The sequence below is a fragment of the Solimonas terrae genome, assembly GCF_011067135.1.
Classification (GTDB): domain Bacteria; phylum Pseudomonadota; class Gammaproteobacteria; order Nevskiales; family Nevskiaceae; genus Solimonas; species Solimonas terrae.
This window is the reverse complement of sequence record NZ_JAAMOW010000002.1, coordinates 227,589-283,479: the sequence shown is the minus strand read 5'-3', so window position 1 is coordinate 283,479 and position 55,891 is coordinate 227,589. Positions and strand designations below refer to the sequence as shown.

General features: G+C 66.0%; 54 protein-coding genes (2 of these 54 only partly in view). 20 read left to right on the top strand and 34 right to left on the bottom strand.

Annotation, left to right across the window (positions count from 1 at the left end):
* The 3 genes in view from G7Y85_RS04895 to G7Y85_RS04885 are tightly spaced (at most 5 nt apart) and all read right to left on the bottom strand, a layout consistent with a single transcriptional unit that may run on beyond the window.
* Positions 1-413, bottom strand: partial view of a dihydrolipoamide acetyltransferase family protein gene (locus tag G7Y85_RS04895; RefSeq protein WP_166252665.1) — the 5' end (the start) only. Its footprint begins 817 nt before the window's first position; the window shows 413 of its 1,230 coding nt (coding positions 1-413); its start codon is at positions 411-413; its stop codon lies off the left edge, out of view.
* Positions 414-418: 5 nt separating this feature from the next.
* Positions 419-1,432, bottom strand: a complete 1,014-nt coding sequence (locus G7Y85_RS04890; protein ID WP_174839737.1) for an alpha-ketoacid dehydrogenase subunit beta — start codon at positions 1,430-1,432, stop codon at positions 419-421.
* A complete protein-coding gene (locus tag G7Y85_RS04885) occupies positions 1,429-2,661 on the bottom strand; it encodes a thiamine pyrophosphate-dependent enzyme (protein ID WP_166252662.1) in 1,233 nt (410 codons plus the stop codon). The genes G7Y85_RS04890 and G7Y85_RS04885 overlap by 4 nt, the downstream gene beginning before the upstream one ends.
* Positions 2,662-2,899: 238 nt before the next feature.
* On the opposite strand from G7Y85_RS04885, the gene G7Y85_RS04880 reads away from it, so the two are divergent.
* Positions 2,900-3,400, top strand: coding sequence for an Lrp/AsnC family transcriptional regulator (locus G7Y85_RS04880; RefSeq protein WP_166252659.1), 501 nt, complete (start codon positions 2,900-2,902; stop codon positions 3,398-3,400).
* Positions 3,401-3,729: 329 nt separating this feature from the next.
* On the opposite strand, the gene G7Y85_RS04875 is transcribed toward G7Y85_RS04880, so the two are convergent.
* The 6 genes from G7Y85_RS04875 to G7Y85_RS04850 all read right to left on the bottom strand — a co-directional run bounded on the left by G7Y85_RS04875 (position 3,730) and on the right by G7Y85_RS04850 (position 11,311).
* Positions 3,730-4,722 (bottom strand): enolase C-terminal domain-like protein, encoded by a 993-nt coding sequence (locus G7Y85_RS04875; protein ID WP_166252656.1) that lies wholly within the window; start codon positions 4,720-4,722, stop codon positions 3,730-3,732.
* Positions 4,719-5,780, bottom strand: coding sequence for an N-acetyltransferase DgcN family protein (locus G7Y85_RS04870; RefSeq protein ID WP_206675500.1), 1,062 nt, complete (start codon positions 5,778-5,780; stop codon positions 4,719-4,721). The genes G7Y85_RS04875 and G7Y85_RS04870 overlap by 4 nt, the downstream gene beginning before the upstream one ends.
* A 70-nt stretch (positions 5,781-5,850) precedes the next feature.
* Entirely contained in the window at positions 5,851-7,341 is a 1,491-nt protein-coding gene (locus G7Y85_RS04865; RefSeq protein ID WP_166252654.1) for a M81 family metallopeptidase, read from the bottom strand.
* A gap of 36 nt (positions 7,342-7,377) precedes the next feature.
* Complete coding sequence (locus G7Y85_RS04860) at positions 7,378-8,274, bottom strand: alpha/beta fold hydrolase (protein WP_166252651.1); 897 nt, start codon at positions 8,272-8,274, stop codon at positions 7,378-7,380.
* Positions 8,275-8,285: 11 nt separating this feature from the next.
* The gene (locus G7Y85_RS04855) at positions 8,286-10,736 is read right to left on the bottom strand and encodes a TonB-dependent receptor (RefSeq protein ID WP_241696032.1); all 2,451 of its coding nucleotides are present in this window, start codon (positions 10,734-10,736) and stop codon (positions 8,286-8,288) included.
* Complete coding sequence (locus G7Y85_RS04850) at positions 10,736-11,311, bottom strand: TetR/AcrR family transcriptional regulator (protein ID WP_166252645.1); 576 nt, start codon at positions 11,309-11,311, stop codon at positions 10,736-10,738. Before G7Y85_RS04850 ends, G7Y85_RS04855 begins: the two co-directional genes overlap by 1 nt.
* Positions 11,312-11,483: 172 nt before the next feature.
* Between G7Y85_RS04850 and G7Y85_RS04845 the strand changes: the two genes are divergently transcribed.
* Positions 11,484-13,133 carry a serine hydrolase domain-containing protein gene (locus G7Y85_RS04845; protein ID WP_166252642.1) on the top strand — a complete coding sequence of 550 codons (1,650 nt, stop codon included), beginning with the start codon at positions 11,484-11,486 and terminating at the stop codon, positions 13,131-13,133.
* A 93-nt stretch (positions 13,134-13,226) separates the two neighbouring features.
* On the opposite strand, the gene G7Y85_RS04840 is transcribed toward G7Y85_RS04845, so the two are convergent.
* The 10 genes from G7Y85_RS04840 to G7Y85_RS20605 form a co-directional block, all read right to left on the bottom strand.
* Entirely contained in the window at positions 13,227-13,790 is a 564-nt protein-coding gene (locus G7Y85_RS04840) for a glycine zipper 2TM domain-containing protein (protein WP_166252639.1), read from the bottom strand.
* 192 nt (positions 13,791-13,982) lie between these two features.
* Positions 13,983-14,174, bottom strand: a complete 192-nt coding sequence (locus G7Y85_RS04835) for a hypothetical protein (RefSeq protein WP_166252635.1) — start codon at positions 14,172-14,174, stop codon at positions 13,983-13,985.
* A gap of 137 nt (positions 14,175-14,311) precedes the next feature.
* Positions 14,312-15,151: a hypothetical protein gene (locus tag G7Y85_RS04830; protein ID WP_166252632.1), complete on the bottom strand. Its 840-nt coding sequence runs from the start codon at positions 15,149-15,151 to the stop codon at positions 14,312-14,314.
* 100 nt (positions 15,152-15,251) lie between these two features.
* Complete coding sequence (locus tag G7Y85_RS04825) at positions 15,252-15,812, bottom strand: hypothetical protein (protein ID WP_166252628.1); 561 nt, start codon at positions 15,810-15,812, stop codon at positions 15,252-15,254.
* A 102-nt stretch (positions 15,813-15,914) separates the two neighbouring features.
* Positions 15,915-17,345 (bottom strand): aromatic ring-hydroxylating oxygenase subunit alpha, encoded by a 1,431-nt coding sequence (locus G7Y85_RS04820; protein ID WP_166252625.1) that lies wholly within the window; start codon positions 17,343-17,345, stop codon positions 15,915-15,917.
* A 293-nt stretch (positions 17,346-17,638) separates the two neighbouring features.
* The gene (locus G7Y85_RS04815) at positions 17,639-18,619 is read right to left on the bottom strand and encodes an NAD(P)H-dependent flavin oxidoreductase (protein WP_166252622.1); all 981 of its coding nucleotides are present in this window, start codon (positions 18,617-18,619) and stop codon (positions 17,639-17,641) included.
* Positions 18,616-19,377 (bottom strand): SDR family NAD(P)-dependent oxidoreductase, encoded by a 762-nt coding sequence (locus G7Y85_RS04810; RefSeq protein WP_166252619.1) that lies wholly within the window; start codon positions 19,375-19,377, stop codon positions 18,616-18,618. The genes G7Y85_RS04815 and G7Y85_RS04810 overlap by 4 nt, the downstream gene beginning before the upstream one ends.
* A gap of 85 nt (positions 19,378-19,462) precedes the next feature.
* Complete coding sequence (locus G7Y85_RS04805) at positions 19,463-20,590, bottom strand: acyl-CoA dehydrogenase family protein (protein ID WP_166252616.1); 1,128 nt, start codon at positions 20,588-20,590, stop codon at positions 19,463-19,465.
* 205 nt (positions 20,591-20,795) lie between these two features.
* Positions 20,796-21,575 (bottom strand): SDR family NAD(P)-dependent oxidoreductase, encoded by a 780-nt coding sequence (locus G7Y85_RS04800; RefSeq protein ID WP_166252613.1) that lies wholly within the window; start codon positions 21,573-21,575, stop codon positions 20,796-20,798.
* Between the two features lies 1 nt (position 21,576).
* A complete protein-coding gene (locus G7Y85_RS20605; RefSeq protein WP_166252610.1) occupies positions 21,577-22,530 on the bottom strand; it encodes an acyl-CoA dehydrogenase family protein in 954 nt (317 codons plus the stop codon).
* Between the two features lie 239 nt (positions 22,531-22,769).
* Here G7Y85_RS20605 and G7Y85_RS04790 point away from each other — a divergent pair, with 239 nt between their 5' ends.
* From G7Y85_RS04790 to G7Y85_RS04775, 4 genes are all read left to right on the top strand, one after another.
* Positions 22,770-23,999, top strand: coding sequence for a CaiB/BaiF CoA transferase family protein (locus G7Y85_RS04790; RefSeq protein WP_166252607.1), 1,230 nt, complete (start codon positions 22,770-22,772; stop codon positions 23,997-23,999).
* Between the two features lie 67 nt (positions 24,000-24,066).
* A complete protein-coding gene (locus G7Y85_RS04785; protein WP_166252604.1) occupies positions 24,067-25,194 on the top strand; it encodes an acyl-CoA dehydrogenase family protein in 1,128 nt (375 codons plus the stop codon).
* Between the two features lie 195 nt (positions 25,195-25,389).
* Complete coding sequence (locus G7Y85_RS04780) at positions 25,390-26,403, top strand: LLM class flavin-dependent oxidoreductase (protein ID WP_194241108.1); 1,014 nt, start codon at positions 25,390-25,392, stop codon at positions 26,401-26,403.
* Between the two features lie 44 nt (positions 26,404-26,447).
* Positions 26,448-27,242 (top strand): IclR family transcriptional regulator, encoded by a 795-nt coding sequence (locus G7Y85_RS04775; protein WP_166252598.1) that lies wholly within the window; start codon positions 26,448-26,450, stop codon positions 27,240-27,242.
* A gap of 111 nt (positions 27,243-27,353) precedes the next feature.
* Here the strand turns inward: G7Y85_RS04775 and G7Y85_RS04770 are convergent, their stop codons facing one another.
* Complete coding sequence (locus tag G7Y85_RS04770) at positions 27,354-28,544, bottom strand: CaiB/BaiF CoA transferase family protein (RefSeq protein WP_166252595.1); 1,191 nt, start codon at positions 28,542-28,544, stop codon at positions 27,354-27,356.
* Between the two features lie 180 nt (positions 28,545-28,724).
* Here G7Y85_RS04770 and G7Y85_RS04765 point away from each other — a divergent pair, with 180 nt between their 5' ends.
* From G7Y85_RS04765 to G7Y85_RS04740, 6 genes are all read left to right on the top strand, one after another.
* Positions 28,725-29,891 carry an acyl-CoA dehydrogenase family protein gene (locus G7Y85_RS04765; RefSeq protein ID WP_166252592.1) on the top strand — a complete coding sequence of 389 codons (1,167 nt, stop codon included), beginning with the start codon at positions 28,725-28,727 and terminating at the stop codon, positions 29,889-29,891.
* A 122-nt stretch (positions 29,892-30,013) separates the two neighbouring features.
* Complete coding sequence (locus G7Y85_RS04760; protein WP_166252589.1) at positions 30,014-30,901, top strand: HpcH/HpaI aldolase/citrate lyase family protein; 888 nt, start codon at positions 30,014-30,016, stop codon at positions 30,899-30,901.
* Entirely contained in the window at positions 30,901-32,169 is a 1,269-nt protein-coding gene (locus G7Y85_RS04755) for an acetyl-CoA hydrolase/transferase family protein (RefSeq protein ID WP_166253330.1), read from the top strand. Before G7Y85_RS04760 ends, G7Y85_RS04755 begins: the two co-directional genes overlap by 1 nt.
* 162 nt (positions 32,170-32,331) lie before the next feature.
* Positions 32,332-33,114 (top strand): enoyl-CoA hydratase/isomerase family protein, encoded by a 783-nt coding sequence (locus G7Y85_RS04750; RefSeq protein ID WP_166252586.1) that lies wholly within the window; start codon positions 32,332-32,334, stop codon positions 33,112-33,114.
* A gap of 60 nt (positions 33,115-33,174) precedes the next feature.
* Positions 33,175-33,414: an AbrB/MazE/SpoVT family DNA-binding domain-containing protein gene (locus G7Y85_RS04745; RefSeq protein WP_166252583.1), complete on the top strand. Its 240-nt coding sequence runs from the start codon at positions 33,175-33,177 to the stop codon at positions 33,412-33,414.
* A gap of 10 nt (positions 33,415-33,424) precedes the next feature.
* Positions 33,425-33,832, top strand: a complete 408-nt coding sequence (locus G7Y85_RS04740) for a type II toxin-antitoxin system VapC family toxin (RefSeq protein WP_166252580.1) — start codon at positions 33,425-33,427, stop codon at positions 33,830-33,832.
* A 95-nt stretch (positions 33,833-33,927) separates the two neighbouring features.
* Here the strand turns inward: G7Y85_RS04740 and G7Y85_RS04735 are convergent, their stop codons facing one another.
* Positions 33,928-35,583 carry a phytoene desaturase family protein gene (locus G7Y85_RS04735; protein WP_166252577.1) on the bottom strand — a complete coding sequence of 552 codons (1,656 nt, stop codon included), beginning with the start codon at positions 35,581-35,583 and terminating at the stop codon, positions 33,928-33,930.
* A gap of 89 nt (positions 35,584-35,672) precedes the next feature.
* On the opposite strand from G7Y85_RS04735, the gene G7Y85_RS04730 reads away from it, so the two are divergent.
* The gene (locus G7Y85_RS04730) at positions 35,673-36,200 is read left to right on the top strand and encodes a PadR family transcriptional regulator (protein ID WP_166252574.1); all 528 of its coding nucleotides are present in this window, start codon (positions 35,673-35,675) and stop codon (positions 36,198-36,200) included.
* A gap of 30 nt (positions 36,201-36,230) precedes the next feature.
* Here the strand turns inward: G7Y85_RS04730 and G7Y85_RS20600 are convergent, their stop codons facing one another.
* Together G7Y85_RS20600 and dmeF are read right to left on the bottom strand one after the other, a co-directional pair.
* Positions 36,231-37,034, bottom strand: a complete 804-nt coding sequence (locus tag G7Y85_RS20600; RefSeq protein ID WP_206675499.1) for a sterol desaturase family protein — start codon at positions 37,032-37,034, stop codon at positions 36,231-36,233.
* Positions 37,035-37,334: 300 nt separating this feature from the next.
* On the bottom strand, positions 37,335-38,270 hold the full coding sequence (dmeF, locus tag G7Y85_RS04720; RefSeq protein WP_166252571.1) for a CDF family Co(II)/Ni(II) efflux transporter DmeF: 936 nt from the start codon (positions 38,268-38,270) through the stop codon (positions 37,335-37,337).
* Between the two features lie 55 nt (positions 38,271-38,325).
* Here dmeF and G7Y85_RS04715 point away from each other — a divergent pair, with 55 nt between their 5' ends.
* A complete protein-coding gene (locus G7Y85_RS04715) occupies positions 38,326-38,592 on the top strand; it encodes a metal/formaldehyde-sensitive transcriptional repressor (protein WP_166252568.1) in 267 nt (88 codons plus the stop codon).
* Positions 38,593-38,915: 323 nt separating this feature from the next.
* On the opposite strand, the gene G7Y85_RS04710 is transcribed toward G7Y85_RS04715, so the two are convergent.
* The 7 genes from G7Y85_RS04710 to G7Y85_RS04680 all read right to left on the bottom strand — a co-directional run bounded on the left by G7Y85_RS04710 (position 38,916) and on the right by G7Y85_RS04680 (position 47,573).
* Positions 38,916-39,761 carry an SDR family NAD(P)-dependent oxidoreductase gene (locus G7Y85_RS04710; RefSeq protein WP_166252566.1) on the bottom strand — a complete coding sequence of 282 codons (846 nt, stop codon included), beginning with the start codon at positions 39,759-39,761 and terminating at the stop codon, positions 38,916-38,918.
* Positions 39,762-39,768: 7 nt separating this feature from the next.
* The gene (locus G7Y85_RS04705) at positions 39,769-42,561 is read right to left on the bottom strand and encodes a xanthine dehydrogenase family protein molybdopterin-binding subunit (RefSeq protein WP_206675498.1); all 2,793 of its coding nucleotides are present in this window, start codon (positions 42,559-42,561) and stop codon (positions 39,769-39,771) included.
* On the bottom strand, positions 42,558-43,031 hold the full coding sequence (locus G7Y85_RS04700; RefSeq protein WP_166252563.1) for a (2Fe-2S)-binding protein: 474 nt from the start codon (positions 43,029-43,031) through the stop codon (positions 42,558-42,560). The genes G7Y85_RS04705 and G7Y85_RS04700 overlap by 4 nt, the downstream gene beginning before the upstream one ends.
* A 202-nt stretch (positions 43,032-43,233) precedes the next feature.
* Complete coding sequence (locus G7Y85_RS20595; RefSeq protein WP_166252560.1) at positions 43,234-44,103, bottom strand: FAD binding domain-containing protein; 870 nt, start codon at positions 44,101-44,103, stop codon at positions 43,234-43,236.
* Complete coding sequence (locus G7Y85_RS04690) at positions 44,100-44,843, bottom strand: SRPBCC family protein (RefSeq protein ID WP_166252557.1); 744 nt, start codon at positions 44,841-44,843, stop codon at positions 44,100-44,102. The genes G7Y85_RS20595 and G7Y85_RS04690 overlap by 4 nt, the downstream gene beginning before the upstream one ends.
* Positions 44,844-45,138: 295 nt before the next feature.
* Positions 45,139-46,065 (bottom strand): oxidoreductase, encoded by a 927-nt coding sequence (locus G7Y85_RS04685; RefSeq protein ID WP_206675497.1) that lies wholly within the window; start codon positions 46,063-46,065, stop codon positions 45,139-45,141.
* 2 nt (positions 46,066-46,067) lie between these two features.
* Complete coding sequence (locus tag G7Y85_RS04680) at positions 46,068-47,573, bottom strand: WS/DGAT/MGAT family O-acyltransferase (protein ID WP_166252551.1); 1,506 nt, start codon at positions 47,571-47,573, stop codon at positions 46,068-46,070.
* A 40-nt stretch (positions 47,574-47,613) separates the two neighbouring features.
* On the opposite strand from G7Y85_RS04680, the gene G7Y85_RS20400 reads away from it, so the two are divergent.
* The 6 genes from G7Y85_RS20400 to arr all read left to right on the top strand — a co-directional run bounded on the left by G7Y85_RS20400 (position 47,614) and on the right by arr (position 51,435).
* The gene (locus G7Y85_RS20400) at positions 47,614-47,742 is read left to right on the top strand and encodes a hypothetical protein (RefSeq protein WP_277817126.1); all 129 of its coding nucleotides are present in this window, start codon (positions 47,614-47,616) and stop codon (positions 47,740-47,742) included.
* Between the two features lie 57 nt (positions 47,743-47,799).
* A complete protein-coding gene (locus tag G7Y85_RS04675) occupies positions 47,800-49,407 on the top strand; it encodes an acyl-CoA synthetase (RefSeq protein ID WP_166252548.1) in 1,608 nt (535 codons plus the stop codon).
* Positions 49,408-49,469: 62 nt separating this feature from the next.
* Positions 49,470-49,664: a hypothetical protein gene (locus tag G7Y85_RS04670; protein ID WP_166252545.1), complete on the top strand. Its 195-nt coding sequence runs from the start codon at positions 49,470-49,472 to the stop codon at positions 49,662-49,664.
* Positions 49,665-49,805: 141 nt separating this feature from the next.
* The gene (locus G7Y85_RS04665; RefSeq protein ID WP_166252542.1) at positions 49,806-50,147 is read left to right on the top strand and encodes a YciI family protein; all 342 of its coding nucleotides are present in this window, start codon (positions 49,806-49,808) and stop codon (positions 50,145-50,147) included.
* Positions 50,148-50,260: 113 nt separating this feature from the next.
* A complete protein-coding gene (locus G7Y85_RS04660; RefSeq protein ID WP_166252539.1) occupies positions 50,261-50,896 on the top strand; it encodes a glutathione S-transferase family protein in 636 nt (211 codons plus the stop codon).
* 83 nt (positions 50,897-50,979) lie between these two features.
* Positions 50,980-51,435, top strand: a complete 456-nt coding sequence (gene arr / locus G7Y85_RS04655; protein WP_166252536.1) for an NAD(+)--rifampin ADP-ribosyltransferase — start codon at positions 50,980-50,982, stop codon at positions 51,433-51,435.
* A gap of 178 nt (positions 51,436-51,613) precedes the next feature.
* Here the strand turns inward: arr and G7Y85_RS04650 are convergent, their stop codons facing one another.
* The 4 genes from G7Y85_RS04650 to G7Y85_RS04635 all read right to left on the bottom strand — a co-directional run.
* On the bottom strand, positions 51,614-52,525 hold the full coding sequence (locus G7Y85_RS04650) for an alpha/beta fold hydrolase (protein ID WP_166252533.1): 912 nt from the start codon (positions 52,523-52,525) through the stop codon (positions 51,614-51,616).
* Positions 52,522-53,442 (bottom strand): SDR family NAD(P)-dependent oxidoreductase, encoded by a 921-nt coding sequence (locus G7Y85_RS04645; protein WP_166252529.1) that lies wholly within the window; start codon positions 53,440-53,442, stop codon positions 52,522-52,524. Before G7Y85_RS04645 ends, G7Y85_RS04650 begins: the two co-directional genes overlap by 4 nt.
* A 222-nt stretch (positions 53,443-53,664) precedes the next feature.
* Positions 53,665-54,879 (bottom strand): CaiB/BaiF CoA transferase family protein, encoded by a 1,215-nt coding sequence (locus G7Y85_RS04640; RefSeq protein WP_166252526.1) that lies wholly within the window; start codon positions 54,877-54,879, stop codon positions 53,665-53,667.
* A gap of 373 nt (positions 54,880-55,252) precedes the next feature.
* A protein-coding gene (locus G7Y85_RS04635; RefSeq protein WP_166252523.1) for an FAS1-like dehydratase domain-containing protein crosses the window boundary here: on the bottom strand, positions 55,253-55,891 show its 3' portion. The gene runs 492 nt beyond the window's last position; 639 of the gene's 1,131 nt are visible here — the last part of the coding sequence; its start codon lies off the right edge, out of view; it ends in the stop codon at positions 55,253-55,255.

Here is a 55,891-nt window from a genome sequence, read left to right as displayed (position 1 = left end):
CCGAGTTCGCGTGCCAGCTTGCGGATCGCCGGCGAGGTCTGCGACTTGCCGCGAGCGGCAACAGCCGGTGCCGCGACCGTCGCTGCCGGTCTTTCAGCAGCGGCGACGGGTGGCGCCGATGTCGAAGGCGGGCTTGCCGCCACACCACCATCGGCGACGGCCGCAGCAGCCGTGTCGGTGTCGATGACGACGAGCACGGCGCCGACCGCGATGCGATCGCCGGCGTTGCCGCGCAGTTCGACGATGCGACCGTCGACCGGCGACGGAATCTCGACCGCGGCCTTTTCGGTCAGCATGTCGACCAGCGGCTGGTCCTCGCCGACCACGTCGCCGACAGCCACCCGCCAGGTCGCGATTTCCGATTCGGCAATGCCTTCGCCGACGTCCGGCAGCTTGAACAGGTACTGACCCATGACGCCTAGTCCTCCATCACGCGTTTGAGCGCATGCACGACGCGCTTCGGCCCCGGGAAGTACTGCCATTCCTGGGCGTGCGGATACGGCGTGTCCCAGCCGGTCACGCGCAGGATCGGCGCCTCGAGATGGAAGAAGCACTGCTCCTGTACCGACTGCCCGAGCTCGGCGCCGAAACCGGACGTGCGGCTGGCTTCGTGGACGATGACGCAGCGCCCGGTCTTGCGGATCGAGGCGCTGATGGTCTCGATGTCGAGCGGAAACAGGGTGCGCAGATCGATGACTTCGGCATCGATGCCGCACTCGGCGACGGCGGCGAGGCTGACGTGCAGCATCGTGCCGTAGGTCAGCACCGTCACCGCCTCGCCGGCGCGCGCGATCGCGGCCTTGCCGAGTTCGATGCGGTAGTAGTCGTCCGGCACTTCGCCAGCCGGATGCGCCGCCCAGGGCTGCAGCGGCCGATCGTGATAGCCGTCGAACGGACCGTTGTAGAGCCGCTTCGGCTCGAGGAAGATCACCGGATCGTTGTCCTCGATCGCCGCGATCAGCAGCCCCTTGGCGTCATACGGGTTCGACGGCATCACGGTCTTGAGGCCGGAGATATGCGTGAACAGCGCCTCCGGACTCTGGCTGTGCGTCTGGCCGCCGTGGATGCCGCCGCCGCAGGGCGAACGCACGGTGATCGGCGCGGTGAACTCGCCGCCGGAGCGGTAACGCAGGCGCGAGGCTTCCGACACCAGCTGGTCGAAGGCCGGCAGGATGTAGTCGGCGAACTGGATTTCGACCACCGGCCGCAGGCCGTAGGCGCCCATGCCCACGGCGGCGGCGACGATGCCGCCCTCGGCGATCGGCGCATCGAACACGCGACGGCGACCATGCTTGGCCTGCAGTCCCGCCGTGCAGCGGAACACGCCGCCGAAATAGCCGACGTCTTCGCCGAAGATCAGCACATCGGGATCGCGCGTCAGCATCACGTCCATCGCCGAGTTCAGCGCCTGCACCATGTTCATGCTGCTCATGAGCCGATGCTCCGCAGTTCTTCGAGTTGCAGCTGCAGATGTGGCGGCACGCTCTCGAACACGTCCTCGAACATGGTCTGCGGATCGCTGTCTTCGCTGTGCAGGGTGCCGTACTGCTCGGCTTCCTTGACTGCCGCCTGCACCTCGGCTTCGAGTTCGGCCTGCAGTGCGGTGTGCTGCGCTTCGCTCCATTCGCCGAGCACGATCAGGTGCTGCTTGAGGCGTTCGATCGGATCGCCGAGCGGCCAGGCGGACGCTTCATCCTGCGGGCGGTACTTAGTGGGATCGTCACTGGTCGAATGCGCGGCAGCGCGATAGGTGAACAGCTCGATCAGCGTCGCCCCGCCGTTGCGGCGCGCGCGCTCCGCGGCCCAGCGCGTCGCCGCATGAACCGCAAGGAAATCGTTGCCGTCGACGCGCAGGCCCGGCAGGCCGTAGCCGATCGCGCGTGATGCGAACGGTGCCTCGTTGCCGCCGGCGATGCCCTGGAACGTCGAGATCGCCCACTGATTGTTGACGACATTGAGGATGACCGGCGCGCGATAGACCGACGCGAACGTCAGCGCGTAGTGGAAATCGCCTTCGGCCGTGGTGCCGTCGCCGATCCACGCCGACGCGATCTTGGTGTCGTGCTTGTACGCCGACGCCATCGCCCAGCCGACCGCGTGCGGAAAGCGCGACCCGACGTTGCCGGACATCGAGAAATAGCCGGCTTCGCGCACTGAATACAGGATCGGCAGCTGACGCCCCTTGAGGCGGTCCTTGCGGTTGTTGAAGATCTGGCAGATCAGATCGACCAGCGGCCACTCGCGTGCCACCAGCAGACCCTGCTGGCGGTAGCTGGTGAAGCACATGTCGTCGCGATTCAGTGCCAGCGCCTGCGCGACGCCGATCGCCTCTTCACCCGTGCTCTTGATGTAGAACGAGGTCTTGCCCTGCCGCTGCAGACGCACCATGCGTTCGTCGAAGGTCCGCGTCAGCAGCATGGCGCGCAGACCACGCCGCAGTGTGTCCGCCGGCAATTGCGGATTCCATTCGCCGCAGGCGCGCCCTTCGTCGTCGAGCACGCGGATCAGCTCGAACGGCAATTCGCGCAGATCACTGGCTGGCGCATCGATGTCCGGCCTCGGCACGACGCCGGCCGGCGGCACCTGCATCGCGCTGAAATCCGGTGCTTCACCCGGACGGGCCGGCGGCTCCGGAACGTGGAGATCGAGCATCGTCTTCATGACCGGTACCCGGCACCGCGCGACGCGCGCAACGCGATTTCGACACGCGCACCGCGGACGCCACGGCACTCGCTGCTGTGAGGCTTGAACACGGGATTTCCTCGTCTTCCTGCGCGCCTGGATGGCGCGGATCAGAACCGCAATTCTATTTTCACGGAGCCGGAATTCCGTTCTTATATTTGCCTTTTTCCGCTCAATGTCGGAAAAATGTTCCCGATAAATTAACGGATGAAGAAAATTGTCCCTGAAACTCGACGCCCTCGATATCCGCATCCTCGATGCCCTGCAGGACGACGTGACGACCCCGATCGCGGAGATCGCCGAGCGGGTCGCTTCCTCGAAAACGGTGGTCTGGCGGCGCGTGCAACGCCTGACCGAACGCGGCGCGATTCGCGCACGCGTTGCCCTGCTCGACCATCGCGAGGTCGGGCTCGGCATCATGGTGTTCGCGTCGGTGAAGATGGGCCGTCACGGCGTCGACGTGCTGCCGCAGTTCATCGATGCCGTGCGCGCCTGCCCGCAGGTGATCGAATGCCACACCCTGATGGGCCCCGTCGATTTCCTGCTGAAGATTCTGGTTGCGGACATCAACGAGTACGAGAACTTCGTCTGGCAGAAACTCTCGCGCATCGACGGCGTGCAGGAAGTTCACAGTTCGATCTCGATGAGCCAGCCGGTCTACACGACACGCCTCGCGCCGCGACCGACGAATTCGGACGACACACCCGGCGGCGACTGAGCCGCAGCCCGCAGCATCGGTGCCCGTCGACCGCAGGCACCGCGGACATCGCGCCGCTGCGCCAGGGCCCGTCAACGCGAATGGTGTCGCTGTGGTGGTGCTTGGCAAGTCACCAGGCAAGGCGCGAGACGCGCACTTGGGCAATCCCCGGGAAGCGGCTCGCAACGCCGCACGGCGGCTTGCCAGGCGCCACCCCGAAGGGGCCGGGCCGTTTTGCCGCAGCGCGGCGTCTCTCGTCGCTCATGTACATCAAGTACATCGCTCTCCCCGTTCCTTGCGCTGCGGCAAGACAAGCTCGGCCACAGTGACGCCATTAGCGTTGACAGACCCTAGTCCGCAGTGCCCCAGCACCCGGAATGCGGAACCGTGACGCTGGCGCCGTCGTAGCGCAGGCCAATGGCGCGATCGCTGGCCAGCAACAGGGGACCGTCGATGTCGACGAAGTCGCACAGCGACGCCAGCACATGCGCCGGTGCCATCGCCAGCGAGGTCGCGACCATGCAGCCGACCATCAGCTGCATCCGACGGGCCCTGGCCTGCGCGGCCAGCGCCAGTGCCGCCGTCAGGCCGCCGGCCTTGTCGAGCTTGATGACCAGACCATCGTAGCGTTCGGCGGCCAGCGGCAGTTCCGACAGGTCGAGGCACGATTCGTCGGCAAACAAGGGCAGCGGGGCGTCGTAGCCTTCCAACTCCGCATCGCCGCCTCGCGGCAGCGGCTGTTCGAGCAGCGACAGCCCGAGCTCGCTCAACGCCGGCGCCCAGGCCTTGAGCTGCTGGAACGACCAGCCACCGTTGACGTCGGCGATCAGGCGCGCATCGGGGCGCGCCGCGCGGATCGCCGCGACGCGCTCGACCGGTCGGTCCGCGTCCAGCTTGATCTTCAGATTCGGCCGATCGGACGCGGCGCCGGCCTTGTCGGCCATCGCCTGCGGCGTGCTTTCCAGGCCGATCGTGAAGACCGTGCTGACGCCGGCATCGGCAATGCCGAGCCGGTCGCGAACCGAGCGCGCCGTGCGCCTGGCCTGCAGATCCCACAAAGCGCAGTCGACCGCATTGCGCGCGCCGCCGGACGGCAGCAACTCGAGCAGGGCCTGCCGCTCGACACCGTCGCGGATCTGCGTTCCGATCGCCTCGATCTGCGAGCACAGCGATGCCGCATCTTCGCCGCGATAGTAGACACCGGCGGCTTCGCCGCGGCCGCTGATGCCGGCTTCGCGAATCTCGCAGACGACGACTTCGGCATCCGTCCAGGTCTGTCCGGAAATGCGGAACGGTTGCCGGCATGGCCAGCGTTCGACACCAAGCACCAGCTCGCGCTTCATGCGCAGACCCCGAGCATCCGATCGACGATAGCCGCAGGACCTTCGACCAGCGGGTCCACGCACGGCATGCCGGTGCGCCGCGCGCATTGTTCGAGATAGGCGCGCCGCCGGTCGGCCGGCAAGCGCGCCGTGTTGATGCTGACACCGACGCAGCGAATCGAAGGATTGGTCCGCCGTCCCATCTGCAGATGCAGATCGATGCAATCCTGCAGATCCGGAACCGGATAGCCGGCGTAACCCGCCATCTGCTCGCGCTCCGCTTCGTGGCAGACCACGATGGCGTCCGCTTGCGAGCCATGCAGCAGACCAAGGCTGACGCCGGCATAGGCCGGATGGAACAGCGACCCCTGCCCTTCGATGACGTCCCAGTGGTCGGCCGCATTGTCGGGCGACAGGATTTCCGCCGCGCCCGCGGTGAAGTCGCAGACCACCGCGTCGATCGGCATGCCTTCGCCGGCGATCATGATGCCGGTCTGGCCGGTCGCCCGAAACGTCGCCGGCAAGCCGCGCCGCTGAAGCTCGCGGGCAATCGACAGCGCACTGTATTTCTTGCCGACCGCGCAATCGGTGCCGACGGCCAGCAGCCGAAGACCGCTGCGCTTTCGGCCGGATGCGATCGGAATGTCGGGCGGCGGCACGCGCACTTCGACGAGCCGGCCACCACCGCGGGCGGCGGCGTCCGCAAGCCCGGGAATGCGTGACAACGGCCGGTGCAGACCCGAGACAATGTCGAGACCGGCCTCTGCCGCGCGGCACAGCGTTTCGACCCAGTTCGGCTTGATGTCGCCGCCGATCGGCGCTGCACCGAGGATCAGGCTCCTGGCACCGGCCGCCCTGGCCGCGGCGATGTCCAAGTCCGGCAACCGCGCATCGACGGCACAGCCCGGCAGACGCAACTGGCCGACGCATTTTTCCGGACACCACTGCGCAATGCCGAGTCCGGTCTTGGCGAAGCCTGTTTCCCGGATGTCGGCGAGGAAGATCAGATAGGGCGCGCGCAGGACGAGCCGGGCGACGGGTGCTTGGACGGCGGACGAGGTCATGGTCTGATGGCTCACGGGGAAGGCTTGTTGCAGGCTTGCGCCGGGAAGGATCGCTTGATGGCGGTGGACCGAACGGTTCTCGCGACTAGGACCTGTCGACGCCAACGGCGGCGTCGGGCCTGCCGCGCGGGAATTCCACGCGCGGCCAGAACCGGTTGTCACGATTGACGAAGTGCATGGCGGCGAAGTCCTGACTCACCGATCCGGGCGCGCCGACATAGACGACGCGCGTGGCGATCGGACTGAACGCGGCGTGGAAGTGCTGCGCGGATTTGACGACGATCAGCTTGCGCGTCGTCAACGCGATGCCGAGGCCTTCGAAGACCTCCCGCGACAGGACTTGCGAGCGCACCGTATTCAGTGCGATGTCGATGCCGCTGTCGGTCTGCACCCAGACGCCGGTGCCGAGCAACCAGCGCATGTTGAGCGCATGCTGCGCATGATCGGGGACGATCGATTTCACGGTGACCGCAACATCGACCGGCTGCCCTGACAGCGGGCCGCACTTGCCGCCGATGCGCAGCTGGAGCCTGGCACCGACCCCTGCGCTCTGGCACAGCGCGACCGCGCCCAGGTCCCAGAAGGTGCCGATGACGGCATCGGTGATGCCGGCGTCCAGCATGGCCTGCAGGATGAACGTGCTGTCACTCATCGCACCGCCGCCGGCGTTGTCGGCAACATCGGCGAACACGATCGGCCCTGAAGTTGCCGCTCGCGCCTGCTGCAGCGCGTCGTCGATCGACACCGGCGCCCGGGATGTTTGCGAGCGCAGCGCCCAGAATTCTTCGCCCAGCTGCCGTGCCAGCCTTTCCGCCTTCGCCCGGTCGCCGTCGGCGATCACCCACAGCTTGGCGCCGCAGTCCGGCACATCGCCCCAGGGAAATCCGTGCCCCAGCGATACGGACAGGATGCCATCGCTGCCTTCGAACGACTGCATGCGTTTCACGAACGACGCCATCGGTTCGCTCGTGGTGTGCCACAGCCCGATCATGCGCAAATCATGCACGGCGGCAACCGGCCGGATCATGCCGGCCGCCTGCCTCGTGATCAGCCGGTAGACCTCCTGCAGCCGTTCGAGGGTATCGGTGTGCGGATACGCCTTGTAGCAGACGACGACATCCGCATGCGCACACATGCGCTCGCTCAGGTGGCAATGCAGATCGAGCTCGACGCCGATCGGCGTGGCGGGCCCGACCACGCCGCGAACGCGTTCGATCAGATCGCCCTCGCAGTCGTCGCAGCCGTCGGCAACCATCGCGCCGTGCAGGAACAGCACGACCGCGTCGATCGGCAGCGCGGCCTCAAGGTCCTCGATGATCCAGTCTCGATAGCGTTCGTAGACCGAAGCGATCGTCGGCCCGGCAGGCTGCGCGTAGGCGCTCAATCCTTCGATCACCGCATGCCCGTCGGCTGCGGCGAGGCGCTTCAGCTCGGCATGGAAGGAACCCACCCCGGCCGGATCTCGCCCGCTCGCATCGCCACGATGGACGTCCATGCGCTCGAAATCGGCGGCGCCGGTCGGAACCACCGCCGCCGTATTGGTTTCCGACGACAGCAAGGCGCAGTAGATCCTCATCGCCGGCATTCCGCCGGCTTGCGCAGCGTCTTCATTTCAAGCCCGGGGGCCGCGCAGATACGCCAGCACCGCTGCCGCCGTCGCGCGTGCGCCGTCGTGTCCGAATACCAGCCCGCCGTGGTCGTACGGCAGGCTCATGTAGCGACAGCCCGGGTCCTGCTGCGTACGCTCGCGCTGCAGCGCCTGATTGGTCTCGAACGTCTTGCGCGCGAGGCCGGAGTTGACCAGAAGCCGGCCGAGGACACCATCCGGCTCCGACACCGTTCCGGCGCCGATCAGCAGACGCTGAAAATCGCCTGGCCGTGCCGCCGCAATTGCCGCGCGGATGTCGTCCAGCAGACCCAGCTCCTCGCGCGCCGCATCCAGCGAAGCGCCGTTGCCGAGCGACACGCGCAGCAGCGTCGCGGCTTCGGCTGCCGGCAGACTCTTCTTCATCGCCGGACCAAACACGACGTTCGGCAAACCCAGTCGCAGACACAGCTTCAACACCGCGACGATCCTGTGAATCTGGCGCAGCCCGGCATCGACATGCGGATGCGCTCGCTCGGGGGTCGGATCGATTTCGATCACCGATTCCAGCACCGCAGGAATCTGCGCGGCGTGCAGCGAACACATCAGGCCGCCGTACGACTGTCCCACCGCGATCACGGGGCCCTGCAGCCCGAGTACGGCCGGCAATGCCGCGAACTGCGCACTCAGGCCGGCTACGGTCTGCGGCGCCCGCAATTCGCTGCCGCCGATGCCGGCCCGGTTGTAGAACAGCAGCTGCGCATGCGGCGCCAGCTCGCGCTCTATCCAGGTCCACATTTCATACGATGCGCCCCAGCCGTTCTCGAACACCAGCAGCGGCGCGCCTGGCGTGCCGGCAAGCCGGTATCGAAGCCGTGCACCCGGCACGTCGGCGACACCTTCGCGTATCTTGGTTTCTTGCATGTCGATCTCGATCAGAAGTTGCCGCCGAGTCGCAGCACGATGGCGCGCGGCGCAATGTAGTTCACGGATTCACCGAGGGTCGGGCTGATCGTGATGTTGCTGTAGCCGCGTTCGTCGGTCAGGTTGTTGAGCGACAGGCTCAGCTGCGGCCAGAAGCTGCCGTCGGGGCCGTTCACGAACAGATTCAGATCGAGCGTGCGATAGCCGAACACCTGAGCCGTGCATTCGATCGTGTTGCAGGCCTTGCTGATATAGGTGTGTCGCAGTGAAGCACCCAGCAGCCAGTCGTCGACGGGAAACGCATAGGCCAGCGTCGTCGAAGTCTGCCAGTGCGGCGACAGCGGCCAGCGAGAACCTGGCGGAATGGTCTGCCCGGATGCCGAGTCGAACGACGCCGTCGTCTCGGTGCGATTGAAGGCGACCATCGTTTCGAGACTCAGGCCACGCAGGAACGGCGGCGCGTAGCGCAAACTCAGATCCACGCCGCGACCCTTCACGCCGCCGACGTTGTCGATGAACGTGACCAGGCTGTCGTTCGATATCTGCGCAACCTGCGGATTCTTCCAGTCGATGAAATAGGCCGATGCGTCGAGGCGCAGGCTCCGGTCCAGCCAGTCGCTGCGCAAACCGAGTTCGTAGTTCCACAGCGAGTCGGATTTGTAGACGGCCGGAACATTCGTCGTCGGCGTCGACGCCCCCAGCTGCGGGCCGCCGAAGCGGAAGCCTCGAGACACCGTGAAATACGTGCGGAAGTCCCGCGTCGGATGGAACACGACCGACGCCTTGGGGCTCAGCCCGTTTTCCGACACGTCGGCATCGTGATGCGCCGGGAAGCCGGCGTTCTGTGCCGAATAGAGCAGCCCCGCCGTCGAAACCGTGCCGCCGGACTTCGTGCGGTAACCGCGCGCGCCGACAGTCACGTCCCAGTCATCGCCCAAGGCCCGCGTCAGCTCACCGAACAGCGCTTCTTCCCGTACATCCACATCGCCCAGCAACTGCGCGATGTCGAGAGAGCCCTGCAGCTTGTTTGCGTTGCCGGGGCAAGGATTCGCGAGCAGGCCTTCAAGCACCGACGGAACCGGCAGACCGGGCAGGTCCTCGGCGGCCCCCGCTTCGGCGCAATCCTTCAGACGCGTGTCGAAGTAGAACGCACCCACCAGCCACTTCCAGGGCGAGTCGCTCGGCGCCGACAGCAGCCGCAGCTCCTGCGAAAAACCGTGACTCTGACTGTGGTCGACCGCAGAAAGCAGCGGCACATGACCGCCCAGCGCGATGCGCGAAGAGTCGATGAACACATCGAACTGCTTTTTGAAGACCGAGGTTTGCGAGACGAGATCAGCCCAGGGAAGACTGCCCTCGACAGCGATATTGCCCAGGCTGTAGATGCTCTCCGACGGACTCGGTCGCGGCGTGTTGCCGCGCTGCAGCTTGCCATCGCGGTTGTCCGCAAACGCAACATCGTCCTGCGTCGTCTTCTGCGTGGTCCCGAGCAGGGAGATCTTCCAATCCTCGCTCGGCTTCCATGCGACGATGCCGCGCAAGCCGTACTGCGTCAGGCTGTTGACATCGCGCTCGCCGGTGAAGCTGTTGTCGATGAAGCCCGGCGCCTGGCGGTGAAAGCCCATCAGGCGTACAGCTGCCGTGTCGTCGGCGAACGGCGCGTTCACCATGGCGCCGTAGCTCCAGCCGTCACCGCCATTGCCGGGATACGCGCTGTACTGGGTGTAGTACTTCGCGTGAAAGCCGTCGAACTGCGGCGCTTCCGGCACATAGCGAATGAGCCCGTTCAGGCCGGAACCGCCGAACAGCGTGCCCTGCGGCCCTTTCAGCACTTCCACCGTCGCCATGTCGAACGGATTGGGATCGAGTTGCACCTTCGGCACGAACGGATCGGAGAACGGAATGTCGCCGAGCAGCGTGCCGGTCGTGAAGTTCGCATTGACGTCGGCGGAAATGCCGCGGATCGTCACGCGCTTGGCCTGCCCCTGCCCGTCGTCCGTGAGGTTCACGCCCGGCACGCGCGTGACGATCTGGTCGATGTCCTGCACGCCTTCGCGCTCCAGATCCGCGCCCTTCAGGACGGCGATCGTCGCCGGAATGTTGCGGACCGGTTCGGCACGCTTGGTCGCGGTGACGATCACTTCGGCGATCGGCTGAGGCGCGTCGCTGCTTGTCGACGCGACCGCAGGCGGCGGATCAGCCGGCAGCGCGATCACCGGCAGCGGCTCGTCGCCCGCGGTCGCGGCCGGCGACGGCTCGGCCGCCTGATCGGCCGCTTGATCCGTCTGCTGGACCGATGGCGCCGCCGACGTCCCGGTGGACTCCGTGGTCGGACTCGTCTCCGTGGTCGGATTCGATGCCGCCGTCGCGTGCGCGTCCTGGGCACGCGCCGCGGCCGGCGCAACGAACAGCAGGATCGCGAGCAGCGCTGCGGGCAGATGTGGCTTGCGGGTTTCGATCATCACGGCTTGTCCTTCGTATGTCCTGGCTTGTTTTCTGTGCTCGGTCTCAGCGCCGGCAGGACCAGATCCATCATCGAATCCAGAATGTCCTCGAGCGAAGCCAGCCCCTGCGCTTCCAGCGTCTTGAGCTGCTTCGCCACGCCGGTCGGCCCGTAGACGCGCACGCGCTCGGCCTGGACGACGACGCTCGCGACCAGAGCGCCGACCGCCAGACGCGTGGTCTTCTCGTCCGCAGCGTACGGAATCAGCGCATGCACCCATCGCTCGCCGATCGCATGCAGCGTTTTCCAGGAGACCGTGCCGATCGGCGGAAACAGGACCCCCGGGTGCTGCATCAACAGGCGCAGCGCTGCCTGCAGATAGGACAGCAACTCCGCGCGAAGGGCGGGTGCCGTCGTTGCGGTCGGCAGCGGCAATTGCGCAGTCAGTTGCTGCAGCGCCTGGGCCTCGATGTCTTCGATCCGCTCGACATAGTTGTAGAGCGTCGAATGGCTGATCCCCAGCTCCTGCGCGAGCGCACGTATGGTCAGCGCCGAATATCCCTCGCGCTCCATCACCCGCAATGCCGCCGCCACGAGCGCGCCTTCGGCGATCTTCCGTGGCCGGCCGCCCTGAGCTCGTGCTGCAGACCCGCTTGAAACCGTCCGTCCTGCCGGCATTTCCGCCCCCTGGTTTACGTATATGACCTATTGGTCGTAAACTAAATATAACCAACTGGTCATAAACCGGCAAGACCGACTATCCCTCATGAACACACCATCCGTCCGCCAGCGTCTCGACACGCTGTTCGAACCATACAATCGCAGCGACGCACCCGGACTCGTGGTCGGCGTTCGCCATCGCGGGGCCCTGATCTACCGGCGCGGCTTCGGCCTCGCGAGCATCGAGCATTCGGTGGCAAACACGCCGGCGACGCTGATGCGCATCGGCTCGACGACCAAGCACTTCACCTGCCTGGCCATCCTGCTGCTGGAACAGGACGGCAAGCTCGACATCAGCCATCCGGTGCGGACCTATCTGCCGGAGCTGGACAATTGCTGCGGCGAGCCGACGCTGCTGCAGCTGATGCATCACACCGGCGGTCTGCCCGATACGTCGGCAGCGGCGCTGCTCGCAAACGGCGGCTATTTCGGCCATACGCCGCCGGGCGGGGCGATCCAGATTCTCCGCAAATTCCGCAGTCTCAACTTCGTACCCGGTACGCGTCTGGCCTACAACAACGACGGCTACACACTGCTGTCGCTGATCATCGAACGCCTCGGCGGGCTGTCGTGGAACGACTTCGTGACGCGTCGCCTGCTCGCGCCGCTCGGCATGACGAACACCATGCTGGTGCGCAGCGATCTCGACATCGTGCGCGGCATGGCAACGCTGCACCTCGCCGTCGGCGACACCTGGCGGCGCGGCATCTTCTTTTCGGACGATCTGCTCGGCGCCGGCGGGCTGGTGTCGACCGTCGACGACATGCTGCGCTGGACGGCGCATCTGCGCGGCACCGACGAAAGCATCTTCGGCAACGAGATCCGGAAACGCCTGCTCGAGCCGCAGCGTTTTGCCAACGGCACCACGATCGGATACGGGCTCGGCCTCATGCGCGAGCAGCTACGCGGTGTCGACATCATCCATCACGCCGGCGCGACGATGGGCGCGCAATCGCAGATGCTCATCGCGCCCGCACACGAACTCGACATCGTGATCATGAGCAACCGGATGGACGCCGCTGCGCAGGTGCTTGCACTTCAGGCAATGGAAGCCGTCCTGGGCGAGGAAGGACTCGCAGCCGAAACCGCGCCGGCGGCGGCTGCCGATCACCCGGCACTGGCCGGTCGCTGGTTCAGCCGCGAATCGCAGACCCTGCTGTCGATCGAGGCCGTGCGACCGCAGCCGCAGCAGGCCGAAACGCTGCTGCTTTCCGTGCATCACGCACCGGCCGGTGCGCTTCGCGCCAGCGGTACAGGGCTGGCGCGACCGGCCGGTGCTTCGAGTTCCGTCGAGATTCGCAAACCGCCCACCGATGGCGCGCCACCACCGGTTCTCGATGTGCACATCTGCGGCGAACTCGAACGATTCGAGCGTCTGCCCGCCATACCACCGGCGATCGCCGAACTGGCCACGAACCCTTGCGGGCGCTATCGCCACGCGGAGTTCGCCAAGGAAGTCGAAATCCGCCTCGACGATGGCAGGCTGGTGCTCGACCTTCTGCCCATGAGCGGCGGTGCGCACTGGGAACTGGAAGCGTTTGCCGATGATGTCTTCGGCTGCGGGCGATTCCGTGCGATTCCGGAATTTCCCCTGCCCTTGCCGGCGACGCTGACGCTGGATCGCCGCGACGGCGAGGTCCGCGGCTTCTGGCTCAACATGGACCGCATGCGCAGGCTGCGCTTCGAGCGCTGCTGACGAAATGCGCGATCGGCTTCGGCTGCAGGCGAACCGCGCCCGGCGAACCTGCACGCGAGCGCGGGCAGGATGCCCGGCCCGCGTGCGTCCGGCTCAGTAGCTGCGGGGTTGCACGTTCACGTCGACGGCAATGCGGTCGCCCGGGTCGTAGGGCATGCGCGTCGTGTAGTCGCGGCCGCCATAGCGATAGGTGACGTCATAGGCTGCGACGCGGTCCTCGTAATGCGTATCCGAGACCTGGCGGCAGCGCTGCTGGTAACCGCTGCGCTCCGTGTACGGCGTGTTCGCCGCCGCCGTGCTGGCACCGACGTTGGCGCCGACGACGGCACCGAGGGCCGTGGCCAGGACGCGGCCGCCGCCACCGCCGAACTGGTGGCCGATGACACCGCCGGCCACCGCGCCGATCAGGCCGCCGGCCGTGACATTCGCGTCATAGCGCGTATCGCGATACGCGACGCGCTCGTTCCAGCATTCCTGACGGGGTTCGTCGACGCGCACGCTCTCGTACACGGGCTGCGTGTTGACCACACGCGCGTATTCGGGCGCGTCGTAGCCGTCACCGCGGTAGTCCCGATCGCCGTAACCGTAGCCGCCGGCGAACGCCGGGCCAGTCAACAGGCCGGCGCTCAGACCGGCAACCAGCAGCGACTTGTACATGGAATGCTCCGAAACGATCGGACAGGATGCCGATCTACGAGCATCAAGCTATCCCGGCCAACTGAATTCGCCCTGAAGGAAAGCCCACCCGTTACAAACGGTTACGAAGCTCGGATGGGACGCGACCGGCGGGCATGGAAGGCGGTCGACACATTGCGCCCGAAGGGAGCATGTGCGGTTCGCGAGCGGGGTTCAATCCGGCAGCCGCATCGCCGTTTCGAGCTGCGCGATCAGCCAGGCGGCGCGTATCGGCGGCAGGCAGAAAATCTTCTCCTGCCCGGCCTCGTCCTGTATGCGCAGCACGATCTGCCCGAACGAGCGCAAGGCATCCGTTGCCGTAACCGCCACCGGAAACGCTTCTTCACCGACGTCCATGGTCCCCATGCGCACCGCTCCGATCATTGCCGCAATGGCGGAACGATAGCGGGACGCCGTTCCCGGCACCGTGCTGCGGATCACAAATGTCCGCGGACGCCAAGCCGCTTTCGTCTCGGCTGATGGCGGACACGCCGCATCGCGACTCAGGCCCGCCTTTTCTTGCTGGTGACCGCAACCTTTCGGTGACCGTCCGGCCGGTCTGCAGCAGTCAGGACCTGAAGGTGTTCGTCTTCGCGGGCGGCGACGCCGTCGCTGTTCCTGCGCACGAACCCGCGGCCTACGCGCGCCCGCGCCTTCAGTTCGATGCGCTTTTTCGCCCTGCGGTCGCCGGGCGCGAACCAGGTGTCGTTGGCCTGCTTGCGCGGATCGAAGAATCCGATATAGCCGCCGGGGCTGACCCCGAACGACTTCAGGCCCTTGCCACGGCTCAGGCGCCCGAGGAAATCGTTGCGACCGCCCGCCTCCTCCTTCGGCGTGAAGTACAGGGGCAGGACGAAATTGCAGACCTCGACGCCATCGATCTCGTAATGCTGCGTCTGCACCGGATCGCAAAGCTCGAACCAGTGGAAGACCTGGTGCCTGGGCTCGACCGGATGCGGTCCGCGCACCAGCAGGTTGGCGCGGGCATCGGCCAGCAGCTCGAGCGCCTCGTGCGACAGCGCGGCCGTCCAGCTGTCGCCGAGCTGCTTGCACAAGCCGGTGAACACGAAGCCGTACGGAATACCGCGGAAGTTCGCACAGTGGTAGGCCAGTGCGTCCCTGGCGCCGACACCGTCGCACAGATAGAGCACCGCATCGCCACGCAACTCCGGCAGCTTTCGCTGGTCGGCCGTTTTGCCGATCGCCGCCTCGAGGCGCAGTGTCGCGGCCAGACTCCAGTAAGGCGCGAAGTCTTCATGCAGCTGCCGGTTGATCGCCCGGATCGCTCGCAGCACGTCTTCGTCGTGCAGGCTCCGGGCGCGATTGACGACCGAGATGATCACTGTCGACGTTCCTTGTTGATGTCAGCGCGCAGGCGCATTCCGTCATGCGTTCGACCGGGCCGGCGCTTCGATCCGGCGGCCGGGGCGCCCGCGCTTCGGCTCAGTGCGGCCACAGCCAGGCGAACACACCGCCGGTGACGGCGCCGTAGATCACCGCGTCGAGCAGATCGCGGAACACGCTGATCCAGGTCTGGCCCTTCCAGATGCCGCCGCTGATGCTGCCGCAGCCGTAGGCGGCGAACGCGAGCAGACCGGTCATGATGAACGCGCTGCATCGCACGGCGCCGATCGGCAGTGCCGCGCCGGCAACGATCGCGGCAAGCAAGGAAATGAGCACGCTCAGGGCAAACCACTGGCCCAGCGACTTGCCCATGTTCGGCATGCCGTTGGGCCGCAGGTTGATGTAGCCGACCGGGCCCTCCTGGAATTTCTGCTGCATGTCCTGCGTCTGCAGGTCCTTCATGTCCAGGCAATGCGGAATCACGTACTGACCGGGCGGCGCACCGGACTTTCGCAGGGCCGCTGCAACTTCGTCTTCGTTCGTCAGCTTCAGGTAGTCGGCGTTATGCCACTTGAAGACCATGTGCACCAGACTGCTGGCCACGAACACACCGACCGCGGACACCAGTATCGGCAGCCACAACTGAATGATCGAAATCATGACGCGCCCTCCCAGGATGACGCGTCGAGTGTGGCACGGCGGCAGGCGGCCTCCAAGATCGTCGTCGTGCCGGATGCCACCGGCGATGCCCTCTCCGTTCCGCTATTCCGCGAGCAGATAGCGATCGAGTTCGCGGTGCATGTTGAGGATGATCTTTTCCTGTTCGACGGCCAGCCAGGTCTGGCGGATGCCTTTCGAATGCAGACCCTTCTGCATGCGCGGGATGTTGCCGAGGTCCTGTCGGGGGATCTGCAGTACCTGCTCCGGGTCGCTCAGGTCGGTCACGGTCTGCACGACCGCGCGGGGGACCGGCGTGGCGGCCGGATAGGTCTTGGTCGACATGATCTCGAAGATGCACTTGTCGGGATCATTGCCGTCCGGCCGCACGCGATAGATCATCGCGTTGCCGGCCTGCGGCAGGATCATCAGGTTCGGAAACACGAAAATCTCGCCGCCCCACATGCCCAGCACTTCCGGCATCGGCTTCGGCATCGGCCGCTGCTGTTCGGCGGCGCGCGCGTACAGCGCCTTGACGTATTCGGCACCGAGATTGGAGCCTTCCGGAATCGACTTGCCCTTCAGCGAGCGCACCACCTCGACGTCTTCGGCCAGCACCTGCGCATCCATGCCGACTGCCAGCAGGTTCAGGCGCGCCGCCATCGCCTCGATCATGTCGTCGGTCGTTGCCTTGCCGACCACGCTCGTGCGCACATCGCCCTTCATCGGCGTCTTCTTGCCGTAGAAGCGGCCGTGCCCGCGCGGCCATGTTTCGTACGCCACGTTCCAGTGATTGAAGTCGGGCTTGGCGTCCGGCGTCGGCTTGTAGATGAAGTCGGCCGAATGCGGTTCCAGCTGGGGATGCGTCGCGGGAACGTGGTAGCCCTCGAAGAACGCTTCCTGCGCAACCTTCCAGTTCGATGGAATCGGCAGCGCCTTCCACCAGTAATTGCGCATCTCGCCGATCGCGAGGTTTTCCAGCATCTCGCGCACCGGCGCGATGTAATCGTCGAAAGGCTCCGGATTGCGATCCAGATTGATGAAGATGAAGCCCGCGAAGACAACGTGATGAACCTCGCGCAGACCGACATCGCTGTTCTGCAACTTGCCGTCGCGGAACTCCTGACGCTCCAGCACGAACTCGTTGTTGCCGTGCAGATCCCAGCGCCAGCCGTGGAACGGACAGATGACGTGGCGGTTCTCGAAGCACCCCTGCGGCACATCGGCAAGCGACGTGCCGCGATGCGGGCAGACGTTATGATAGGCCTTGATGGTCTGCTCGTCGGCGCGGACGATCATCACCGACTGATCGCCGATGTTGTAGACCGTGAAATCGCCCACCTGCGGAATCTCGTCGAGCCGCGCCGCCGCCTGCCAGACCTTGCCCCAGAGCTTTTCATGCTCCAGCGCCGCGAAGGCCGGATCGGTATAGCGGCCGACACGAATGCCGTGCGGCATCGTCTCCCAGCTCGGCGGCCAGCTCGAACCACCGTCCGATGATTTCTTGAGCGCCGCGCGCTGCGCCAGATCGTTCATGTGCTTTCTCCTGTATGGGGCCGACGCGGAACGTCCGTTCCCTGCGTTGCCCGAATGCCGGCCTGCGTGGGTCGGTCAGCTGCAATCATCTGCGGTGGAATTGCCGTGGCCCGCGACGTTCCAATCTACGCCGAAGCCGTCGCGCATTTCAAGCGAGAAACACCACTTGTTGTACAGCAGTGGTGGTCAATAGTCCCAGCATGAACCTTTACGCGTCTGATACGGAAACGGCCGGCGCACCCCGGAAGACGGGTACGCCGGCCGTGCTGTCCGCCGGGGCGTCGCCAGCCGCTTCAGGCGGCAAGAAACCCGGCGAGCCGGCCCTTGATGATCGCCTCGGCGTCGCCGACGATGCGGTCGATCAGTTCCCTGCAGCTCGGCACGTCGTTGATCAGTCCCTGAACCTGACCGGCCCAGATCAGACCGGCATCCAGATCACCCGTCTCCAGCGCAACACGCCCCTTGGCGCCCGACACGTAGGGCTGGATGTCGGTGAACACGCTCTCGGGACGCAGGCTGATCTCGATGACCTTGTCCGAGACGCTGTTCTTGCCGACCCGGCCGGTGTTCTTGAACTTGCGGAAAATCAGGTTCGTCGAACGCTCGTCGTTGTCGACCAGGAACTGCTTGACCTTGTCGTGAATCGGCGCTTCCTTCGTTGCACAGAAACGTGTGCCCATGTTGATGCCGTCGGCGCCCAGTGCCAGCGCGGCCGCGAGACCGCGGCCGTCGCCGAAGCCACCGGATGCGATCATCGGAATCCTGACCTTGTCGGCCGCCGCCGGAATCAGGATCAGGCCGGGGATGTCGTCTTCGCCCGGATGACCCGCGCACTCGAAGCCGTCGATCGAGATGGCATCGACGCCCATGCGCTCGGCCGACAGCGCGTGGCGCACCGCCGTGCACTTGTGCATGACCTTGATGCCGTGCGCCTTGAAGTCGTCGACATGTTCCTGCGGCTTGTAGCCCGCGGTCTCGACGATCTTGATGCCGCTGTCGATGATCGCCTTGCGGTATTCCGCATACGGCGGCGGATTGACCGACGGCAGGATCGTCAGATTCACGCCGAACGGCTTGTCGGTCATCTTGCGGCAGCGCTCGATTTCGGCACGCAGCGCATCCGGCGTCGGCTGCGTCAGCGCCGTCAGGATGCCGAGACCGCCGGCATTCGAGACTGCCGCCGCCAGTTCGGCGCGCCCCACCCACATCATGCCGCCCTGGACGATCGGATGTTCGACTCCGAACAGCTCGGTGAACCGGGTCTTGATGCTCATTTGGCACCCATGCGGATCGCCCCGTCGAGGCGGATGGTCTCGCCGTTCAGCATCGGATTGCCGACGATGCTCTCGACCAGCTGTGCGTATTCGGCCGGCTGGCCGAGGCGGCTCGGGAACGGCACCTGCTTGCCGAGCGATTCCTGCGCTTCCTTCGGCAGCGATTCCATCATCGGCGTGTAGAAGATGCCCGGCGCGATCGTCATCACGCGGATGCCGTAGCGTGCCAGCTCACGCGCCACCGGCAGCGTCATGCCGACCACGCCGGCCTTCGACGCCGCATAGGCCGGCTGGCCGATCTGGCCCTCGAACGCCGCGACGCTGGCGGTGTTGATGATCACGCCGCGCTCTTCGCCGACGAGCTCGGCCGCGTGCAGGCGCGCCGCGAACTTCGACAGCACGTTGAACGTGCCGATCAGATTGATGTTGACGATCTTGCTGAAATCGCCGAGCGGCAAGGCCTTGCCGTCGCGGCCGACGACCTTGCCCGGCGGCGCGATGCCCGCGCAGTTGACGAGGATGCGGGCGACACCATGTTTGGCCTCGGCCTCGGCAAGGCCGGCCTCGACGGCTGCCTCGTCACAGACATTGACGGACACGAAGTGACCGCCGACTTCCGCGGCCGTCTTCCGGCCGAGTTCGGCATTGAGATCAAACAGCGTGACCTTGGCACCGGCCTTCGCGAGGCGCGCCGCCGTGGCGCCACCCAGTCCCGATGCGCCGCCGGTGACGACGGCCGCAATTCCCTTGATCTCCATTCACAGTCCTTCCGGGGCCAGACCCCGATATTCGTTCACGGTCTTTGAAATGCGCGCCGCAAGCTGCGTCGCGCGGGTGCGTAATCTACAGCGCGCGCGCGATCACCATGCGCTGGATGTCCGATGTGCCTTCATAGATCTGGCAGACGCGCACGTCGCGATAGATCTTGGCGACACCGAACTCTTCGAGGTAGCCGTAGCCACCCAGCGTCTGGATCGCACCGGACACCACCGCTTCGGCGGTTTCCGATGCCACCAGCTTGGCCATCGACGCTTCCTTGAGGCTCGGCAGCCCGGCGTCCTTGGTTGCCGCCGCGTGCAGCACCAGCTGGCGCGCCGCCTCCAGCTTCGCCGCGAGATCGGCGAGGCGGAAGCCCACGGCCTGATGCTCGATGATCGGCTTGCCGAAGCTCTTGCGCTCCTTCGCATACGCGACCGCAATGTCGAGCGCGGCCTGTGCCATGCCGATGCACTGCGACGCGATGCCGATGCGGCCGATCTCGAGATTGGCGAGCGCGATGCCATAGCCGCCGCCCTCGCGACCGAGGCGCAGTTCGTCCGGCACGAACACGTCGTCGAAACGGATCGCACAGGTGTCCGACGCATTCTGCCCGAGCTTGTGCTCGACCTTGTCGACCCGGTAGCCGGGCGAATCGGTCGGCACGATGAAGCCGGTCATGCCCTTCTTGCCGGCCGCGGGATCGGTGATCGCATAGACGATGGCGATACCGCCGATCTTCGCGTTGGAGATGAACTGCTTGCTGCCGTTGAGCCTGTAACCACCGTCGACCTTCACGGCGCGCGTGCGCAGCGCGGCGGCGTCGGAGCCGGCGTCGGTCTCGGTCAGCGCGAACGCGCCGATCATGCGGCCGGCGATCAGCTCGGGCAGATAGCGCTGCTGCTGCGCCGACGTGCCGTCCTTGATCAGGCTCGAAACGATCAGGCTGTTCTGGATGCTGACGATGGTCGACAGTGCGCCGTCGGCAGCGGCGATTTCCATCAGCGCCAGCGCGTACGAGACGTAGTCGGCGCCGGCGCCGCCGAATTCCTCGGGGGCCGTCATGCCCATCACGCCAAGACCGGCGAGATCTTCGAACAGTTGCTTCGGATAGCCCTTGGCGTCCTCGAACGCGGCGCTGTGCGGACGGATGCGCTCCTGCGCGAAGTCGCGAACCGCGTCGCGGATGGCCTGCTGGGTTTCGTTGAGGATCATCTGGATCTAAGGTGTTGTTGGGACGACTTGAAACATCCATCGAAACGAATCCCCTCTCCCCCGTCGCAGTGCGACGGGGGAGAGGGTTAGGGTGAGGGGGCGCTGGCTCGCCGCACCGCTCGATCTGACAACCCCTCACCCCATCCCTCTCCCCTCTTCGAGGGGCGAGGGAGTCAAAATTTCCGCATTTCTCTACCCGGCCTTTCTACTTCGCGGCCGGCGTCCACGTCGACGTCAGCGCAAACTCGGACAGATACTTGGTGGAACTCCAGCCACCGTCGACGACGATGGTCTGGCCGTTGATGAAACTGCCACCCTTCGAGCACAGGAAGGCGATCGTGCTGGCAACGTCCTCGATCTCGCCGAGACGCGTGTTCGGCGTCATTTCGACATTGATGCGCTTGAACAGCGGATCGTCGAGCCGCCCCTGCACCATCGGCGTCACCGTCACGCCCGGCGCGACATTGTTGCAGCGGATGCCGAGCGCGCCGTACTGACAGGCGATATGCGAGGTCAGCGCATTGAGGCCGCCCTTGGCCGCGGTGTACGCGCCGCCGCGACGACCGCCGATCACGGCGAAAGTTGAGGTCACGTTGATGATCGCCGAACCCGGCTTCATGTGCGGCACGACATCGCGCGCCAGGCGGAACGGCGCGCGCAGCATCAGATCGAGAAAGCCGTCGAGCATGGCATCGTCGGTTTCATGCAGCGGCTTCGGACTGCCGGCACCGGCGTTGTTGATCAGGAAGTCGATGCGATTCCAGCGCGCGAGCGCTGCCTTGACGATGCGCTGCGGTGCTTCGTCTTCGGTGACATCGACCGCCAGCGTCTCGATCAACTCGGGCTTCGCGATCGCCTTTTCGAGTTCGGCGAGCTTGTTCGCGTCACGGCCGACGCCGAGCACGGCGATGCCGGATTCGGCCAGTTTGACGGCCGTGCCGAAGCCGATGCCGCTGCTGGCACCGGTGATGATGGCTACCTGCATGTCACCACTCCGTCTTGATATTGGCAATGCGCGCGTTCGCCGCTTCGAGACCACCGGCGATGGCGATCAGGACTCGTGCCCGCTTCAGCAACAGATGCGGGTCCGCTTCATCGCTGAAGCCGATGCCGCCATGAATCTGGATGTTCTTGCCGGCATTCTCGATCGCCGCCGTGCCGGCGACAAACAATGCCGATTCGACCTGCAGCGCCGCATCGGCACGGCCCTCGTCGAGCGCGACGGCCGCGAAGCTGACCTGATCGCGCGCGCAGCGCGCCGCAATCGCCATGTTCGCGCAGTGATGCTTGACCGCCTGGAACGAGCCGATCGGCCGACCGAACTGTTCGCGCAGGCCCGCATAGTCGACGCCCATCTGCAGCGCCGTCTGCGCGACGCCGGCCAGGGCCGCCGCATCGATCAGACGCAGCCGCAACAGACCACTCGCATCGAACTGTGCCAGCGGCGCACCGACATGCTGCAGTTCGGCAAGATCGGCCAGCCACAGCCGGCCGTCCAGCGGCTTTGCCTGTGCAGACTCGAATGCATGCAGCGAGGCGCCATCGGTATCGCGCAACAACAGGCCCCTCGCCCCGGGGCTGTCGACGACGATCGCGCGATCACCGCTGCGGTAGCCGGCGGCGATGCGCTGTCCGGCAAGATTCGTGGCCGGGCCATGCACGGCGCCGAGCGTCGCCAGCACCGCCGGCGAGGCCAGACGGCGACCGAGGCCGATCGCGATCAGTGCCTCTTCGGTTGCACCCAGTCCGCTGCCACCCGCCGCTTCGCTGGCACAAATGCCGAACACGCCAGCCTGATCGAGATGCGACCAGGTGTCGGCGCTCTCGTCGTGGGCAGCATGCAGGCGCGCCAGCGGCAGCAGTTCGACCAGGGTGTCGTCCATCGCGTCCGCAAGCGCCACCTGATCGGCACTGGGGTGATAGCGGGTGTCTTGCTCCACAGCGGTTCTGCCTCGCCTGTCATTGTCCTGTCAGTATATTCTACCGCGCCTGCCGCATTACTCATCAACACAGTTGTTGATATCCTTGGCGGGCTCGGCGCGCCGGCATTTCTGCCGAGTGGTCCTGATGCAATTTGCCGCCGCGATGAGCGCTGCTTGGTATCATCGCGGCCCCATATTTCACGGTGCCGATGTCCTTGATCCGACGCCGGCACGCTGCAACCAAGACGGAAAAACAGATGACCGATTCCCGAGCATTGCGAGGCGTCAGGGTGCTGGATTTGACCCGGGTTCTGGCGGGCCCGTTCTGCGGCCAGATCCTCGGCGATCTCGGTGCCGAGGTCATCAAGATCGAGCGCCCCGGCGTCGGCGACGACGGACGCATGTACGGGTTCTCGCAACTCAAGGACCGCGAGGGCAAGGCGACCCGGGAGTCGGCGTTTTATCTGACCGCCAACCGCAACAAGAAGTCGGTCACCGTCAACATCTCCAAGCCGGAAGGCCAGGCGCTGATTCGCCGTCTGGCGGCCGAATGCGATGTGCTGATCGAGAACTACAAGGTCGGCAATCTGAAGCGCTACGGGCTCGATTACGACAGCCTGAAGCAGGTGAACCCGGGACTGGTTTACTGCTCGATCACCGGCTACGGCCAGACCGGCCCGATGGCCGAGCGTCCCGGCTACGACGGCCTGTTCCAGACCACCGGCGGCCTGATGGCGGTCACCGGCATTCCCGATGGCCAGCCCGGCGCCGGCCCGCTGAAGGCCGGCCCGAGCCTCGTCGACGTCTTCACCGGTCACAACGCCGCGATCGCCGTTCTCGGCGCGCTCAACCAGCGTCATCAAACCGGCAAGGGTCAGTACATCGACGTCGCCCTGCTGGACTGTTCGATCGCGATGGTCTCGCACATCATGCAGGACTACCTGGTCTCGGGCGTCGCCCCGCCGCGCCTTGGCAACGGCGGCAATGGCGGCGGCCCCGCCGACCTGATCAATTGCGCCGACGGCATCATCTACATCTCCGCCGGCACCGACGAGCACTGGCGCCTGCTGTGCGAGTTGATGAAGCGCCCCGACCTGTTCGCCGATCCGCGCTTCGATACCAATCCCAAGCGTGGCCGCAACCGCAACGAACTGGTCGCGATCATCATCGAGTGGAGCAAGCACTGGAAGACCGCCGATCTGCTGGCGAGTCTCGACCAGCTCGGCGTCCCGGCGGCGCGCTACAACAATCTTCCCGAAGTCTGGGAGGACGAACAGGTCCGGCACCGCCGGTTGAAGGTCACGATTCCGCATCCGGTGTCCGGCGAGGTCTCACTGATCGCCAGCCCGCTGGCGTTCATGTCCGGCTCGCCAATGCAATACGCTGCGCCGCCGACGATCGGCCAGCATACCGACGAAGTCCTGCACGACCTGCTCGATCTGCCGGCCGAAGAAATCGCGCGCCTGCACGAGACCGGTATCGTCTGAGCATGGCCACGTTCGCATCACGCAAGACACATGATGGAAAGGCGGGCATGACGGGGAGCAACAGGCCATGAGCGGTTCGATCGCCGATTTCAGACGCGAGGCGCGCAGCTGGCTCGAAGCCAATGTGCCGAGCGAGCCGTCGCCGGAAGACGGTCCCGCTTCGCGCGAGTACGTGCTGGCCTGGCAGAAGACGCAGGCGCGCGGCGGCTGGGCCGGCATCGCCTGGCCCAAGGAACACGGCGGCCGCGGCCTTTCCGTGCTCGAACAGATCGTCTGGTTCGAGGAGTACGCGCGTGCCAAGGCGCCGTCGCCGCTCAATGCCAGCTTCGTGATGCTCAATCACGCCGGCCCGACCGTGATGGCCTGCGGCACCGAGGAGCAGAAGGCCTATCACCTGCCGAAGATCCTCAATGGCGACGTGCTGTGGTGTCAGGGATTCTCCGAGCCGGGTTCGGGTTCCGACCTCGGCAGCCTGAAGTGCCGCGGAGAAGTGGATGGCGACGACCTCGTCATCAACGGCACCAAGATCTGGTCGAGCTTTGCCGACGTGGCGGAGTGGCAGGAGCTGCTGATCCGCACCAATCCGGGCGCCTCCACGTCCAGGGCGATGAGCTGGATCATCTGCCCGATGGACGCACCCGGCATCACGGTACGGCCGATCCGCACCATGGCCGGCCCGCAAAAGTACTGCGAAGTGTTCTACGACAACGTGCGCGTGCCGCTGGCCAATGTGGTCGGCGGACTGCACAACGGCTGGGCCACGGCCAACGCCACGCTCAGCTTCGAGCGCGGCACGGCGGCGCTGGCCCTGCTGATCGGCTACGTGCTCAAGGTCGAGGAACTGCTCGCCGACTGCCCGCAAAGTCGCCCCGAACTGCGCCTGCGCATCGCCCGCCTGCGCGCCGAAGGCGCCTCGATCCGCGCGGCCAACTACAAGCTCGCACTGGATCTCGAGAATTCGGTACCCGACGCCAGCGGCTCGCTGATCCGCCTGTCGTTCGCCGAGTTCACGCAGCGCGTCGCTGCCGCCGCCATCGACCTGTACGGCATCGATGCGCCGCAGGTGGTCGGCATGCATGGCTGGGGTCACGACTATCTCGACGTGTTCTCCGAAACCATTGCCGGCGGCACCGCGGAAATCCAGCGCAATATCATCGGCGAACGTCTGCTGGGCCTGCCGCGCGGACCGCGCTGAAGCACCCGCAAAATCTTCTGCAGGAGCACCCCACGGGCGCGGTCAGCCGCTGTAACTCCCTCTCCCTGTCGCGCAGCGATGGGGAGAGGATCGGGGTGAGGGGCAGCATCGCGCAGCAAAGTCCGATCAAGCGCCCCTCACCCCAACCCTCTCCCCGCAGGCGGGGAGAGGGAATCGTTCGAACAGAGGGACGTGATGACCCAGCTCACCTTCGGCTACCTCTACGACTTCCGCAATCCGCTGCAGTGGCGCAGGCCCTGGGCGGAGCTGTACGCGGAGATCATCGACTTCGCCGCGTACACCGAAACACTCGGCTTCGATGGCGCCTGGGTGCCGGAACATCACGGCGCCGATGACGGCTACATGCCGACGCCGATGATTGCGCTGGCGGCACTGGCCGCGCGCACGAAGACGATCAAGCTCGGCTCGGCGATCGCGCTGGCGCCGCTCTATCACCCGGTGCGCTTCGCCGAGGAATGCGCGGTACTCGACCATCTGTCGAACGGCCGGCTGGAGATGGCGATCGCGATCGGCTACCGGCGCCGCGAAGCGGAAGCCTATGGCGTCGACTTCACGAAGCGCGGCGGCCGCACCGACGAGTTCCTCGAAATCGTCACGCGCCTCTGGAAAGGCGAGACGGTGACGTTCGCCGGCCGGCACTTCGACCTCAAGGACGCCAGCATCGTGCAGGCGCCGACACGCGGACGCATTCCGCTGTATGTCGGCGGCTTCAACGAGAAGGCGATCGCACGCACCGCGAAATACGGCGACGGCTACTTCGGCAATCTCGATATCGTCGATCTGTATCTGGAAAAGCTGCGCGCAGCCGGCAAGGACGCGAGCTGCGCGCGCATCCGCATCCAGGGCCTGTTCACGGTGGTCGCTCGTGATCCGGCCCGGGCGATGGACGAACTCGCGCCGTACTTCCTGCACGTCAACAACACGTACGGCGAATGGCTCAACGAAGACAAGGCGGCGACCGGCATCGGCGACGGCGGCCTGCTCAAGCCGATGTCGCTGGACGCTTTCAAGGCCAGTGGCATCCTCAGCATCCTGACGCCGGATCAGGCGATCGCGATGCTCGGGAGCATGCTGGCAAAGGCACCGGTCGAGCACTTCATGATGATGCTGCCACCGGGCCTGCCACCCGCAAGGTTCCGGCCGTACGCCGAAGTGTTCGCGAACGACGTGATGCCGGCGTTCCGTTGAGATAGGCTGCGAGGCGTCCGCCTCCGTCACGCACCCGACCTTCCATGCCCAGCGACGATCGCCCCTTGAATTCGCCGCAGTCCGTGACACGGGTGATCCGGATTCTCGAAGCCCTGTGCGCGAGCGAAAAACCGGTCAGCCTCGCGCAGCTCAGCCGCGTGCTCGACGCGCCGAAAAGCAGCCTCGCCGCGCTGCTGCGCGGACTCGCGGACGCCGACTTCGTGGTGTCGACGGACAGCGTCTATCGCCTCGGGCCGGCCGCATTCGGCCTCGGCAGTGCACTGCTCGAAGCACGCCGGCGCCTGCAATCGCCGGACCTCGTGCGCGAAGGCATGCGTCGGCTCGCCGATCGCTCCAGGGAGACCGTGCTGTTCGCGGTCCGCGACCGCGACGGCAGCATGCTGACCTATGTCGACGTCATCGAAAGCCGCAACACCCTGCGCTTCGCGGTGTCGATCGGCGATCGCCGGCCGTTGTACTGCACGGCCGGCGGGCGGGCACTGCTGGCCGCAGCGAGCGACGACGAACGGCGACGCTATCTGCGCGGCCTCAAGCCGCAGCAGCTGACCGGCAGCACCGAAACCGACCGGCGCAGGCTGGCGTCGGCGATTGCCGAAGCGCAGCTCAGGGGCGTCGCGCAGACCGTCGACCAGGCATCGGACGGCGTCGCCGGCACCGCCGGCGTCATTCACGATGCGGCCGGCACCGTGCTCGGCGCATTGATCGTCGCGGCGCCGAGTTCACGCTTCGAGGGCCGGCGCAAGGAACTCGCCGAGCTCGTCCGCAGTGAAGTCGTCGCGATCTCCGCGACGCTCGGCTACCGCAAGCCGCGCGCCTAGCGAAACGCCGTCGCCATCGCGCTTCGGCTTGGCCTCCGACGTCGCCACTGCTGCCGTCCCGCGCGATGCGGGCATTCCCTGTCGCGAACGGCCCGGACCAGCGACGCGCAGCTAGACGCTGCCGTCGGCCGCCAGTGCAACGACCGGCGGCGCGAAGCCGAGTTCATCCAGCACTTCGCGGGTATGCGCGCCCAGCCTCGGCGTCGGCCCGGCGACCTTGCCCGGCGTCCGCGAGAACCAGGTCGGAACGCCGGGAAAGCGCACCGGCCCCTGCGGCGAATCGACGGTTTCGAAGAAACCGACCGCGTTCAGGTGCGCGTTGTCGAACAGCTCGTCGGTCGTGCGCAGCGGCGCGGCGGGAATGCCCAGCCCGGTGAGCAGATCGAGCCATTCCTGCGTCGTGCGCTGCAGGAAGGTGTCGCCGAGCAGGCCGTAGACCTCGTCGATGCGCTTGGCGCGCTGCGCCAGTGTCGCCAGCTCGGGACCGGCCCACGCAGGCTGCACCGCGTCGACGAACAGGTTCCAGTGCTTGTCGTTGTAGATCAGCGCCGCGACGTAGCCGTCGCGGGTCCTGTACGGCCGCCGGTTCGGCGCCACCGCGCGCGGATAGTGCGCCTTCGACAGCGGCGGATCGAACATCGCACCGTTGGCATGCTCGACGAGCATGAACGAGGCCATGGTCTCGAACATGCCGACTTCGACTTCCTGCCCTTCGCCGGTCCGCTCGCGATGGAACAGCGCCATCATCGTCGCGTACAGCACGGTCAGGCCGGCGACCTTGTCGGCCATGATCGTGCCGACGAAGTCGGCCTTGCCGGTCATCAGCCGCTGTACGTGCGGCAGTCCGCACTCGGCCTGGATGGTGTCGTCATAGGCCGGACGGTCGCGGTCCGGGCCGCGCCGGCTGTAGCCGTAGGCGTTGCTGTAGACGATGCGCGGATTGATCGCCGCCACCGCCTCGTAGCTGAAGCCGAGTCGGGCGATGGCCCTGGAACGCATGGAGTGGATGAACACGTCGGCGCCGGCCACCAGTGTGCGCAGCGCGGCCTTGCCCTCGTCGCTGCGCAGATCGAGCACGACGCTGCGCTTGCCGCGATTGACGTTGACGAACACGCCGGCCAGATCCGGTGCCGGACCGACCGAAATGTAACGCGTGTTGTCACCTTCCGGCGGCTCGACCTTGATCACGTCGGCGCCCATGTCGGCCATGATCTGGGTCGCGTACGGCCCCATGACCATGCTCGTCAGATCGACCACACGAACACCGGCAAGCGGGCCTGTGCCCTTCGTGCGGTTCACCATGACTCATCCTCCAGCGCGGTTCTAGCGCGCCCATTCTTTCACGGAAGCCGTACACATTCCAGTCCATTGGGTTAATATCGGCACACTCTTCCGGACCGCCATCGTGCTGTCCATTGCCGACCGCGTCGCCGAAAATGACCGGGCCCGGCCCCACCACTTGCTTCGCACGGATTTCAGGCCATGGATTTCTCGCTGACCGAAGACCAACAGAACATCCGCGACGCGGTGCTCAAGCACTGCTCGCAGTTCTCCGCCGAGTACTGGCTGGAGAAGGATCGCGAAGGAACCTTCCCGCAGGATTTCTTCGATTCGATGGCCGAAGCCGGCTGGATCGGCATCGCCATGCCGACTGAATACGGCGGCTCCGGACTCGGCATCACCGAAGCCGCGGTGATGATGCAGGCCGTGGCCGAATCCGGCGCCGGCATGACCGGCGCCTCGACCATCCATCTGCCGGTATTCGGCCTGCAGCCGGTCAACCTGTTCGGCACCGAAGAACAGAAGCAGACCTTCCTGCCGCCGATCGTCGCCGGCGAGGACAAGGTCTGCTTCGCTGTTACCGAGCCGAACGCCGGCCTCAACACCACGGAACTGAAGACGCGCGCCGACAGGGTGCCCGGCGGCTTCAAGGTCAACGGCGAGAAGATCTGGATCTCGACCGCGCAGGTCGCCAACAAGATGCTGCTGCTGGCGCGCACCACGCCCCTCGATCAGGTCAAGCGCAAGACCGATGGCCTGACGCTGTTCTACACCGATCTCGACCGCAGCAAGATCGAAGTGCGGCTGATCCACAAGATGGGTCGCCACGCGGTCGACTCGAACATGCTGTTCATCGAAGACCTGTTCATTCCCGACGCACACGTCATCGGCGAAGTCGGTCAGGGCTTCAGGATCATCCTGCACGGCCTCAACCCGGAGCGCGTGCTGCTCGGCGCCGAATCGGTCGGCATCGGTCGCGCCGCGATCAACCGCGCCGCGCGTTACGCGCGCGAACGCGTCGTGTTCGGAAGGCCGATCGGCCAGAACCAGGGCATCGCCCATCCACTCGCCAAGTGCTGGGCGCAGCTCGAAGCCGCCAACCTGATGGTCATGAAAGCCGCGACGCTGTTCGACCAGCACACGGACTGCGGCGTCGAGGCCAACGCGGGTAAATACCTCGCTGCCGAGTTCGCGTTCGAGGCCTGCCACACCGCGATGCTGACGCTGGGCGGCATGGGCTACGCGCAGGAGTACCACGTCGAACGCCTGCTGCGCGAAGTGCTGATTCCGCGCACCGCGCCAGTCAGTCCGCACATGATCCTCAACTTCCTCGCGGAAAAAGTGCTGGAACTACCGAAGTCGTACTGAGCGGCGCCGCCCGAGCGCGTGGCACGGCGCGGCGAATCCCCCCGCAAATCCTCTATGCAGTCGCGCCCGATATCGCGCACGATTGTCGACCCCGAAAAAGCAGACCCGAAACGAGAAACGTGATGACCAAGGCAAGCGAAATGTTCAGCGCCCGCTCCTGGCTGTTCGCGCCCGGCGACAGCGAAAAGAAGATGGCGAAGGCCGCTGCCAGCAACGCCGACATCGCGCTGATCGATCTCGAGGACGCCGTCGCCACGAGCGAGAAAGCCAATGCGCGGGCACTGACCGCCGCGTTCCTGAAAGCGCAGCCTGACACCTCGCGGCTCTGGGTGCGCATCAATCCGCTCGACAGCGAGTACGCCCTGCACGACCTCGCGGCGGTGATGCCGGGCAAACCGGGCGGCATCATGCTGCCGAAGGCGCAGGGCGGCCATGACCTCGTCGTGCTCGATCACTACCTGTCCGCACTCGAAGCGGCCAACGGCATCGCGATCGGCAGCACCAAGGTGTTTCCGCTGATCACCGAGACCGCCGAAGGCATGTTCACGACCGGCACCTACAAAGGCGCGCCGCGTCTCGTCGCGCTGACCTGGGGCGCCGAGGATCTCGCCGATGCACTCGGGGCCAGCGAGAACAAGAACCCGGACGGCAGCTACGGCTTCACCTACGAACTCGCACGTTCGCTGTGCCTGTGCGGGGCCGGCGCCGCCGGCGTCGCAGCGATCGACACCATCCAGGGCGACTACAAGGACCTCGACGGCCTGCGCAAGCGCGCGACGGCCTGCCGCCGCGCGGGCTTTCGCGGCATGCTCGCAATTCACCCAGCGCAGGTCGACGTCATCAACGAAGCCTTCATGCCGAGCGCCGAGGAAATCGCGCAGGCGCAGGAGATCGTCGATCTGTTCGCGGCGAATCCGGGGCTCGGCGCGATCGGCTACAAGGGTGGCATGCTCGACCGGCCGTATCTGGCCCGCGCGCAACTGCTGCTCAAGCTCGCGGGGCGTGCGTGATGCAGGTGGTCGAGGCGGGCCAGCTCGATCTGGCGAAATATCTCAAGCGCGGCGACCGCATCGTCTGGGGCCAGGCCTGCGGTGAACCGACGACGCTGATCGAAACCTTGATCCGTCAGGCCGCCACGATCGGCGAGCTGTCGGCCTTCACCGCCACCAGCTTTTCGTCACTGCTGACGCCGGAGGCCGTCGCCGGCTTCACGCTGTCGAGCATGGGCGCAATCGGCACGCTGCGCACGCTGACCAAGGCCGGCCAGCTGCAGGTCATCCCCTGCCACGTCAGCCAGGTCGGTCCGTACATCGAACAGGGCCTGATCGGCTGCGACGTCGCCTTCGTGCAGCTCTCGCCGGCCGACGAAAACGGCCGGCACAGCTGCGGCCTGATCAGCGACTACGTGCGCGCGGCCGTCGCCAAGGCGCGTGTCGTCATTGCCGAGATCAATGAGCAGATTCCGTTCACGTTCGGCGAGACGATCGCCGCGTCCGAAATCGACGTCGCCATCGAGGTCTCACGACCGCCGGTCGAAGTCGGCGCCGCGAAGATCGGCGAGACCGACGAGGTGATCGCTAAATGCGCCGCGCAGTACATTGCCGACGGCAGCGTGCTGCAGACCGGCGTCGGCGCCGTGCCCGACGCGATCCTGCGCCTGCTGCGCGATCGCAAGGATCTCGGCGTGCACTCCGGCATGCTCGGCGATGGCCTCGTCGAACTGGTCGAAGCCGGCGTCATCACCAACGCGCGCAAGAAGATCGATACCGGCGTGTCGATCAACGGCGCCCTGATCGGCACCCGCAAGCTCTACCAGTGGGCGCATCGCAACCCTGCGATGCGCATGTGCGCGACGACGTACACGCATGACGCTGCCGTGCTTGCGCAGCTCGATCAGCTCGTCACGATCAACTCGGCGCTGGAAGTCGACCTCACGGGCCAGGTCAATGCCGAGCAGAGCGGCAGCGCGTACCTCGGCGGCACCGGCGGTCAGGTCGACTTCGTGCGTGCCGGTGCGCGCAGCAAGGGCGGCCGTTCGATCATTGCCTTGTCGGCCACCGCCAAGGGCGGCGCGCTGAGCAAGATCGTCACGGAACTCTCCGGCCCGGTCACCACCGCGCGCAGCGACGTCGACGTCATCGTCACCGAATTCGGCGCCGCCGAACTCAAGGGCCAGACCCTGGCCGAACGCGCGCGCCGCATGATCGCGATCGCGCACCCGGACTTCCGCGAAGAACTCGACCGCGCTGCGCACACGATCCGGCAGCGCGGGTTCTAGTGCATCCGTCATTGCGAGGAGCGCAGCGACGAGGCAATCCAGTTGCACGGCCGGATCGCGTGACGCACTGGATTGCTTCGCTGCGCTCGCAATGACGGAAGGACTTCGCGGTTCCTCACGCGCCGCTATCGACGCGCCGCACAAACACCAAAGACGAACGCCATGACCCAAGACACCACCAAGCCCGCCGTCCGCTTCGACGCCCGCCCCGACGGCATCGCCGTCATCACGATCGATCGCCCCGACACGCGCAACTGCCTGAGCCGCGAGGTCCGCGACGGTCTGCGCGAGGCATGGCAGCGTTTCGAGCAAGACGATGCGCTGCGCGTTGCCATCCTCACCGGCAGTGGCGAGAAAGCTTTCTGTGCCGGCGGCGATCTCAAGGAAATGGTCGAACGCGGCCTCAAGGTACCGCCGCGCGACATGTTCCCGCTGCCGTACGACAACATCGAGCTGAGCAAGCCGACCATCGCCGCCGTCAACGGCGTGGCCTTCGCCGGCGGCTGGATGATCGCGCAGGCCTGCGACCTCTGCGTCGCCAGCACCGCTGCGAAGTTCGCGATCACCGAAGTGAAGGTCGGACGCGGCTCGCCGTGGGCAGCGCCGCTGATCCACATGATTCCGCAGCGGATCATGATGGAGATCATCCTCACCGGAAAACCGATCACCGCGCAGCGCGCCTACGAGATCGGCCTCGTCAATCGCATCGCCGAACCGGCCGCGCTGATGGACACGGCCATCGAACTGGCGAAGGAAATCCTCGAAGGCGCACCGCTGTCAGTGAAGGCCGGCCGCGAGACCGTCATGCTCGCCACCGAGATGGGCCGCGGCGCGGCACTGCAGGCCGCCCGCGCCGCACACGAGCTGACCTACACCAGCCACGACGCCCAGGAAGGCCCGCGCGCCTTCGCCGAGAAGCGCAAGCCGGCGTGGACAGGGCGCTAGGTAGCGGCCCCGGCACGATCGTAATACTATTGATCAGTTGAGTATTACTCGGAGACAGGCATGGCCACGAACATGACGGTAAAGGGGCAGGTCACCATCCCGAAAAAGGTGCGCGATGCGCTGCAGCTGTCGCCCGGCGATGCCGTCGACTTCGCCGTCAACGCGGACGGGCACGTCGTCGTGCACAAGGCGAAAACCAAGGCCGCCGACAAACTCGATCGCTTCGATGCGGCGCGCGGCAAGGCGCAGATCAAGTGGCGTACGGATGAATTGATGGCCTTGCTGCGCGCGCCTGACTGAGCGCGTCCAGATGATTCTGGTCGATACCAACGTGCTGATCGACGTCGTCGAAGACGATCCTATCTGGGCGGACTGGTCGATTCGCCAGCTCCGCGCGCAAGCCCAGGTCCACGAGCTGCTCATCAATCCGGTGATCTATTCGGAGCTGTCACTGACATTCGATTCGATCGAGGCGCTGGACCAGGTCGTCGACGGCATGGGACTCGAACTTCACGAGCTACCACGCCCTGCCCTGTTCCTCGCGGGGCGGGCCTTCGTGAAGTACCGCCGCAGCGGCGGCCAGCGAACCAGCGTCCTTGCCGACTTCTTCATCGGCGCGCACGCCGCCATTGCCGGCTGCGGCATCCTGACCCGCGACGCACGGCGTTACAAAAACTACTATCCGACGGTGCCGCTGATCACACCGGAGGCCAAGTAGGCACCACTCTGCGCGCAATCGGCGACGCCCGATTCACCACAAACGCTCATGGCGGCACAAGCAGAGCCTTGGCACGCTGGTGCGCTTATCCGATCTTACGCCGTCATAGCCTCCAGCTTCGCTGCCTGCCCTTCCCCCTTCATCACCCGCTTCAGCACACCGAGCACCTTGAGCCCGCCGATCGCCTGGGCGGTGACGACGCCGCCCATCATGGCGCCGACGACGCCGCAGGAGACGATGTCCTGCCCGGTCAGCCAGAGGCCGGGAATTTTGGTGCGCGGGGTCAGCCAGCTTTGTGCGAAGCGCTTGGGATCGTGGTCGATGCCGTACAGCTCGCCGCGTTCGTAGGCGTTGAAGTATTGCGTGGACAGCGGCGTGGACACTTCGTAGTAGTCGATCTTGCCGCGCAGCTGCGGCAGCTTCTCGTACATCGCTTCGAGCATGCGCTCGCCGAGCTCGGCCTTGAGCGCTTCGTAGTCGTCGCCGCGCTTGCCCCAGACGCTGCCGCTCCATTGTTCGAACCACGCGAACGGCGCCGGCGCCACGACTTCGATCGTCGCGGTGCCGGGATGGCGGCGCGCGTAGTCCGGGTCCTTGGCGGACGGGAACGACACGTAGACCACCGGCAGCGGCGCCTTGCGGTCCTGTTCGAAGCGGGCGATGTCGCCTTCGTAGTCGGCGCTCGGGTAGATCCAGAAATTGGTGCGCGGCAAGCCCAGTTCCTCGGCCGTGCCCTTGAGGCCGATATACAGGCCGAGATGCGCGCTGCTCGGCTTCACGGTTTTCAGCAGGAGGTCGTAGCCGCTGGCGCGTACCACCGGTTCCGGCAGCAGGCGCTGGAAGGTGTTCATGACACCGGCCGAGGAAATCACGCACGGCGCCTCGATGCGATGACCGTCTTCCATCAGCACGCCGCAGGCCTTGCCGTTCTCGACGAGGATCTCCTTGACGCGGGCGTAGGTGAAGACTTCGCCGCCGGCCGCCTGGATTTTCGGAATGATGGTCTGCGCAATGCGCCAGCTGCCGCCAACCGGGTAGTAGCCGCCGTGCAGATAGTGACGCGCGATCAGCGCGTGAATGATGAATGACGACTGCGCCGGCGGCAGGCCGAGATCCCCCCACTGCCCGGTCAGCACGGCGATGAGCTTTTCGTTCTGGGTCAGCTCGCTGAGCACCTCGCGCGTGCTGCGGCGGAAGGTCTTCGGCATCAGGCGCATCAGCAGCGGCATCGCCAGCTTCAGCTGCCAGGGCTTGAGCAGGCGCGCGACGGTGAACAGGCTCATGTTCTTGCCGACCTGCGCGAGCAGCTTCAGATAGCGGTCGATCGCCGTCGCTTCGTCCGGGAAGTATTCGATGAGCTGCGCGCGGAATTCCTGCTTGCCGGCGACGGCGTCGTAGACCTCGTCGCCGAGGAAGAAGCGGTCGTAGGCCTTGTCCATCGGCGCCCAGTCGAGCTGCTTCGACGTCAGGTAGTCCATCAGCTTGCGCGCCATCGTCGGGCCGCCCATGTCGCCGATGTAATGCACGCCCACGTCCCACTCGTAGCCGTTGCGCTCGTAGCTGTGCGTGTAGCCGCCGGCCGTGTAGTGCTGTTCGAGCACGGCGACTTTCCAGCCGATGTCCGACAGCAGTGCGGCGCTGGTCAGGCCGCCCATGCCGGAGCCGATGATGACCGCGTCGTACGGCCCCTTGAGGCGCGACGGGCGATAGCGGTTGCCGATGCGAAACGAGCTGGGTGTGAGCTTGGCCATGACACGAACTCCCGGAAAAGGCTTGGCGACATTATGCAATTAATTGCATAATGTCAACGCACCCTGAAGCGTCTGCACCGGAGAGCCGTATGTCGCTGAAACTGGCCGTGCTGGGTCTGCTCGATGTGGAGCCCGGCTCGGGATATGCCCTGCTGCAGCGCTTCCGCACCTCGCTGGGCTTCTTCTGGCAGACCACGCACCAGCAGCTCTACAAGGAGCTGCACGGCCTGCATGAGGAAGGGCTGGTGGACTGCGAGACGGTCAGCCAGGAAACCCGGCCGGACAAGAAGGTCTATTCGCTCAACGCCCGCGGCGCCGCCGAGCTGGACGCGCTGCTGACCAAGGCCGCGACGCCGACCAAGATCCGCGATCCGCTGCTGGTGAAGATCTTCTGCGGCCGCCGTCTCGGCAGCGACGCGCTGCGCGCGGAAGTCGAAAGCCACCGTCGCAAGCACGAACAGACCCTGGCGCTGTACCGCATGCTGCACGAGCAGATCGGCAAGCGGCCCGCTGCCGTGCGCCAGCGCTATCACCATCCCGAGCTGACGCTCAGGCTCGGCATCCGCTTCGAGGAGGCCTGGCTGGCCTGGTGTGAAGAGATCGGCGCGGAGCTGTAGACACAGCCGTCGGCGGCGACGGCGCGCTGCTCAGGCTTCGACTACAGAGACCGCCGTTTCCGGCGTGTCCGTCTTGCCGCGACCCCAGCCATTGCCGGTGTCGTAGGTGCCGAACAGCCAGTCGTAGAACAGCGTGATCGTCGCGAAGTTGCCGGTCGTGAAGCGCGAGTGATGGACGTGGTGCATGCGCGACATGTAGCGCAGATACCGGTACGGGAAACGGTCCGGCGTCTCCATCAGATCATGGTTGTGCAGATTGATTTCCGAGAACGCGATCGTCGTGATGATCAAGGTCACGATGTGGAAATCGCCCATCAGCCAACCGAGCACGCCGACCGTCACGCCGTACAGCGCGACGCCGATGCTGGTTTCCAGCGGATGCAGGTAGTTCGAATCCATGCGACAGGGATTGCGGTTCTGATGATGGATCGCGTGTACCCACATCAAGGGACCGGGACCGAAGCCGCCGTCGTGAAACGCGAAACGGTGCGTCAGGTAGTAGAAGAAGTCGTAGACCATCAGGATCACGAAGATGTCCCGAGGGATCTGCCACCACGGCTGAGCATCGGCGGTGACGATGAACGGAATGACGGCGATGAAGAACACCAGATACGTCGCCAGCCCCCACAGCTTGCTGCGGTTCTGCACCGGCATGTAGAAGCTGCGCTTCTGCCGCTGCTCGGCCGTTGCGGCGTTGAGCTGGCTGATCTCACGGAATGCCGGAATGCGCTTGACCAGCGGCGCGACCAGAAACGGCGTCGCCAGCGCCACGAGCATCGTCAGCAGGGACAGACCCCAGTGGTAGGTTCCGAGAACGGGGATCGATAGGCTCACAGCAGATTCCTCACTGCACGATAATGGCGGTCGCCGCTGGGCCGACTGCCGGCGTCCAGGATGGACGCATGTGCAAGTGTACACAGGTGTACATTAGAGCAGGAGTGAATGCAGCCGCAGCGGCTGAATACGATAGCTGCGACGCGGCGCACAGCGGCCCTGCGCCGGTGCAAACCTGTCACTGCGCCGACATCGTCGATTATTTTCTGGTCGTGGGAAGGCTGATCAGTGCCAGGAGTGGACGGCCACTGACTTATTCTCGCCAGATGCCCGTAACAGATTATTTCCCGCCTGGTCGTCCTATATCGACGAAGATTTAGCGGTGTTGCGGTCAATCTGAACTGTCACGTGCACAAGCTCTTCGTGAATCGCCAGTTGGCGATGGAAATCGTCAGGGCTGGCCTCGCCATCAACCGACACCCCGAGTATGCAGGCGTACTTGCCAGCAGCGACCCGCCACACATGCAGGTCAGAGATCGACGCCTCTATCGGGCTCTCCCCGATCACCTGTCGGATTTCTTCCACCACAGGCGCATCCATCTCAGCATCAAGCAGGACCTTGCCAGTGGTCTTTAGCAATCCAACCGCCCAAACGCCCACGAGCACCGAGCCGACTATGCCCATGGTTGGGTCCAGCCAATTCGCACCCCAGAGCTTCCCGCCAAACAAAGCGACAATGGCCAAGACCGAGGTCGCGGCATCAGCAAGCACATGCAAATAGGCTGACCGCAGATTCAGGTCCTCATGGAGATGCGCGTGATGTTCCTCATGATGAGGATGAGCGTGATCGTGTCCGTGTGCGCTTCCGGTATGCAGCAACTTGGCACACAGCAGGTTTACCAGCAGACCTACGAAGGCAATGGCGATCGCTTGGTCGAAGTGAATCGGCGCCGGGGAAAACAGCCGCTCTATGGACTGATACGCCATCGAGAACGCCACCATAAGAAGCAATAGTGCACTCGTGAAGCCACCCAGGATCTCAATCTTCCAGGTGCCAAATGCAAACCGCCGATCGTTGGCGAAACGTCTAGCGAGCCAATAGGCCCCCGTCGCGAGACCCAGTGCAAGGGCGTGCGAGCTCATATGCCAACCATCGGCCAGCAGCGCCATCGAGTTGTACACCCAGCCGCCGGTGATTTCAGCGACCATCATCACGGCAGTCAGCAAGATCGCCCAGCGTGTGCGGTTCTCAGCCAGAGGGTTGCCTTCGTTGAAGGCGTGAGAATGCAGTTTCATAGCGGGGGCAAGTCGACTTTTATATACTTACCCCCAGTATAGTGGAGATCGGAAATTGAGTCACACGATTGAGAACAAGAAACCCCTGCTCAATCGAGTTCGGCGCATGCGGGGCCAACTCGGTAGCCTCGAAAAGGCCCTTGAAACGGGCACTGAGTGCGGCGCAGTCCTCCAGCAGATTGCGGCAATCCGTGGTGCGGTAAACGGTCTGATGAACGAGGTCTTGGAAGGTCATCTCCGGACTCACCTTGTCCCCATGGAAGGCGCTGCGGCTGATGAGATTGAAGACCTTATTAAGGTGATTCGGTCTTACCTGAAGTAGATTGGTATCAGTGATCATTCGCAGCGGGCTGACCGACACTACAAGCACTTGTTCGCTCATTTGGCCTGGGCGGCCGTAACGCTCGGCGAGCGCTATCAGTTTTATCCCCCGCTTGATCCGCACACTGTTGAGCACCGCACCGCCCCCGGCGCGCCTTAGGCATCGGCGGTGAAGACGAAATTAGGCATCGTCCGTTCGTCGATTTCGAGAGTGCGGACCAATGCGGCGACGACGAACCGTGCGGCACGGCGAGGAAGTCGGCTTCCGCGAGCCCCGGATGCGGGGACGTGCGCAGGAGGCGCGTGACGCGTGTAGAGCCGGCGCTAGCCGCCGCGCGCCATGGCGATGAAGCCCTTGAGACCGAAGCCGGCCTTGGTGCCGCCGTCGATCAGGATGTCGGTTCCCGAAATGTAGGCGGCCTTGCCGCTGCCGAGGAACGCCAGCAGTTCCGCGACTTCTTCGGGCTTGCCGAAGCGCTTGAGCGCCGCGTAGTCGAGCAGCTTGTCGGAGCCGCTCTTCTTTTCGAGCTGGCCCATGCTCGTGTCGAATGAGCCGGGCGAGACGGACACCGCACGGCCGCCCTTGGCGCCGTAAGTGGCGGCGAGCTGGCGCGTGTACCACATGACGAAATTCTTGCTGAGCGCGTACGCCATGCCGGAACGCAGCTTCTTGGGACCGCGTTGGGCGCGCGTCGTCAGCTTGCGCGTCAGCGCGTCCGGATCACGGAAGGCGAGCTTGTAGACGCCGGTGGGAAGCATGAAGCCCGGCAGCATGTGGCCAGCCGACGAGGCGACGTTGACGAGCGAGAAGCCCTCGTCGACGCACGGCAGGAAGGCCTGCGCGATGTTGACGGTGCCGAGGGCGTTGATCCTGACGATGAACGCGGCATCGCCCATCTGCGGGCTGACGCCGGCCGTGTGCACAACGCCGCGTACGTGACCGCGCTGTCTGGCGGTATCGACGAGCGCTTCAACCGAGGCGCGATCGGCGATGTCGCTGCATACCGCCGTCGATGCGATGCCGAGCGGCGCCAGCTCCTGCACGGCCGCGTCAAGCCGGTCCTGGTTCACGTCGCTGAGGACGACGTGGAACCCTTCCCGGCCGACGAGCTTCGCGGTGGCCAGGCCCATACCGCCGGCGCCGCCGGTGATGACGACGACGTTCGTCACCGGCGCCTCAGGTGCTCACGCGCTCGCCGACCAGCTTGGCGCTGCCGAAGATGCCCATCTTGCACTTGCCGGTGAGCTTGTCGCCGTCGATCTGCGCTTCGTACTTGAGCGTGATCTTCATCGGCTTGGTGACTTTCAGATCCCACTTCAGCTGGTTGCCGCTGACGGTGCCGGTGAAGTGCGCCTCGTCCATGTTCATGATGAACACACCGGTGAGCTGGTCACCGTCGGTGCTCATGCGGCCGGTGAAGGCCTGCGGGCCCATCGGCGTCGACAGCACGAACTTCCATTCGCCGTCGACCTGCACGGCGGTGCTCGCAGCAACCGGCTCTTGCGGCGCCGACGGCGCCGGCAGGTTCTCGACGGTGCTGGCCGATTCGCTGGCCGCACGGGCGGATTCGGGCACCGGCAACGGTGCGGACTCCGCCGGCGCGGCGCGCTCGGCGATCTCGCGACGGCCCTCGATGTGCGCGAGCAGCCGCGACGGCGTCAGCGGGAATTCCAGCTTCAGTTCGCCGAACGGTGCGAGCGCATCGGCGATGGCATTGACCAGCGTCGGCGGACCGATGATGCAGCCGCCTTCGCCGACACCGCGAAAGCCGCCTTCGGCGATCGACGGCCGCGAGGCCTCGTGGTGATATTCGAACTCCGGCACGTCGAAGATCGTCGGCAGCATGTAGTCCTTGTACGTCACCGCGGTCGGATTGCCGCGCGCGTCGAACGAGACTTCCTCCATCAGCACTTCGCCGATGGCCTGCGCCAGACCGCCGGCGATCTGGCCTTCGACGACTGCCGGATTGATCATGTTGCCGCAGTCTTCGCTGGTCACCCAGCGCTTGATCTTGACGAAGCCGGTGTCGGCGTCGACCTCGACGATGCAGGCGTGTGCGGCGCTGGTCATCGTGATCGGCGGCGGCCGGTAGCGGTACTGGATTTCCAGGCCGGCATCCATGCCTTCCGGCAGGCGCTCGGGCTCGCCGTAGGCGATGTCGGCGAGATCGCGGAACGACACGACCTGTTCCTTGTCGCCGAGCGCGCGGATCATGCTGTCGCCGAGCACGATGGCATCCGGCTCGACCTTCAGCAGATAAGCCGCCATGCGCTTGATCTTGTCGACCAGCAGATCGGCCGCGCGGATGCAGGCGCCACCACCGGCGACCGCCTGCCGGCTGCCGTAGGCGCCGGAGCCGTAGCCGCCGCGCGAGCTGTCGTCCTCGTAGACGGCGACGTCCTCGAAGCGCACGCCCAGCCGTTCGGCGATCACCTGGCCCATCGTCGTCTGCGTGCCGTGGCCCTGCGAGTGCGTCGAGACCACGGCGCTGACCTTGCCGGTCGGCTCGATGCGGATATGCGCGGACTCGCTCATCAGTACGCCGATGCCGGTGCTGCCGGCGGTCGGCTCGATGTAGGTCGCAAAGCCGAGGCCCAGATAGCGACCCTGCTTGCGCGCCTCGGCCTGCTCGGCGCGGAATGCGGCGACGTCGATCTTTTCAAGCAGCACATCGAGGCATTCGGCGGGACTGATGTCGGTCAGCTCCAGGCCCATCGGCGTCGTGCACGGCTGATCCTCGCGGCGGATCAGGTTGCGGCGGCGGATCTCGATCGGATCGAGGCCGATCTGCCGCGCGGCACGATCAAGCAGCACCTCGCGCGCCAGCGATTCCAGCGCCCAGGGCCCGCGATACGCCGCAAGGCCGACGGTATTGGTGAACCAGCCGCGTGCGTGGAAATCGAAGACCGGCAGCTTGTGCGCGCCCCAGAGAAACATCATCACGGCAATGTTGCTGTCCGCGCCCTGCGGATACGCGCCGTTGTTGAGGCCGTAGTCGGCGTGCGAGGCGACGAGCTTGCCGTCCGCGTCGAACGCGACGCGCAGCTTGATCTCCTGCTCGCGCGCCTGGTTGGCGGACGTGAGGTTCTCGAGACGGTCCTCGATCCACTTCAGCGGCCGCTTGAGCAGCATCGAGGCGAGCACCACCGCGACTTCCTCGCGCCACGGCTGGCCCTTGAGACCGAACGAACCGCCGACGTCCTTGGAGATCACGCGAATCGCGGTCTGCGGCATGCCGAAGGCCTGCGCGAACCAGCGCGCGTTGAGCTGCGGCCCCTGGCACGACAGATAGATCGTCAGCTCGCCCGAGCCCTGCGGCGCGGAAACGACGCCGCGCGTTTCCATCGGCGACTGCGAAATGCGCTGGTGTTCGAATTCGACGGTGACGAGATGCGGCGCGTTCGCGAGTTGCGCTTCGAGGTCTTCGTCCGGGTCTTCGTTGCCGGTCGCCGCGGCGACGTTGGAATCGGCATCCGGATGCACGAGCGGACCGGTCTTGGCGTCGGCCAGCGTCACCACCGGATCTTCCTCGTCGTAGTCGACGACGATCAGGCCGGCCGCATCCTCGGCGATGTAGCGGTCCTGGGCGACGACCATCGCCACCGGATCACCGACATGGCGCACGCAGTCGGTGGCCAGCACCGGCACCGGCACGACCGGCGCGGCGAGGAAGAAGCTCAGCATGTCGACCTTGAAGCGCGCCAGGTCGTCGGCGGTCAGCACCGCATAGACGCCGGGCAACTGCCGGGCGGCCGACAGATCAATGGACTTTATGCGGCCGCGCGCGATCGGACTGCGATGGAAGGCCACCTGCAGCGCACCGGGCAGGCCGACGTCGTCGACATAGACGCCGCGGCCGGTCAGCAGCCGCGCGTCCTCGGTGCGTGCCATGCGCTTGCCGATGTAGCCGGTCGCCTGGGCGTGCGCCTGGGTCTGGGTCTTGGTGTCGAGCATTTCCGGCGCGTTCATGCCGCACCCCCGGCCAGCTTGCGCGCGGCGCGGCGAATGCCCTGGTAGCCGGTGCAGCGGCAGATGTGGCCGGACAGCGCGTTCATCACCTTGTCCGGCGCTGCTTTGTTGTCGGCCGCGGTCAGCGAGGCCAGCGTCATGACGATGCCCGGCGTGCAGAAGCCGCACTGCAGACCGTGTTCGTCGCGCAGCGCCTGCTGCACCGGATGCAGGGTGCCGTCTTCGGCGGCGAGGCCTTCGACCGTCGTCACCGTGCAGCCGTCGGCCTGCACCGCGAGCATCAGGCAGCTGCGCACGGCGTTGCCGTCGACCATTACCGTACAGGCGCCGCAGACGCCGTGTTCGCAGCCGACATGCACGCCGGTGCAGCCGGCATCGCCGCGCAGGAAATCGCTGAGCGTCAGCCGGCCTTCTACGGTCGCGTGCTGCGGACGGCCGTTGATCGTCAGTTGGATCTGGTGCGTGCTCATGTGGCCGCCTTCGTCATGATGAACATCCTGAAAATCTCCTCCGCAACACTTCCCTCTCCTTCATCGCAAGACGATGGCGGAGCGGTTCGGGGTGAAGACGCGCGCTGCAGCGCTCGATCCGTCACCCCCTCACCCCAACCCTCTCCCCCGACACCTGTCGGGGGAGAGGGAGATTGGTTTCCTGCCGCTTGCGAATTGCGCTCTACGCCGCGGCCCTCAGGTCGAGCGCTTCGCTCAGCGCGCGGGTGAACACGCGGCGGCCGACGGTGCGTCGGTATTCCGCCGTCGCATGCAGATCATCGAACGGCGCGGTGTCGGCAATCGCCAGCTCGGCGATCGCCTTCGCGTCGAGCGCGGCAATCTCCTGCCCGATCAGGGCGCTCTCGGCCTGACGCGCCTTGATCGGCGTCGGCCCCATGCCGAACCAGGCGATGCCGGCGCGCGTGATGCGGCCGTTGTCGATCGTCACCGCGCCGGTCAGACCGACCAGCGCGAAATCGCCGGGCCGCTGCGCGATCTCGCGGAACACGCTGACGGTGCCGCTCGGCCACTCGGGCACGTCGATCGCCGTGATCATTTCATCGGGTTCCAGCGCCGTGGCGTACGGGCCGAAGTACAGCTCGTCCGCCTTGATCTGGCGCGTGCCGCGCGTTGAACGCACCTCGACCGATGCGCCGAGCGCGACGGCCGTCGCCGGCAGTTCGGCCGCGGGTTCGCCGAGCGCGATCGAGCCGCCGATGGTGCCGCGGTTGCGTGTCTGGTGATGGCCGACGTGCTTCACCGCAGTGACGATCAGCGGCTGCGCGGCATTGAGCGTGGCATCGGCGATCGCTTCGTTCTGCCGCGTGATCGGGCCGATGCGCGTGCGCCCGGCCTGACGCGAAATGCCCTTCAGCGCCTTGATGCCGTTGAGATCGACGAGCACGAACGGCTGGCTCATGCGCAGCGCCAGCAGCGGCATCAGCGTCTGGCCGCCGGCGACCAGCGTCGCGCCGCCACCGGCGTCGCTCAGCAGCTGGCAGGCCTCCTCGATCGTCGCCGGCGCGTAGTAATCGAACGGCGCCGGCTTCACCGGTTCTTCTCCAGGAGCTGCGCCAGCAGGTTGGCATCGAGCGTGACGACCGGCGCCGCACTGCGGCGTCCGAGCAGCACGCCGGCACCGCCGACGATCACCAGCAGCAGGCCGATGCTGATGCCCATCCATTCGGAATGCGGATCGGCGTTCATGCCGCGGCCGAACAGGTAGCCGACGAGCCCGGCGACGAGAACCGCGAGCAGCCAGGCGATGCGCGAGCCGCCCGAGGCGGGTGCATAGACGGTGCCGCCAGCGGCACCCGCGGTGACCGGCTGCCCGGCGACCGCGGCCTTCCTGGTCGGCGCGATGATGTTGGCGAACTGCGAGAAGAAGCGCGCGGCCAGCTGCTTGGAGGTGGCGTCCATGATCGGCCCGCCGAGCTGTGCGAGCCGGCCGCCGACCTGCGCATCGGCATCCCAGGTCAGCAGCGTGTTGCCGCCGTCGTCCTGCAGCTTGACCTTGACGATGCTCTTGACGAAGCCGACTGTGCCGGCCTGGCCTTCCATGATCAGCGTGTACGAGTCCGGCGCGTTGATGTCCGCGAGTTCGACCGCGCCGTTGAAGCGCGCGCCGATCGGGCCGATCTTGATTTCGACGGTCGCGACCATGCGCGTGTCGGATTCCTTGGCCAGCGACTGGCAGCCGGGAATGCAGCGCTTGAGAACATCCGGGTCATTCAGCGCCTGCCAGACCTGCTCGCGCTGCGCAGCGATCCGCTGCTCTCCTGACATCTTCATCGACGCTCTCTCCTCTTGATGGCGGCCGTGCCGGCGGGCCTTGGCGCAGTACGGCGTCGATGCGCACGCAGCTGCCCGCTCTGATGCATTGGCGATGGGTTTTTGATGCTACCGTTAATAGACATGCGTGTCCATTAGTGATTGCGCGCGGCGAAGCGCCAAAGACGTTCGCCCCGTTCGCCCCGAGTGATCGCGCAACGATCCTGTCGAAGACGGTCCCTCGATACGTTTCGGCTTGCGCCGAAACACGAGCGACGAACGGCCCGCCACGAAGCGCGATCAGGAGTTCCGAGGACTAATCCAGATACGCGACGCCGGTGAGCGTCTCGGAAAGCGCCCAGAGCCGTCGCGCCAGCGCCGGGTCGCAGGCATTGCCACGACGCCGCGCCTTGGCCGGATAACCGCGCAGACCGGCAAAGCCATCCGGGCCGTAGTAGTCGTTGTGCTGCACGCCCGGCATGGTCGCCACGTACAGCGTCGGCAAGGCGCCCTGTGCCGCGGTGTTGATCAGGTATCGGCGCGCGATCGGCGCAATCACCGCATCCTCGAAACGCTGCTTGAAGCTGTCGGTGCGCGGCTTGATCGTCGTGTCGGCGCCGCCCGGATGGGCCGCGGCTGCGATCACGTCCGAGCCTTTCGCCGCCAGCCGCCGTGCCAGCTCGGTGACGAACAGCAGGTTGGCCTGCTTGCTGTTCGCATAACCGGCGAACGGCACATACGGCGTGCGCTGGTAGTCGAGATCGTCGAGATCGAGCTTGCCGCGCCAGTGGCCAAGGCTGCCGACCGTGACGATGCGCGCGCCCGGCGTCGCCAGGATGCAGTCGATCAGTCGGCCGGTCAGCGCGAAGTGACCGAAGTGGTTGGTGCCGAGGTGATTCTCGAAGCCGTCGACCGTGCGCCCGAACGGCGCGCCGAGAATGCCGGCATTGTTGATCAGCAGATCCAGCCGCGCGTGGCGCTGCCGGTAGGCGTCGGCAAACGCCTGCACCGATGCGAGGCTGGACAGGTCCAGCGTCATCAGCTCGGCATCGGCCTGCGGCACGCGCTCACGCAGCGTGTCCAGCGCCGCCGCGGCCCTGGCGGGACTGCGACAGGCCATGACCACTTTCGCGCCGGCACCGGCCAGTGCGATCGCCGTTTGCAGGCCGAGGCCGCTGTTGGCGCCCGTGACGACGGCGATGCGCCCGCTCTGCGGCGGCATCCGTTCGACAGTCCATTTCACGGTCAAGCGGGCTCCTTCCTCGAAACCGGCTTGCGGCGCGTGGCCGGACGTTTGTTCGCCGGCGCGGCCGGCGGCTTGCCCGACGAGGTCGCCGGCGTCGCCGGCACCGCGCTTGTCACCGCCCTGCTCGCAACGATGCCGACGCGGGCTTCGAGCGCGGCCAGTTCGTCCTCGAGATAGTCGAGCAGTCTTTGCATCTGCGGCACGGACTTGCGGCAGGCGATCAGGCCGAAGTCGACGTAGTCGTGCCGGCTGATCACGGTGATGTTCAGCGCCAGGGTGTCGAACAGCAGCGACGCCGGATACAGACCCGTCAGCCGCGCACCCTGCCAGTAGATGTCCTCGCGCGGTCCCGGCACGTGCGAGACCACGACACTGCCGAGCGCGTTGTGCTGCGAGCGACCGAACAGCATGTTCAGTGCGCCGGGCATCAGCATGGTGGCCGCATAGGCCATGACCTGCGCCGGAGAGAACGCCTGCAGGCGTTCCTTGTTCTTGTCCATGCAGCGCTTGATTGCCTGCAGGCGTTCGAGGGGATCTTCGACGTTGGTCGCCAGGTGCGCGATCGTGAAAGCGACCTCGTTGCCGAACGCGGTGTCGTCGCGACGGATCGAGATCGGCACGCCGGCGATCAGCGGCTTGTCCGGCAGCTGGCCGAGCGACAGCAGATAGCGACGCAGGGCGCCGCCGCACATCGCCAGCACCACGTCGTTGAGCGTGGCGCCGGCGGCCTTGCCGACCGCGCGCATGCGCGGCGTCGAATATTGCTGGGCGGCGAAGCGACGCGTGGCGCTGAGCTTGCTGTTGAGCAGCGAACGCGGCGCCTCGCCGGCCAGCGCGATGTCCGGATCGCCGTTGCGGAATTCGCGCAGGGTCTGCCGTACCCGGCGGATCACCGGCATCGCCGCGTTGACGCCTTCGCGCGCCATCAGCTTGAGGGCGCTGAAGCCCTCGACGGCCGGCACCGGAATCGGCATCGCCTGCATCTTGTTGCTCGCGGCGCCGACTTCCCAGGGCGGCGGCATCTCGGCCGACACGGCGCGATCGTTCGACATCGACTTCATCAGCATGCGGATGCCGGCCACGCCGTCGACGACCGAATGATGGATTTTCAGGTAGACCGCGATGCGGCCGTCCTCCAGCCCCTCGATCAGGTACATGCGCCACAGCGGATAGGCGCGATCGAGGTGCACGGAATGCACGCGCGAGACGACCGCCAGCAGCTCGCGGATGCGGCCCGGTTTGGGCAGGGACATGTGCACGAAGTGATGTGCGAGGTCGAAGTCGTCGTCCTCCTGCCAGTAATGCAGCCCGCGGCGCTGCGCGAGGCGCTGGTTGAAAGGCGGCACGGCCTGCACCGATTTCCCAAGGCGCTCGGCCAGCCGTGCGGCGAAATCCGGCGGCGCATCGGCTGGCGGCTCGAACAGCATCAGCATGCCGATGTGCAAAGGCTGGCGACGGCTTTCCAGACGCAGAAAGGCGTCATCGACGAGAGATAGTTTGCTCATGCCGGGGACCTCGGGATCGGATTTCGGGAGCGCGTCTTTTGTGGATCTGCTGCTCTTCACCAACATGATCGTCGAAAATGCTGCAGTCTGGAAACGAGCGGCGTTGACTGGCCGGGCGCGGCCGCTGGTCCCGCCGCGCCAGCCGGCGGAAACCGGAACCCGGCGTTGACAGTCCGGACGCGCTCGCGCAGCTTTGCCCGCACCACGATCCGGAACCCGAAAACCAATGACAGCCACAGCAAACGAAGTACCGGACCCGATCGGGGCCGCGCGCGGCCACCGCCTCGGCGACCTGCTGCGCCGCAGCGCCGCACGCGTGCCGGCCAGGACCGCGCTGGTCTACGGCGAGCAGCGTCTGAGCTTCGCCGCGCTCGACGAGGCCGTGAACCGCACCGCGCAGGCACTGGCGGCGCGCGGCATCGGCTGCCGCGATCATGTCGCGCTGCTGTCGCGCAACAACCTGTCGTTCGTCGTCATCCGCTTCGCCGTCGCCCGGCTCGGCGCCGTGCTGGTGCCGATCAACTTCATGCTGAATGCCGACGAGATCGCCTACATCCTCGGCAATGCCGAAGTCTGCGGCGTGATCGCCGAAGACGCGCTGGCCGAGGTGGCGGTGGCCGCCATCGCGCAGGCCGGGCTGACGCTCAAGGTCCGCGGCGTGATCCGCGACAAGGGCATCGCGCCGCCGGCCGGCTGGGAGTGTGCACAGGACTGGATGCAGCACGCCGACGCGACGGAGCCGGATGTGGCGATCGGCGACGACGAACCGGTGCAGATGCTCTATACCAGCGGCACCGAATCACGACCCAAAGGCGCCCTGCTCTCGGCCCGTTGCCTGTATGCGCACTACGCCAGCTGCATCATCGACGGCGAGATGCGCGGCGATGACATCTCGATTCATCCCATGCCGCTGTTCCATTGCGCGCAGCTCGACGCCTTTCTGACGCCGGATCTCTACCTCGGCGCGACCAGCATCATCCTGCCGGGCCCCGACCCGGCGACGCTGCTGCGGACGATCGCGCAGGAGCGCGTGACCAAACTGTTCTGTCCGCCGACGGTGTGGATCGCGCTGCTGCGCCACCCGGACTTCGACCGCAGCGACCTGTCGTCCCTGAAGAAGGGCTACTACGGCGCCTCGATCATGCCGCGCGAGGTCATCCGGGAACTCAGCACCCGCCTGCCGCAGGTCCGGCTGTTCAACTTCTACGGGCAGACCGAGCTGTCGCCCTGCGCCACCGTGCTGCGGCCCGAAGACCAGCTGCGCAAGCTCGGCTCGGCCGGCCAGCCGGTGCTGAATGTCGAAACCCGCATCGTCGACGACGACGATCGGCCCGTGCCGCCCGGCACGGTCGGCGAAATCGTCCACCGCAGCCCGCACGTGATGCTCGGCTACTGGAAGAACCCGGAGAAGACCGCCGAGGCTTTTCGCAACGGCTGGTTCCACAGCGGCGATCTCGGCGTGATGGACGACGAGGGTTATCTGAGCGTCGTCGACCGCAAGAAGGACATGATCAAGAGCGGCGGCGAGAACGTTGCCAGTCGCGAGGTCGAGGAAACGATCTTCACGCACCCCGCCGTTTCCGAAGTCGCCGTGTTCGGCGTTCCGCATCCGCGCTGGATCGAAGCCGTGATGGCCGTGGTCGTGCCGCGCGCCGGACAGGTGCTCGACGCCGAGACCGTCATCGCTCACTGCCGCGAACGCATCGCCGGCTTCAAGACGCCGAAGCACGTCGTGATCGTCGAGCAACTGCCGAAGAACGCCAGCGGCAAGATCCTCAAGCGGGAGTTGCGCGAGCGCTACGCCGGGAACACGACCGCCGCCAACCCAGCCTGAGCGCGCCAGCGTCGCTGCAAGATCCGTCGTTGCGAGGCCGTACCGCAATCGCGGCGATCCAGATGGCGATCAGCAAACCCATTCATAAGAAATTGAACCCAGACCGTGCGTACTCCGTCTATCCCGTGACGTTCACCGGGACGCAACAGGGCAAAGTTGTCGTGTACAAGGGTACCCGGACGCTGACGCTGCACAAAGCACAGGGAAGCTGGCAATTCACGGGCGATGCGTCGGCGCGGGGCGTGAACGGGTTGTAGTGGCTGGTGCAGGCCATGCGCGTGGACACTTGCCACGGAAGACCGATTCCGGCGCCAGCCCGGTCGAGGCTTGTCGAACATGAACTCAGCTGTTCGGCCGCGCCCACGCCGCGGCCACCGTCAATTCTGAGGAGGCGCGCGATGGCCAAATACCTGATCTCGTTCCCTAGCGCGGCGATGGTCGTATCGGACAGCGAACGGGAAGCGGCGGGCCGCGATGCGCATGCCGCGATCGAGGAGGCAAAGGCCGCCGGGGTTTACGTGTTCGGCGGCGGAATCGACGAAGACGTGCCGCCCGTGCTCGTGTCGGCGGACGGCTCGGTTGCAAGCGGTGGCTATCCCTGGGCGCCGGCGCTGAACGGCGGTTTCACGGTACTGGAACTGCCGTCGCGCGATGACGCCGTCGCGTGGGCGGCGCGTATCGCCCGGGCCTGTCGCTGCGACCAGGAACTGCGTGTCTTCGGGCTCGACCCGCAATCGTGAGGGCGAAACCTGAAATGGAACATCGAGTGCGGTTCAAGCGTTCATTCAAGCCGACGCCGCTTTGCGATGCTGCCGAGTTCAAGCTTTGAACCGTTTTCCAGGAGGATTTGAGAATGAGCGAGTTGACGATCTGGACCTACGACTGGGTGCCCGAAATGCCTCGCGGCTTTGTACGTGACCTGCGTCTGCGATGGGCGTGCGAGGAAGCGGGCCTTCCCTACACGGTGCAGACGGTGCCGTTCGACGGCCGCGAGACCAACCATCTGGAGCGCCAGCCGTTCGGACAGGTGCCGTTCCTGAGCGACGGCGATCTGCAAATCTTCGAAAGCGGCGCCGGGCTCCTGCACCTTGCACGGAAAAGCGACCGGCTGATGCCGCGCGATGCGGCGGGCGAAGCGCAGACGCTGCAATGGGTCATTGCCGCTCTCAATTCGATCGAGATGGTGAGCGTCCCGTGGTGGTTTCTGACGATTTCCGGCGCCGCCGACAATGCGTTCACCGGCTGGGTGGGCAAGCGTCTTGATCAGCTGGAGAATGTTCTGGGCCAGCGCGAGTGGCTCGCCGCCGATCGCTTCACGGTTGCGGACCTGCTGATGGCCGATGTCCTGCGCGTGCCGACGCTGCGCGCGTTCGGCACGCGCCCCGCCTCGGAAGCCTACGTGGCGCGTGTCGCCAGCCGCCCGGCATTCACGAAGGCGTATGACGATCAGATCGCGCATTTCGCACTGGCCGACGAAAAGCGGGCTTGATCGGCGCTCCGCTGCACCTCGCGATCTTGCCCCGCTGCCGCTTAATCCGGGCACCGCCCCCTCATCAACGACGCTCTCTGACCATGAATGACAACGAGTGGATCCCTGTCTCGCACGAGAATTGCCAAGAGCTTGCCGGCCCGTTCTATCACGGCACAAAAGCCGGACTCGCGATCGGTGAGTGGCTGGTCGCCGGGCAGAAGTCCAACTTCGAGGACGGCCGGATTTCCAATCACATCTACTTCTCGACGCGTCTGGAGTCCGCAATCTGGGCGGCGGAGCTGGCGATGTCGCTGGCGGGTCTGGACGGCCGCGGCTACATCTACCTCGTCGAACCGAGCGGGCCGTTCGAGGACGATCCGAATCTGACGAACAGGAAATTTCCCGGCAATCCGACGGCGTCCTATCGCACGCGCGAACCGCTGAAGGTGGTCGGCATCGTCGAAGACTGGGCGGGGCACCCAGCCGAGGTGTTGCAGGGCATGCTCGATTCCCTGGCAAACCTCAGGCGCCGCGGCCTCGCCGTCATCGAAGATTAGGGAAGAACTGAATCAGCCCCCAGCGCGTCATTGCGGAGAGGCGGAGGCGACGACGCAATCCAGCATCCCGCGACGCAAACGAGACATCCGGATCGCCGTAGCTGTCACGCGGCCTCGCGATGACGGACCTGTTCGGCGTTTCCGACCATCACAACCGCCGGATCGCGCTCGTCCCGTTTCAGCCATTGGCGGCGGCGGCTGCCGGCAGCCGGCAGCCGATGCCGTCGCTCCGCACGCGATGCAGGAATGCGAGGATGTCCGGCCGCAGGCGCTCGGGCCGGGTGCGCAGCTCGATCAGCGAACGGGCGACCAGCACCTCGGCGTTCGGCATGTGGCGGCGCAGCGCGCGGGCGTCGGCCAGCGCGTGCAGCGGATCGCCGGCGTGGCCGATGACCAGCGTCGGCTGCTGAACGTGGCGACGGCGACGCTGCGACGGCACGATCGGCCCGACCAGCACGCCGTGCAGGACGGCGCGGATGACTTCGGGGTCGGAGCGGCCGGCGACGATCGCGCTGTTGAGCAGCGGATACGGCGACTCCGGCAGCCAGCGCATGAAGCGCGTCAGGAGGCGCCAGACCGGCCGCGCGTAATGCGTGGTCAGCATCAGCGGCACGAGGAACAGCGCGGCGGCGGGCACGCCGCTTTCGGCGACCGGCATTTCCAGCAGCAGGGCGCGCACGCGGTGCGGCGCGATGCAGGCCGCGGTCAGCGTCGTCACCGCGCCCAGCGACAGGCCGCCGAGGATCGCGCGTTCGATGCCGAGATGATCCATCAGGCCGAGCAGCTGTTCGGCGTAGAAATCGACACGGTGCTCGGCGGCCCTGGTCGGCTTGTCGCTGCGGCCGTGGCCGAGCAGGTCGAGCAGGATCACGCGATAACCTTCGGCCGCCAGCCAGGTCGCGACATCGCGGTTGCAGTGCGTGTTGAGCAGGATGCCGTGCACGAGGATGATCGGCTCGCCTTCATCCGGGCCGTAGACTTCGTAGGCCAGCCGATAGCCGCCATGCTCGAACGATGCTTCACGATCGGGCATCGAGCGTGCGGCGGACCGTTCGCGCAGCGCCGACATCAGCAGGCGCGGCATCTTCATGCGCCGCCCTTGCGCGCCATCTCGAAGCTGCGACGGATGTGATCGGGCTGGCCCATCGGCACCGGCGGCAGGATCCACGGATCCTTCGTCGTGTCGCGGATCGCGGCCATGTGCGCCTCGACTTCGTCGATCGTCCATGACGGCCGGTAGACGCCCGGCGTCTCGGCCAGATACATGCGCGACAGCCGGCCGGCCATCGCGCTGAGGATTTCGCCGCTGACATTGCATCGCTCGTGGCACATCCACGCGACCAGCGGTGCGACCAGTTCCGGCCCCATCGGCGGATAGACCGAAGTGTCCAGGCCTTCGGCCATGCGCGTCACCGCGCCCGGCGCAATGATGTTGCACTTGACGTCGTGCTCGGCGCCTTCGAGGCCGGCGACATTGCACAGGCCGATCATGCCGGTCTTCGAAGTCGCGTAATTGACGACCTGCTTGTTGCCGTACAGGCCGCTGACCGACGAGGTCAGCACGATGCGGCCGTAGTGCTGGTCGCACATGCGCGGGAAGGCCTCGCGCACGACGTGGAAGGCACCGCGCAGATGCACGTCGAGCACGGCATTGAAATCGTCGTAGCTCATTTCGCGCAGCGGCGCGCGACGCACGTTGCCGGCGTTGTGGATGAGGATGTCGATACGGCCGTAGTGATCGAGCGCCGACTGGATGATGGCGCGGCCACCTTGCTCGGTCGCCACCGAATCGGTATTCGCGACCGCCTCGCCGCCGGCGGCCTTGATCGCGTCGACGACTTCCTGCGCCGGACCGACGTCGGCGCCCTCGCCCTTCAGGCTGCCGCCGACATCGTTGACGACGATCCGCGCGCCGAGGCTGGCGAGCAGTTCGGCATAGGCACGCCCGAGGCCGCGACCGGAACCGGTGATGACGGCGACACGCTGGTCGAATCTCAGCTCGGACATGCAGTTTTCCTCAGGGCAATTTGTGTGACCGGCCGCCTCTGCGGGCGGCGCCAACGGGGTCGGCGGGTGTCGCCGTCAAATCAACAGCGCTGTCCAATGATCGGCGAATCGCGGCCGGGCGACAACCTCGCCGCCCCGACGCTGGCCGGCGCCGTGCAGGCCCGTGGCCGACGCCTGCAGGGGCTTCGCACGACGCGGCGCGCCATGCGGCGGCGGCGCATTTCAGCCGACGACCTTGCTGTCGCGCAGCTGCGCGATCCGTTCTGCCGACAGGCCCAGCACCTCGCCGAGAATCTCGTCTGTGTGCTGGCCGAGCACCGGCGGCGCGGTCGGCACCGGCTGCGGATCGCCGGGAAAGCGGATCGGCCGGTTGACGATCGGAATCCTGCCGAGCACCGCGTGCTCGGTCTCCACGACCAGCTCGCGGGCGACTGCCTGCGGCTGCGCGAGGGCCTCGCGGATGCCCAGGATCGGCGCGTTCGGCACCTGGTGTTCCGACAGCAGCGCTTCGAGTTCGGCGACGGTCTTCTGCCGCGTCCGTTCCGAGATCATCTCGTTGACGAGCGCGCGCTGATCGCGACGTTTCTGCAGCGTGTCGAAGCGTGGATCGAGCATCTGCTCGTCCATGCCCAGCGCCTTGCAGATGCGCGCCCAGAACGCATTGGTCAGGCAGGCGATGATGATCGAGCCGTCGCTGGCGGGAAACACGCCGTAAGGCACCAGATTCGGATGCTGCGAGCCCTGCGGCTTCGGGTCTTCGCCGGTGAAGAACGCCAGCTGCGCGAGATAGCCGAGCATGCCGACCAGGCCGTCGAGCAGGCTGACGTCGATCAGGCGCCCGCGGCCGGTGACGCTGCGTTCGTGCAGTGCGGCGAGAATGGCGATCGGCCCGTTGATGCCGCCGACCAGATCGCCGAGCGGGATGCCGAGCTTGGTCGGCAGACCGCCCGGCTCGCCGTTGACGCTGAGCGCGCCGGACAGCGCCTGCACGACGATGTCGAACGACGGCTTGTCGCGCAGCGGACCGGTCATGCCGAAACCGGAGATCGCGCAGTAGATCAGACGCGGATTGAGTGCCGACAGGGTTTCGTAGCCGAGACCGAGACGGTCCATCACACCCGGCCGGTAGTTCTCGACGACGATGTCGCATTGGGCGGCCAGATCCTTGGCGAGCGCGACACCGGCCTCGGTCTTGAGATCGATGACGATGCTTTTCTTGCCGCGGTTGCCGCTGATGAAGTAGTGGCTGACCTCGTCACGGAACGGCGGAAACGTGCGGGTGTCGTCGCCGGTGCCGGGCGGTTCGATCTTCAGCACCTCGGCGCCGAGATCGGCCAGCGCCATGGTCGCTGCCGGACCGGCCAGCACGCGCGTGAAGTCGAGCACGCGGATGCCCTGCAGCGGGCCGGCCCAGGTTTTGGCGTTTGCGTCGGACATGATGAAGACGGGCCTCGGCAGGAAAACGACAATCCTTACAGAAAGCGCTGACCCGGTCCGTCAGCGCAGAACGACGCGGGTCGCGCGCAGCCTTGGCCGCAAGGCCAAGGCGCGCTCCTGCCATCGGCAGCGATTTCTCGCATCACCCTGTGCATGAGCGCCCCATGGGCGCGACCCTCGCACGACGATCAAATGAGCGGATGAAACGCCGGAGAAGCGTAGCGAGCGAAGGCAGGTCGCGCGAGGACGGATCACAGCAAGCGCAACGTACATCAGTACGTGAGCATTGCGAGCACCGCCCTCGCGCGAGGGTGAGCACGACCGAAGCACCGCTTCGCAGCGTGTGAACGCGCGCAGCAGCTTGTTCGGCGTTTCAGCCGCGGCTCGGCAGCTCGACGATGGCCACGCCGCTCGCCGACAGCTCGTCACGATGCGTGATCGCCTTCTGGCTGATCTCGACGAAGTACTTGCCGTTCTCGACGAACTTGCGGGTGACCACACCGTCGATGAAGATCACGTCGCCGTCCGGATTGTGACGACGGATCTGGCACTTGCTCTTGACGAGGAAGCCGTCGTCGCCCATCCAGTTGGTGAGCTGGTGCGTCAGCCACGAGCAACGCTCCGGACCGTAGTCGTAGGCACCCGGGGCGCCGACTTCCAGCGCGAAGGCCTCGTCCCAATGCACGCGTTCCGGGCAGTCCGGCACGTTGAAGCGGTTCTTGATGCCCAGGCCCGGATGCTTGGACTGCATCTTCCAGGCGAGCTTGTTGGCGCGGATGTAGAGGCCGCCCCAGCCCTGCGCGTAACCGATGAAGCCGGTCACCGTCATCGGGCCTTTCATCATGCGCGGAATCTCTTCGCCTTCCTTGACGTCTTCCCAGTAGCGCGTGTTCGCGCCACGGATTTCCTCGGCGGCGTAGAGCTTGTACCACTCGGCCAGCTGCTCGTCGGTGAACGGCACGACCTTGCCCTTGGTCTCCGTGTACTTGGTGCCGCGTTCGCGCGCTTCGTC

What these genes read in the sequence shown, in the direction of transcription:
- G7Y85_RS04845 (WP_166252642.1), top strand. Translation starts at nt 11,484, where the DNA reads ATGAACACACCATCCGTCCGCCAGCGTCTCGACACGCTGTTCGAACCA.
- G7Y85_RS04760 (WP_166252589.1), top strand. Translation starts at nt 30,014, where the DNA reads ATGACCAAGGCAAGCGAAATGTTCAGCGCCCGCTCCTGGCTGTTCGCG.
- G7Y85_RS04755 (WP_166253330.1), top strand. Translation starts at nt 30,901, where the DNA reads ATGCAGGTGGTCGAGGCGGGCCAGCTCGATCTGGCGAAATATCTCAAG.
- G7Y85_RS04775 (WP_166252598.1), top strand. Translation starts at nt 26,448, where the DNA reads ATGCCCAGCGACGATCGCCCCTTGAATTCGCCGCAGTCCGTGACACGG.
- G7Y85_RS04700 (WP_166252563.1), bottom strand. Translation starts at nt 43,031, where the DNA reads ATGAGCACGCACCAGATCCAACTGACGATCAACGGCCGTCCGCAGCAC.
- G7Y85_RS04820 (WP_166252625.1), bottom strand. Translation starts at nt 17,345, where the DNA reads ATGAACGATCTGGCGCAGCGCGCGGCGCTCAAGAAATCATCGGACGGT.
- G7Y85_RS04745 (WP_166252583.1), top strand. Translation starts at nt 33,175, where the DNA reads ATGGCCACGAACATGACGGTAAAGGGGCAGGTCACCATCCCGAAAAAG.
- G7Y85_RS04825 (WP_166252628.1), bottom strand. Translation starts at nt 15,812, where the DNA reads ATGATTTCGATCATTCAGTTGTGGCTGCCGATACTGGTGTCCGCGGTC.
- G7Y85_RS04810 (WP_166252619.1), bottom strand. Translation starts at nt 19,377, where the DNA reads ATGGAGATCAAGGGAATTGCGGCCGTCGTCACCGGCGGCGCATCGGGA.
- G7Y85_RS04860 (WP_166252651.1), bottom strand. Translation starts at nt 8,274, where the DNA reads ATGCAAGAAACCAAGATACGCGAAGGTGTCGCCGACGTGCCGGGTGCA.
- G7Y85_RS04750 (WP_166252586.1), top strand. Translation starts at nt 32,332, where the DNA reads ATGACCCAAGACACCACCAAGCCCGCCGTCCGCTTCGACGCCCGCCCC.
- G7Y85_RS04640 (WP_166252526.1), bottom strand. Translation starts at nt 54,879, where the DNA reads ATGTCCGACGCAAACGCCAAAACCTGGGCCGGCCCGCTGCAGGGCATC.
- G7Y85_RS04690 (WP_166252557.1), bottom strand. Translation starts at nt 44,843, where the DNA reads ATGAAGATGTCAGGAGAGCAGCGGATCGCTGCGCAGCGCGAGCAGGTC.
- G7Y85_RS04790 (WP_166252607.1), top strand. Translation starts at nt 22,770, where the DNA reads ATGACCGATTCCCGAGCATTGCGAGGCGTCAGGGTGCTGGATTTGACC.
- G7Y85_RS04730 (WP_166252574.1), top strand. Translation starts at nt 35,673, where the DNA reads ATGTCGCTGAAACTGGCCGTGCTGGGTCTGCTCGATGTGGAGCCCGGC.
- G7Y85_RS04660 (WP_166252539.1), top strand. Translation starts at nt 50,261, where the DNA reads ATGAGCGAGTTGACGATCTGGACCTACGACTGGGTGCCCGAAATGCCT.
- G7Y85_RS04680 (WP_166252551.1), bottom strand. Translation starts at nt 47,573, where the DNA reads ATGAGCAAACTATCTCTCGTCGATGACGCCTTTCTGCGTCTGGAAAGC.
- arr (WP_166252536.1), top strand. Translation starts at nt 50,980, where the DNA reads ATGAATGACAACGAGTGGATCCCTGTCTCGCACGAGAATTGCCAAGAG.
- G7Y85_RS04890 (WP_174839737.1), bottom strand. Translation starts at nt 1,432, where the DNA reads ATGAGCAGCATGAACATGGTGCAGGCGCTGAACTCGGCGATGGACGTG.
- G7Y85_RS04650 (WP_166252533.1), bottom strand. Translation starts at nt 52,525, where the DNA reads ATGAAGATGCCGCGCCTGCTGATGTCGGCGCTGCGCGAACGGTCCGCC.
- G7Y85_RS04780 (WP_194241108.1), top strand. Translation starts at nt 25,390, where the DNA reads ATGACCCAGCTCACCTTCGGCTACCTCTACGACTTCCGCAATCCGCTG.
- G7Y85_RS04835 (WP_166252635.1), bottom strand. Translation starts at nt 14,174, where the DNA reads ATGGGGACCATGGACGTCGGTGAAGAAGCGTTTCCGGTGGCGGTTACG.
- G7Y85_RS04865 (WP_166252654.1), bottom strand. Translation starts at nt 7,341, where the DNA reads ATGAGGATCTACTGCGCCTTGCTGTCGTCGGAAACCAATACGGCGGCG.
- G7Y85_RS04675 (WP_166252548.1), top strand. Translation starts at nt 47,800, where the DNA reads ATGACAGCCACAGCAAACGAAGTACCGGACCCGATCGGGGCCGCGCGC.
- G7Y85_RS04805 (WP_166252616.1), bottom strand. Translation starts at nt 20,590, where the DNA reads ATGATCCTCAACGAAACCCAGCAGGCCATCCGCGACGCGGTTCGCGAC.
- G7Y85_RS04705 (WP_206675498.1), bottom strand. Translation starts at nt 42,561, where the DNA reads ATGAACGCGCCGGAAATGCTCGACACCAAGACCCAGACCCAGGCGCAC.
- G7Y85_RS04875 (WP_166252656.1), bottom strand. Translation starts at nt 4,722, where the DNA reads ATGAAGCGCGAGCTGGTGCTTGGTGTCGAACGCTGGCCATGCCGGCAA.
- G7Y85_RS04670 (WP_166252545.1), top strand. Translation starts at nt 49,470, where the DNA reads ATGGCGATCAGCAAACCCATTCATAAGAAATTGAACCCAGACCGTGCG.
- G7Y85_RS04735 (WP_166252577.1), bottom strand. Translation starts at nt 35,583, where the DNA reads ATGGCCAAGCTCACACCCAGCTCGTTTCGCATCGGCAACCGCTATCGC.
- G7Y85_RS04800 (WP_166252613.1), bottom strand. Translation starts at nt 21,575, where the DNA reads ATGCAGGTAGCCATCATCACCGGTGCCAGCAGCGGCATCGGCTTCGGC.
- dmeF (WP_166252571.1), bottom strand. Translation starts at nt 38,270, where the DNA reads ATGAAACTGCATTCTCACGCCTTCAACGAAGGCAACCCTCTGGCTGAG.
- G7Y85_RS04855 (WP_241696032.1), bottom strand. Translation starts at nt 10,736, where the DNA reads ATGATCGAAACCCGCAAGCCACATCTGCCCGCAGCGCTGCTCGCGATC.
- G7Y85_RS04785 (WP_166252604.1), top strand. Translation starts at nt 24,067, where the DNA reads ATGAGCGGTTCGATCGCCGATTTCAGACGCGAGGCGCGCAGCTGGCTC.
- G7Y85_RS04765 (WP_166252592.1), top strand. Translation starts at nt 28,725, where the DNA reads ATGGATTTCTCGCTGACCGAAGACCAACAGAACATCCGCGACGCGGTG.
- G7Y85_RS04645 (WP_166252529.1), bottom strand. Translation starts at nt 53,442, where the DNA reads ATGTCCGAGCTGAGATTCGACCAGCGTGTCGCCGTCATCACCGGTTCC.
- G7Y85_RS04665 (WP_166252542.1), top strand. Translation starts at nt 49,806, where the DNA reads ATGGCCAAATACCTGATCTCGTTCCCTAGCGCGGCGATGGTCGTATCG.
- G7Y85_RS04840 (WP_166252639.1), bottom strand. Translation starts at nt 13,790, where the DNA reads ATGTACAAGTCGCTGCTGGTTGCCGGTCTGAGCGCCGGCCTGTTGACT.
- G7Y85_RS04885 (WP_166252662.1), bottom strand. Translation starts at nt 2,661, where the DNA reads ATGAAGACGATGCTCGATCTCCACGTTCCGGAGCCGCCGGCCCGTCCG.
- G7Y85_RS04770 (WP_166252595.1), bottom strand. Translation starts at nt 28,544, where the DNA reads ATGGTGAACCGCACGAAGGGCACAGGCCCGCTTGCCGGTGTTCGTGTG.
- G7Y85_RS04740 (WP_166252580.1), top strand. Translation starts at nt 33,425, where the DNA reads ATGATTCTGGTCGATACCAACGTGCTGATCGACGTCGTCGAAGACGAT.
- G7Y85_RS04815 (WP_166252622.1), bottom strand. Translation starts at nt 18,619, where the DNA reads ATGAGCATCAAGACCCGGTTCACCGAGCTGTTCGGAGTCGAACATCCG.